A 47,579-nucleotide genomic window follows, 5' to 3' on the forward strand; every position below is an offset into this window, starting at 1 on the left:
GCAACAACGAGGACGTGAAAGAGTTCTACCTGGGCATGGGCGGTGGCGAGCGCAAGAACTTCAAGGACGTGAAAAGCTACAAGCGCAGGAAGCGCTGGCTGGCTTGACTCGTTCCCGGTTGAACCTACCCTCATTCATACTTGGCAGCCATGGCACAGACCGACTTCTTTGACGCCCTCGAAACCCGCTCGACCGAGCAGCGCGAGGCCGAGTTGATGGTGGACCTGGTGGCGCAGGTGGCGCATGCCCAGCACCACAGCGCCGCATTCGCGGACATCCTGCACGGCGTGGAGCCCATGAGCGTGAACAGCCGCGCCGCACTCGCGCGCCTGCCAGTCACGCGCAAGAGCGAATTGTTTGAACGGCAGAAGACGCAACGCGCCACCGATCCCTTTGGCGGCTTCTCCGCGCTGGTGCGGGGCAAGCACATGCCGCGCGTGTTCGCCTCCCCCGGTCCGATCTACGAACCCGAGGGCACGGTGCGCGACTACTGGCGTGCGGGGCGCGCATTGTTTGCCGCAGGCTTTCGCATGGGCGACCTGGTGCACAACGCCTTCAGTTACCACATGACACCCGGCGCGTTCATCCTGGAGTCGGGCGCGCATGCGGTGGGCTGCACCGTGTTTCCGGCCGGCACCGGTCAGACCGAGCAGCAGTTGCAGGCCATCGCCGACCTCAAACCCGCCGCCTACACCGGCACGCCGAGTTTTCTTCGAATCCTGGTGGAGAAGGCCAGGGAGGCGAGCAGCGACATCAGCAGCCTGAAAAAGGCATCGGTGGGCGGTGAAGCCTGTCCGCCCAGCCTGCGGGACTGGTTCACCGAGAACGGCATCGCGGTCTTCCAGACCTACGCCACCGCCGACCTCGGCGTCGTGGCCTACGAGACCGAGGCGCGTGAGGGCTTGCTGATCAACGAGCATGTGATCGTGGAGATCGTGCGCCCGGGCACGGGCGATCCCGTGCCCGATGGCGAGGTGGGTGAACTCGTGGTGACCACGCTCAACGCGGCTTACCCGCTGATCCGGTTCGGCACGGGCGATCTCTCGGCCATCCTGCCCGGCCATTGCCCCACGGGCCGCACGGCCAAGCGCATCAAGGGCTGGATGGGCCGGGCCGACCAGACCACCAAGGTGCGGGGCATGTTCGTGCACGCCTCCCAGGTGGCCGACATTGCCCGGCGTTTTCCGCAGGTCAACAAGGCGCGCCTGGTGATCAGCGGAGAGATGGCCAACGACCAGATGTGCCTGAAGGTCGAGGCCATCGAGGCCGACGACACACTGCGCGAGCTGATCGCGGTCGCGGTGCGCGATGTCACCAAACTGCGGGGCGATGTGCAGCTTGTGCCACCCGGCAGCCTGCCCAACGACGGCAAGGTGATCGAGGACGCGCGCAGCTACCAGTGATGCCCAAGGCCCATCAGTCGCGCGGTGGCCTTGGCTGCAGCGCAGCAGAGGGTTTTCCCAGGCGGCCAGCTAAGTAATTTCCGCGATTTCCCGCCGTCACATGGGGGATACCATTTGAGCGTTCCCTAAACTCAGATGGAGATCTCCATGAAAAAACTGCTTGCTGTCGCTTTGGCGGCCACCGTTTCAGCCGGCGCTTTTGCGCAGGCCTTCCCCGCGAAACCCATCACGTTCGTGGTGCCTTTCGCCGCCGGTGGCCCCACCGATCTGGTGGCTCGCCGTCTGGCCGAAGCCATGCGCAAGCCCCTGGGCGGCGCCAACATCGTGGTTGAAAACGCCGCCGGTGCTGGCGGCACCATCGCCGGCACCAAGGTGGCCCGTGCCAACCCCGACGGCTACACCCTGCTGGTCTGGCACATCGGCATGGCCGCCACCACCAGCCTGTACCGCAAACAGCAGTTCAAGCCACTCGAAGACTTCGAGTACCTGGGCTTGATCAACGACGTGCCCATGACCCTGCTGGGCACCAACAAGCTCAACGCCAACACCTACCGCGACTTCGAGTCCTACATCCGCGCCAACGGCGGCAAGCTCAACCTGGCCCACGCCGGTCTGGGTTCAGCCTCCCACATCTGCGGCCTGATGTGGCAATCGGCTGTGAAACTCGACAAGTCCATGACCACCATCGCCTACCGCGGTACGGGCCCGGCCATGAACGACCTGATCGGCGGCCAGGTGGACGTGATGTGCGACCAGACCACCAACACCACCGCGCAGATCGAAGCCGGCCGCGTGAAGGCCTTCGCCGTGACGACCGCCAAGCGACTGGACGGCCACAAACTGCTCAAGGACTACCCGTCGCTGCAGGAAATGGGTCTCAAGGGCTTCAACCTGACCATCTGGCACGGCCTGTACGCGCCCAAGGGCACGCCGGCCGATGTGACCAAGAAGCTCAACGACGCACTGCAGGTGGCCCTGAAGGACCCCGAGTTCATCAAGAGCCAGGAAGACCTCGGCGCCATCGTCGTGACCGACAGCCGCGTCACCCCCGCAGGCCACAAGGCTTTCGTGGCCAACGAGATCACCAAGCTCAAGACCGCCATTGACGCTGCCGGCCAGTTCGCCGACTGACAGGGAAGCACCCCTGCGGCGCTTCGCGCCACCCCCTCAAGGGGGCGACACCTTGGGCCGGCGGAGCCGGACCCTTGGTGTCTCTGGGTGGAGACTGGCGCGCCGACCAGGCATCGTGACCACATGATCTCGATCAGAGTGGTGGACTCCATCACCGAACTGCAGCCCGCTGATGCGGGCTGCATTGCTTTGAGCGGTTCGCACGGGGGCTTGAGTTCGGCGCGCTACGCGCTGGCGGTCCGGCCGCTGCTCTCGGTCTTCAACGACGCGGGCGTGGGACTGGACGCCGCCGGCATCGCCGGCCTCGAACTGCTGCAATCGCACGATCTCGCAGCCTGCACGGTGTCGCACACAAGCGCGCGCATCGGGCAGGCAACCAGTACATTGGCCCATGGCGTGGTCAGCCACGCCAACGCCGCGGCGCAAGCTTTGGGCATCCGCACCCAGGAGCGCCTGCAACCGCAAACAGACAACCTGAGCCGGAGACAACCATGAACCTTTCCCGTCGCACCCTCGTCGCATTGGCCGTTGCCGCCACCACCCTTCCTGGCCTGGTGGCCGCCCAGACGGCCTGGCCGAGCAAGCCAATCCGCATCGTGGTGCCCTTTGCACCGGGCGGCACCACCGACATCCTCGCGCGCACGCTGGCGCCCGAACTCACCAAGGCGCTCGGCCAACCGGTGGTGGTGGAAAACCGCGCGGGTGCTGGGGGCAACATCGGCGCCGACCTGGTGGCCAAAGCACCGAACGATGGCTACACCCTGCTCATGGGCACGGTGGGCACGCACGGCATCAACAAATCGCTCTACTCGAAACTGCCCTACGACCCGCAGAAAGACTTCGCCCCCATCACGCTGGTGGCCGGCGTGCCCAACGTGATGGTGATGAACACCAGGCGCGCACAGGAACTGGGCATCAACAGCGTGGCCGACTTCGTGAAGTACGCCAAGTCCCACCCCGGCCGGCTCAACATGGCGTCCAGCGGCAACGGCACCTCGATCCACCTGGCGGGCGAGCTGTTCAAGTCGCGCACCGGCATCTTCATGACGCACATCCCCTACCGCGGATCGGGTCCAGCCATGACCGACATGCTCGGTGGCGCCATGGACGTGATGTTCGACAACCTGCCCTCCGCCATGCCGCACATCCAGTCGGGCGGCTTGAAGGCCTTTGCCGTGACCAGCGCGGTGCGTTCCAGCGCGCTGCCCGACACACCCACCGTGGCCGAAGCCGGCGCACTGCCGGGCTTTGAAGCCAGCTCCTGGTTCGGCCTGCTGGCACCCGCCGGCACACCGCCCGAGGTGGTGAACCGCCTGCAACAGGAAACCGCCAAGGCGCTGGGCCTGCCCGCGGTGAAAGAGCGGCTCGTGGCGCAAGGCGCGATCCCCAGCGGCAACACCCCTGCAGAGTTCGGCAAGCTGATCGAAGCCGAGATCGCGAAGTGGGCGCCGGTGGTGAAGGCCTCCGGCGCCAGAGTTGATTGACCCCCCCCGCGCTGCGCGCGCCCCCCTGAAAGGGGGCGATGCCTACGTCCCGGCGGAGCCGGTTCCGTGGCATCTCTGGGTTCGGGCATTGCGCTGCGGAGCGCGTTCCCGCTTCCAGCGCCAACCAAGGCAGCCGGAGAGATCCGATCCGCCGCCGGGCCGCCCCAAGGCGGATCAGCCCCCTCGGGGGGCAGCGGACCTCGCGCAGCGGGGGAGCGTGGGGGCCTTCAGACCCCCCAGACGATATCGACCGCAGCCTTCTCGCAACGCTGCATCATCTCGATGAATGGCGCGCTGCGCATGCGCAGGCTGACCTGATCGAACTCCGGCGGTACGTCTCCGCGCGCAGCGGCTTCTTCGCGAAGCTTCTTCTGCTCAGCCTCTTCAAGCACGATGGCATCGCGGATGGCCTGGATGGCGGCCGGCATCTGCTGATGCATCACGACCCCTGGCCCCGAGGGGTCTTTGCCGAGAATTTCCAACAAGCGCTTGCCGTGCTGCTTCAGCATCACCAGGTCGCCGGTTTCGCGGGATTTGAATCGGTACACGGACATAGAGGCCTCCTTGGCGGTTCATTGTTGCACCAAAGTACTCCATAGGGGCACGGGTACAAGCCAGATTCGGGTAAACCCGATTGAAGCTGAATAATTCAAGTCTAAACTAATTAGGCATGAACACTTCAGACTCGCCTCTTCAACGGATCCTGTGCATCGGCGGCGGCCCGGCCGGCCTGTATTTCGCCTTGCTGATGAAGCGGCGTGATCCATCGCTCACCGTGACGGTGGTCGAACGCAACCGGCCGTTCGACACCTTCGGCTGGGGCGTGGTGCTGTCGGATCAGACGCTCGGCAATCTGCGCGCGGCCGATCCGGAATCGGCCACGCTCATTGGCGAAGCGTTCAACCACTGGGACGACATCGAGGTCTTCTACAAGGGCGGCCGCGTGCGTTCGGGAGGTCATGGGTTCTGCGGCATCGGGCGCAAGAAGCTGCTCAATATCCTGCAAGACCGTTGCCTGGCATTGGGTGTCGACCTGGTGTTCGAGACCGACGTGACCGACGACCAGGCGCTGGCCGCCCAGTACAACGCCGATCTGGTGATTGCCAGCGACGGCCTCAACAGCCGCATCCGCACCCGCTACGCCGAGACCTTCCAGCCCGACATCGACACGCGGGAATGCCGCTTCGTCTGGCTCGGCACCAAGAAGACCTTCGACGCCTTCACCTTCGATTTCGTGCAGACCGAGCACGGCTGGTTTCAGGCGCATGCCTACAAATTCGACGGCGAAACCTCGACCTTCATCGTCGAGACTCCCGAGGCGGTGTGGAAGGCGCACGGTATCGACCAGATGGAGCAGGCCGAAGGTGTGGCGTTCTGCGAGCGTCTCTTCGCCGACCGGCTGGAAGGGCACGCCCTCATCAGCAACGCGCAGCATCTGCGTGGCTCGGCCAACTGGATCCGCTTCCCACGCGTGATCTGCAAGACTTGGGTGCACAAGACTGAGGTGTCTGGACGCCAGATACCTATCGTGCTCATGGGCGACGCCGCCCACACCGCGCATTTCTCCATCGGCAGTGGCACCAAGCTCGCACTGGAAGACGCCATCGATCTCGCCAACGAATTCACACGACACGCGAATGCCGACATGGCCGAGGTGCTGCAGGGCTACGAAGCACGCCGCAGTGTGGAAGTGCTGAAGATCCAGAACGCCGCGCGCAACTCCACCGAATGGTTCGAGAACGTGGACCGCTACACCGGCATGGAGGTGGAGCAGTTCGCTTACTCGCTGCTCACACGCAGCCAGCGCATCAGCCATGAGAATTTGCGCCTGCGCGACCCGGCCTGGCTTGAGGGCTACGAAGCCTGGCTCGAAGCGCAGGCGAAGCCCGACACGCCGGTGAAAAATCATCCGACACCGCCCATGCTGCTGCCGCTCACCGTGCGCGGCCTCACCCTGAAGAACCGCATCGTCGTCTCGCCCATGGCGCAGTACAGCGCGGTGGACGGCGCGGTGGGCGACTACCACCTGGTGCATCTGGGTGCGCGCGCACTCGGCGGTGCGGCGCTGGTGATGGTGGAGATGACCAGCCCCACGCCCGAAGGTCGCATCACACCCGGTTGCCCCGGTTTGTGGAACGACGTGCAGCAAGCCGCCTTCGAGCGCATCGTGCACTTCACGCATGGCAGCCATGCGCACATCGGCATCCAGCTCGGCCACAGCGGCCCCAAGGGCTCAACGCAGCTGGGCTGGGAGCGCATCGACGAACCGCTGGAGTCCGGCAACTGGCCTGTGATCTCGGCCAGCGCCGTGCCCTACGGCCCGCAGAACCAGACACCGCGCGCCATGACCCGTGACGACATGGACGCGCTCACCGCGGCCTTCGTCGAGTCCACCCAACGCGCCGCCGCCGCCGGCTTCGACTGGCTCGAGCTGCACTGCGCGCACGGCTACCTACTCTCGGCCTTCATCTGCCCGCTGACCAACCTGCGCACCGACGAGTACGGCGGCTCACTGGCCAACCGCTGCCGCTACCCGCTGGAGGTGTTCGCCGCCATGCGCGCCGTGTGGCCACAGGACCGGCCCATGAGCGTGCGCATTTCCGCGCACGACTGGGCGCCCGGCGGCAACACGCCGGACGACGCGGTCGAAATCGCGCGGCTGTTCAAGGCCGCCGGCTGCGACGTGATCGACGTGTCCTCGGGTCAGACCACGCGTGCGGCCAAGCCCATCTACGGCCGCATGTACCAGACACCGTTTGCCGACCGCGTGCGCAACGAGGCCGACATCCTGACCATGGCGGTGGGCGCGATCAGCGAAGCCGACCACGCCAACAGCATCATCGCGGCCGGCCGCGCCGACCTCTGCGCCGTGGCCCGTCCCCACCTGGCCGACCCGGCCTGGACCTTGCACGAGGCCGCGAAGCTGCAGACCCGCGCCCTGCAATGGCCACGCCAATACGACAGCGGCCGCGACCAGCTGTACCGCGAAACCGCGCGTCAGCAAGCCTTGAAAGACAACACCCCATGAACGATTCGCCCTTGGATCTGGAAGCGCGAGCCCACAGCGAACACGCGCACGAGTTGCGTTTGTGGCTGCGTCTGCTCACCTGCTCACAACTGATCGAAAAGCGCGTGCGCGCCGGCCTGCGCGAGCAGTTCGACACGACGCTGCCGCGCTTTGACCTCATGGCCCAGCTGGAGCGCCACCCCGAGGGTTTGAAGATGAAAGAGCTCTCGCACCGACTCATGGTCACCGGCGGCAATGTCACCGGCATCACCGACCAGCTGGTCAACGAAGGCCTGGTGGAGCGGCTGGGTGTGGACGGCGATCGCCGCGCGTTTCGCGTGGCGCTCACCGACCTCGGCCGCGCCACCTTCGCCGAGATGGCACGCCGGCACGAGGAGTGGATCGTGGACGCCTTCGAAGGCCTGAGCCCGCGCGATCTGGAGAGCCTGCACAAGCTGCTGGGCAAGGTGAAGGCCCACCAACTCGACATCAACCAACGCATCGACGAATGAAACACCCCATCCCTGACCACAACCCCATGCGCGGCCAGTACACCACCATGGCCGATGCACGCCCCAGCCACTTCGCGCTCAGCGTGAACGAGGGCGTGGCCACCGTCACACTCAACCGGCCCGAGCGCAAGAACCCGCTGACCTTCGAGTCGTATGCCGAACTGCGCGACTGGTTCCTGGCCCTGCAGAAAAGCACCGACATCAAAGCCGTGGTGCTCACTGGCGCGGGCGACAACTTCTGCTCGGGCGGCGATGTGCACGAGATCATCGGTCCGCTCACGAAGATGACCATGCCCGAGTTGCTGGCCTTCACCCGCATGACCGGTGCGTTGGTGAGCGCCATGCGTGCCTGCCCACAGCCCATCGTGGCCGCACTCGACGGCGTGTGTGCCGGGGCTGGCGCCATGATGGCTTTGGCCTCGGACCTGCGCCTGGGCACGCCAGCGGCCACGGTGGCCTTCCTCTTCACGCGTGTGGGTCTGGCCGGTGCCGACATGGGCGCCTGCGCGCTGTTGCCACGCATGATCGGCCAGGGCCGCGCAAGCGAACTGCTGTTCACCGGCCGCGCTATGACGGCCGCCGAAGGCCACGCCTGGGGTTTCTTCAACGCGCTGCACGAGAGCGCCGCGCTGCTGCCCGCCGCGCACAAGCTCGCCGCGCAACTCGCACAGGGACCCACCTTCGCGCACGGCATGACCAAGACCATGCTGCACCAGGAGTGGGCCATGACGCTGGACCAGGCGATCGAGGCCGAGGCGCAGGCGCAGGCCATCTGCATGCAGACGCAGGATTTCAAACGCGCCTACGAAGCCTTCGCTGCGAAGCAGCGGCCCGTGTTTGAGGGAGATTGACATGGTCGCCTTCGAACACCCTCACGGCATGCACCCACCGCAATCGCAGTGGGAACTGCCCTTCTTCGACGCACACCACCGCGAGATGGCGCCGCGCCTGGCCGACTGGGCCGCGCTGCAAGACGTGAACGAGAGCGACGACCGCGCTGCCTGCCAGGACTGGGTCGCGCGCCTGGGGCGCGACGGCTGGCTGCGCTACTGCGTGCCGGCCGCGCACGGCGGCGCATTGCCCGCGCTCGATTCGCGCTCGCTGGTGATCCTGCGCGAGACGCTGGCTTTCCATTCGCCCTTGGCCGACTTCGCGTTTGCGATGCAGGGTCTGGGCAGCGGGGCCATCACGCTCGCCGGCACGCCCGCGCAACAAGCGAAGTACCTGAACGCGGTGGCCAGTGGCCAGAAGATAGCGGCCTTCGCGCTGAGCGAGCCCGAGGCCGGCTCCGACGTGGCCGCCATGGCCACGCAGGCCGTGCAGACCGCCAGCGGCTGGACATTGAACGGAACCAAGACCTGGATCAGCAACGGCGACCTGGCCGACTTCTATGTCGTGTTCGCCAAGACCGATCCGCAGGCCGGCGCGCGCGGCATCAGCGCCTTCATCGTCGATGCACAACAACCCGGCCTGGACAGCAGCGAACACCTCCACGTGATGGCGCCGCACCCGCTGGCCACGCTGCAGTTCAACGGCTGCACCATCGGCAACGACGCGATGGTCGGCCCGCTGCACGGTGGCTTCAAGCTCGCCATGCAGACGCTGGACATCTTCCGCGCCTCGGTGGCCGCCGCCGCGCTCGGCATGGCGCGCCGTGCGTTCGCCGAAGCTGTGGCGCAAGCGAAGCACCGCAAGATGTTTGGCCAGACGCTGGCCGACTTCCAGCTCACGCAGGCCCGCCTGGGCGAGATGAGCGCGCTGATCGACGCCGCCGCACTGCTCACCTACCGCGCAGCCTGGCAGCGCGACTGCAGCGCCACCCAGGGCGCGGGCACACCGGCCTACACCACGGCCGCGGCCACCGCCAAACTCACCGCCACCGAGAACGCGCAGCGTGTGATCGACATGGCGCTGCAGATGTTCGGCGGGCGCGGTGTGCAGGTGGGCCAGAAGGTGGAGAGCCTGTACCGCGACATCCGATCGCTGCGCATCTATGAAGGTGCGAGCGAGGTGCAACTGTTGATCCTTGGAAAAGCGGCATTGAAATGAACACCCCCGCCGCGCTCCGCGCGACCCCCTCAAGGGGGCAATGCCTGCGGCCCGGCAAAGCCGGTTCCGCGGCATTCTGGTCCAAGGCCCCTCACGCCGGAAATTCCACCGGGAGCGAATGATGAAGATCTCCATCCCTTCCGCCCAGGTCGATCACTTCGTGCACGACCACCTGCCCCCGCCCGAGCAGTGGCCCGAGCTGCGCTTCGACCGGCCCGAGCTGCAACTGCCCGCGCAGGTCAACGCCGTGCAGGCGCTGTTCGAGCGCGCCACCGCCGCCGGCCATGCCGATCGCCCGCTGTTTCGCAGCGACGAGCGCACGCTGAGCTACGCGCAGGCGCAGACCGAGGTGAACCGCATCGCCAACGCCCTGACGGTGGAGCTGGGCCTGGTGCCCGGCAACCGCGTGCTGCTGCGCGGCGGCAACTCGGTGGCCATGGCGCTGGCCTGGCTCGCCACGGTGCAGGCCGGGCTGGTCGCGGTGGCCACCATGCCGCTGCTGCGCGCCAAGGAGCTCGGCGCCATCATCGCCAAGGCACAGCCCGTGCTGGCGCTGTGCGACGTGAAACTGCAGGACGAACTCAAAGCGGCGCTGGCGACCGATCCCACCACCGCCGGCATGACGATGCTGGTGTTCAACACCGGTGACGCGGAGGTGCCGCATTCGCTCGAAGCCATGGCGGCTCGCCAGTGCGTGCACAGCGCGCCCTGCCCCACGGCCGCCACCGACATCGCGCTGCTCGCCTTCACCTCGGGCACCACCGGCACGCCCAAGGCCGCGGTGCACACCCACCGCGACGTGCTCGCCGCCTGCGAGACCTGGCCGCGCCACGTGCTGCGCGCCACACCCGACGACATCGTCGTGGGCTCGCCGCCGCTGGCATTCACCTTCGGCCTGGGCGGCCTGCTGGTGTTTCCCATGTGGGCCGGCGCCTCGGTGTACTTCCCCTCCATCCCCTACACGCCCGAGGCCATGGTGCAGCTGATCGCCCGCGTGGGCGCCACCATCTGCTACACCGCGCCAACCTTCTACCGCCAGATGGCCGCGTTCGCCAAAGTGCACGGCATCGGCAGGCTGCGCATCAGCGTGAGCGCGGGCGAAGGCCTGCCGGACGCCACGCGCCAGCTCTGGAAGCAAGCCACCGGGCTGGAGATGCTTGATGGCATCGGCGCCACCGAGATGTTCCATATCTTCATCTCCTCGCCGCCCGAGTCGGTGCGCCGCGGCGCCATCGGCCAGGTCGTGCCGGGCTACGAGGCACGCGTGGTCGACGACGAAGGCCAACCGCTGCCGACCGGCCAGGTGGGCAAGCTCGCGGTGATCGGCCCCACCGGTTGCCGCTACCTGGACGATGCGCGCCAGACGAACTACGTCAAGGACGGCTGGAACCATCCTGGCGATGCCTTCCGCATGGATGCCGACGGCTACTTCTTCTACCAGGCGCGCACCGACGACATGATCATCACCGCCGGCTACAACGTGGCCGGCCCCGAGGTGGAAGCCGCCCTGCTGGAGCACCCGGCCGTGGCCGAGTGCGGTGTGGTGGGCAAGCCCGATGACGACCGCGGCCAGATCGTGCAGGCCTTCGTGGTGCTCAAGCCGGGGCACCCTGCCGACGCCGCGCAGGTCAAGGCACTGCAGGACCACGTGAAGCACAGCCTGGCCCCGTACAAATACCCGCGCGAGGTGGTCTTTGTCCCCCAACTTCCGCGCACCGAAACCGGCAAGCTGCAGCGTTTTGCGCTGCGCCAGCAAGCCCCCTCGCAACACTGAGACAACCGAGATGAAACACCTGCAACCGCCCGGCTGGGCCACTCCCAAGGGCTACGCCAACGGCATCGCCGCGCGCGGCACCCACGTCTTCGTCGGCGGCCAGATCGGCTGGAACGCCGCCCAGACCTTCGAGAGCGACGACTTCATCGCGCAAACCCGCCAGGCGTTGCTCAACATCCGCGACGTGCTGGCCTGCGCCGACGCGGAACCGCAGCACATGGTGCGCATGACCTGGTACATCACCGACCGGGTGGAGTACAACGCCCGCCTGCGCGAACTCGGTGCGGCCTACCGTGAGGTGATGGGCAAACACTTCCCCGCCATGACCTGCGTGGAGGTCAGCGCGCTGGTCGAAGCGCGGGCCAAGGTGGAGATCGAGGTGACGGCGGTGGTGCCCGACCAGGGCCGCCTGCCCTGAGGGGGTCGTGCACCCGCTCCTATCACGGCCACCAGGCGTTTTGAGCGGCGCAACAGCCAATCCCACACCAGGCATGTGGCTTGCACGCGGCCCCGGTTTCCCTCCAGAATGATTTTCTCGAAAAGTGGTTTTCGAGACTTGAATCACACAGAGGAGACAAACATGACAAGCAAAAAGCTGCTGCTGGCGCTGATGGCCTGCGGCTTGGCCACGGGCGCACTGGCCCAGGCTGGCAAGGACAACCTGGCCACACTCAAGCAGATGAAGGTGTCAGGCGTCGACCTGAACATTCCGCCGGTTCCGCAGGAGGGCAAGAACGCCGACGCGATCCGCGCCAACCTCAAGGCCGTGAAGTTGCCACCTGGCTTCAAGATCGACCTCTACGCCGTGGTGCCCGACGCGCGTCACATGGCGGTGGCACCCTCCACCAACATGCTCTTCGTGGGCACGCGCAAGACACGCGTCTGGGCCGTGACCGACCGCAACGGTGACGGCGCGGCCGACGAGGTGAAACCCTTCGCGCCGTCGCTCAACTTCAAGGTGCCCAACGGCGTGTGCTGGACCAAGGACGGTTTCCTCATCGTGGTCGAACACAACCGCGTGCTCAACTTCCCCGCCGCCGAGTTCTTCTACGAAGGCCCGGACGTGGCCGTGATCGAGGTGGTGCCCCAGGGCGGCCTGATCCCGGTGGAGGAGGAGTCGTTCAACCACGGCGCTCGCACCTGCCGCGTGGCCGATGACGGCACGCTCTACATCACCCTGGGCCAGCCGCACAACGTGCCGCCCGCGGGCAAGGTCGAGCTGTACGACAAGCTGGGCATCGGCGGTGTGGTGCGCATGAACGCGTTCGACGGTTCCAAGCGCGAGGTGTTTTCGCGCGGCATGCGCAACTCGGTCGGCATGGACATCAACCCCAAGGACAAGTCGGTATGGTGGACCGACAACCAGACCGACGGCCTGGGTGACGACGTGCCGCCGGGTGAACTCAACCGCGCCACCAAGGTCGGTGAACACTTCGGCTACCCCTACTGGAACGGCAAGTACAAGGTGGCCGGCTCCCCTGCGGCGCCCGACCTGAAGGACATGAAGGAACCGGCCAACGCGGTCTTTCCGCAGGTGGAGTTCCCCGCCCACCAGGCCCAGTTGGGCATGACCTTCTACAACGGCAAGCAGTTCCCGGCCAGGTACCAGGGCGGCATCTTCGTGGCCTCGCACGGCTCGTGGAACCGCAGCCAGGCCACCGGCGCGCTGATCAACTTCATACCACTCAACGCCAACGGCACCGCCGGCAAGGCCGAGGTGTTCGCCGAGGGCTGGCTGGACGGCAACGGCGTGTACAAGGGCCGCCCGGTGGACGTGGCGCCGATGAAGGATGGCTCGCTGCTGATCTCGGACGACTACGTCGGCGCGATCTACCGCGTCACCTATTCACCGAACTGATCGGGCGCCCCTTCATGTTTGAACGGATCTCCTCTCCATGCGAATCCCCATCCTCCTGGCCGCAGCCCTGAGCGTCGGCGCTGCCCACGCAGCCGATCCCGTGGTGGGCCGCACCAAGGCCAACGCGGCGTGCGCGGTCTGCCACGGTCCCAACGGCATGTCCATGGTGCCCAACGCTCCCCACCTGGCGGGGCAACCCACCATCTACCTGGTGGAGCAGCTCAAGAACTACCGCAGCGGCAAGCGCCCCCATGAGGTGATGGGCGTGATCGCCAAACCCCTGACCGACACCGAGATCGAGGATCTCGCGGCCTGGTATTCGTCGCTGCAGATCAGCGTTCAAGTTCCCTGACATCCAAGCCCCATCCCCACCATGCAAGTGCGCTCCCTGGTTCTCTTTCCCCTGGCCGTGCTGCCCGCCTGGCTACACGCCCAGACCACCCCCCAGCCGCCCGAAGCCGATGGTGGCGCCCTCGCGCCCGTTGTCATCACCGGCAGCAGCTCGGCCGACCGGCGCTGGCGCGGCAGCGCCACGGTGGACGTGGTCGATGGCCGCGAACTGCGCGACGGCCAGTTGCAGATCAACCTGTCCGAGGGTCTGGCGCGCGTGCCGGGCCTGGTCATCCGCAACCGCGAGAACTATGCGCAGGATCTGCAGGTCTCCATCCGCGGTTATGGCGCGCGCAGCACCTTTGGTGTGCGCGGCGTGCGCCTGTTTGTTGACGGCATTCCAGCGAGCGCGCCCGACGGTTCGGGCCAGGCGGCCAACTTCCCGCTGGGCAGCGCCGAGCGCATCGAGGTTGTGCGTGGGCCGTTCTCGGCGCTTTATGGCGCCTCCAGTGGCGGGGCGATCCTGCTGTACACCGAAGACGGTGGCCGCCCGGGCGAGATTCGCGCGGGTGTGGCCGCTGGCGCCAACGGCCTGTGGCGCTTTTCGACCCAGGCCACCGGCCAGACCGGCACGACTGACGCACCGGGCTGGTCGTACACGCTGGACGTGGGCAAGTTCGCCACCGACGGTGCACGTCCGCAGTCGGCCGCGCACCGCAGCACCGCCAACGCCCGACTCTCGCGCGCCCACGACGGCGGGCGCACCACCCTGGTCTTCAACCGGCAGAGCGCGTTCGCACTCGATCCGCAAGGCTTGAGCCGCGCGCAGTTCGATGCCAACCCCGAACAAACCGCACCACAACCCATCCTGTTCAACACACGCAAGTCGGTCTCGCAAACGCAGGCCGGTCTGGCCTGGGACCAGGCGCTGGGCAACGGGCACAAGGTCGAACTCATGAGCTACGCCGGCCAGCGCCGGGTGATCCAGTTCCAGTCGATCCCGCCGGGCAACCAGAACCCCGTCACCAGCCCCGGCAACTCGGGTGGTGTGATCGACCTCGACCGCGACTACTGGGGTTTCAACGCGCGCTGGCGTCTGCAGCGCGAGTGGAACGGCGGCCAACTGGACCTGAGCGCCGGCCTGGCGGGCGATCGGCAGACCGACCTGCGTCGCGGCTATCAGAACTTCACCGGGCCGGCCGCGACACCGACCGCCCTGGGCGTGCTCGGGGCGCTGCGCCGGGACGAAACCAACCGCGCCACCACGCTCGACCCCTACGTACGCGCGTCCTGGCAGAAAGAAGACTGGACACTCGAAGGTGGGCTGCGCCGGGTCAACGCGCGGTACGTGTCCTCCGACACCTTCCTGTCCAACGGTGACCAGAGCGGCCGCGTGAAGTTCGACGGCTACCTGCCGGTGGTCGGGGTGCGCTGGCAGCTCGCGCCCCGGTTGCAAGCCTTCGCCTCCGTGGGACGGGGCCTGGAAACGCCCACCCTCAACGAGGCCGCGTACCGCAGCGATGGCGGCGCCGGCCTCAACACCGCCCTCAATGCGTCACGCAGCACCAGTGCCGAGATCGGCCTGCGCGGACGCAACGCGGCAGGCCTGTGGAACGCCACGCTGTTCGACATCCGCACCCGCGACGAGATCGTCTCCGCCGGCACGATCGATGGGCGCGCGACCTTCGCCAACGGCGGCAGCACGAAACGCCAGGGCCTGGAACTCTCGGCCGAGTACGGCATGGGCAGCGTCACGCTGAGCAGTGCCTACACCTACCTGCGCGCGCGCTACGGCAGCGGCACCGCCAGCATTCCCGCCGGCAACCGCATGCCGGGTCTGCCCGAACACCAGCTCTTCGCGCAGCTGGCGTGGGCCCCGGCCCTGGTCTCGGGCATCGGCGGCGTCTTCACGCTGGAGGCCCGGCACACCGGGAGCGTGTTTGCCAACGACGCCAACACCCGCACCACCGCGCTGGCGGAAAAGCACACCTTGCTGGGCATCGGCGCGCGCTTCGAGCAGACCACCGGCGCGTGGACGTGGCGCGAGTTCGTGCGCATCGACAACCTCACCGACAGGAAGCACGTGGGCTCGGTGATCGTCAACGACGGCAACAGCCGCTTCTTCGAGCCTGGTCAGGGCCGTTCGCTTTCGGCCGGGGTGGAACTCACGCGGCGCTTCTGAACCAAGGCCGCGCTGCCTGTTCAGGCCGGCAGGCGGCCGAACTCGCTCTCCGGATCGATCACCTGCGCCGGCAGGCTGATGGCAAAGGTGCAGCCAGCGCTGGACGCCGCCTCGCACCAGATGCGCCCGCCGTGGCGCTCGACGATGCGCTGCGTGAGAGCCAGACCGGTGCCGATGCCCTCGTAGTCCATCGAATGGTGTTGCCGCTGGAACAGGGCAAACAGGTTGGGCGCGTGCTCCAGGTCAAAACCCACGCCGTTGTCCCGCACGAACACCACCCGCTCACCGGTGCTGTCGGTCCACTGGCCCACCTCGATGCGGGCCGCAGCGCGGGTGCGCGTGAAGTTCACCGCGTTCTCCAGCAGGTTGCGCAGCACCTCGGCCAGGAGGATCGCGTCACCACGCACCTGGGGCAGATCGTCGTCGATCACCCACTCGATCGAACGCGCTGGATGTTCGGCCTGCAGGTGCCTCACCACACCGTGCACCAGCGGACTCAACGGCACTTGCTGGCGAGCCAACGACACGCGCCCCATGCGCGCGTACTCCAGCAAGCCCTCGATCATCAAACCCATGCGTTTGCTCGCCTTGGCGATCGAGGCCTGGTACTGCAACAGCTGGCTGTCACCGCCGGGGCCCAGGCGCTCCTGCGCCAGCGCCACGAAGCTGGAAATGTGGCGCAGCGGCGCCCGCAGATCGTGCGAGACGCTGTGCGAGAACACGTCGATGTCCTTGTTCGCCGCCACCAACTGGTTGGTGCGCCGGGTCACGCGCTGCTCCAGGTCGCGCCTGAGCTGGGCCACGTGGTGTTCGGCCTGGCTGCGCGCGGTGGCATCCAGCACCACGGCGCTGGCGCACAGAAAGTGCCCATCGGCATCCAGCACCGGGTCGATGCCGACCTCGGCCCTGAACACCTTGTCGTCGGGACCGGGGATGTCCAGCTCCAGCGGCGCACCCAAGCCCCCGCGCGCGAGCATGGCCAGGTACGAACCGAGCAAGGCGCGGGAGTGCGCGTCGGTCAGGCCCACGAGGCTCAGGAAGTCCGTGGCCTGCGTGGGTCGGCCGTCCTTGAAGCCGCGGGCATCCAGGCCCAGCCAATCGATCAGCGTGTGGTTGATGTGGACCACGCGCAGCTCTGCGTCGATGGAGACGAGTCCGCAGGGCACCCGGTCGTACAGGGCGCGGGCGCTGGTGGAGAGTTGGGGCGAAGCTGACGTGTTGTCCATGGCGTCTCGTTCGGGAGGGGACACAGGGAGGGCGATCAGCGACCGCGCCGGCCAACCACGCAGGGTCTGCGGTTGCGGTTCTGAATTTCAGTATCGGCCAAAAGCCGACGCGATGGTGCGACTTTTTGTCAAGTCCCGGCGGTGCGCTCAGGCCTGTCGGCGCTCACTTGGCAGCCGCGAGAACGGAAACCGATCGAGCGACCCGGGCTTGGGGAGTCACCCCTGATGCTTCATTAGCAATTCTGATGAAACAGACGCTTCACGCCTCAAACACCTAAAATAAGGGTTAACCCCAGGATAGTTGCCATGTTGAAGTTTTTTCAGACCTTTTTCCAGACGCCCCGTTTCCAGGTCGGCGTTCGCGTCAACCGCCTGCACCAGGGCAGCCTGGACCGCACCGACGGCCGCGTCGTGGCCCAGACCGATGAAGGCGTGCTCGTTGAGTGGCCGCGCAACGGCTCGGGCTGGGAGCACCCGAACGCCCTCTGCCAGCAGGGCTGATCCGGGCGCAGCCGGACCCTCAGGTCCGCACGCGTCCGTCGCCCGTGAGCATGGACAGCTCCGCGTAACGCGAGGCCACGTGGTTGGTGGGGCTCAGCGACACCGAATAGCCCCCGAAGGAGGTGGTGCCGATCGACTCCAGCCCGCTGATGAGGCCATCGCGCGTGATGCGCGAGCCCGCGCGGCGCAGTCCTTCGGCGAAGAGCTTGGCGGCCAGGAAGCCTTCCATGCTGGAGAAGTTGGCCTGCACCTTGTTGCCACCTTTGGCAATCGCTTCCTGGAACTCGCGCGAGATCGGTTTGGAAGCCGCGTAGGGCGTGGGCATCACCTGTGACACCACCACGCCCGCGCCGTCCTTGCCCAGTTCGTCGGCCAGCGCCTGTGTGCCCACGAACGAGACGTTGTAGAACGTGCCACCGTATCCGGCCGCCTTGGCCGCTCGGATGTATGCCGCGCACGACTTGTAGGCACTGATCTGCACCACCGCGTCGGGCTTGGCCGCGTTGATCGTCTCCACCGCCTTCGCCACCTCGACCGAATTGCGCTCCACCGTGGCTGTGGCCACCGGTTCCAGGTTGCGTGATTTCAGCGCCAGCACCGTGCCGTCGAGGCCGGCCTTGCCGTAGGCATCGTTCTGGTGGAACACCGCGATCTTCTTCAGGCCCAGGTTGGTGAGCTGGCGCACGATGAGCTCGGTCTCGTCGTTGTACGAGGCGCGCAAGTGAAACGCGAGCCGGTTGAACGGCTGGCGCAGGCCCATGGCACCGGTGAACGGCGCGAAGAACGGCACGTCGGCCTTGAAGGCCAGCGGCAACGCGGCCACGCTGGTGGGCGTGCCGATGTAGCCGAACAGCGCGAACACGTCGGCCGAGATGAGCTTGTTGGTGTTGTCGACGCAGCGGTCCGGCTCGTAGCCGTCGTCCAGCTGCAAGATCTCCACGCGCTGCTGATTCACCCCACCCTGGCCATTGAGCTGATCGAAGAACAGCTTGGCACCCGCATGAAACTGGATGCCAAGTTGCGCGGCGGCGCCCGTGAACGCGGCCGACTGGCCCAGCACGATGCGGTTGCCCGACTGCGCGCGCAAGCTGGGCACGCCGAGAACTGCTGCGCCGGCGACGAGCCCGCTGAACGCGCGGCGGGACATTCCAGAGACGGCAGTGGGGCGGTTCTTCATGGGTGGGGGCTTCCAGGGGGCATTGCGGGATTCAGCTCTCTTGATGCTACCCACCCCCGTACCCTACCGGAGAGCACTTGGTCCACCCAGTCAACCGCTCATCGGGACAAGCGGCGCCGGCCATGGGTTGACATGCTCCGGTGGTGCGCCGACAGTGGCGCCACGACCGGATGGAGCACGACGATGCGCGTTTTCATCAGCCACGCCTGGGAGGACAAGCCGCTGGCACTGTCGCTGGCCGAACTGCCCGACTTCATCGACGCCTGGGTCGATGTGCGGGAGTTGCTCGGCGGCGAGAAGCTGGACCCCACCATCATCGCGGCCATTGAAGACAGCCATGTTTTCATCGTGCTGATCAGCCGCATTTCGCTGGCCAAGGCCTGGGTGGCGCAGGAGGTGAACTGGGCCATGGCGCGAGAGGCGCAGAAGGACCGCGTGTTCGTGCTGCCCGTCGTCATCGAAGCGGGCATCGATCTGGCGGCCAGTGCGCCGCCGTTTCAGCAGTTTGCGCAGCGGCTCTTCATCGACGCCAGCGACCGCAGCGACAGCGGCACCGACAAAGCCCGTGCGGCCATCGCACAGACGCTGTTTCACTGGGCCAGCGACTGGCTCGACCGCATGGAGCCCAAGGGCGACAGCAACCGCCGCTTCGTCGACACGCTGGAGCGCGACCTGGTGGAATTCCAGACGCGCCTGTACGCGGTGAAGGCAGCACTGGCCTGGCCGCTGGCCACGCTGGTGAAAGATGACGCGGTGGCGCACCTGGTGCAGGTGAAGGATGCCTACAACGTGTTCACCGAGGCGTTCATTCCGCGCCTGGTGGGCCTGGACGCCGAGATCCGCTGGCGCTTCGGCGGGGCGGCGCAAAAGGGATTCGCCCGACTCATGACCTTCATCCGCAACGAGGTCTACCACGGTGCGGCCTTCGCGCTCAACGACGTGATCGAGTCGATCAACGCTTTCGACACCGTGCTGAACCGGGACGCGAGCGCGTTGGCCACCGCCGATGCCCGGCGGGAAACACGCGTGACGGCGCTGGAGCCGGTGATGGCCGAGCTGGTGGAGCGAACCGCCGACTACGTGGACACGTTGCGGCCATGAATGGCTGGCTGCAGCGCGGCGCACCCTGGCTGCTGGCGGGCGCGTTGCTGCTGGCCGGGGCGCAGGCCCGCGCCGAGCGCGTGCCCCTGCAGCGCCTGAGTCTGGGCGATGTGGGCGGGTGGATCGAGGTGGTGGTGCAGGTGGAGGGCCGGCCGGGGCGCTGGATCATCGACACCGGCAGCACCCGCCACATCGTCTCGCGCCACTTTGCCGAGCGCCATGGACTGGCCACTGGTGCCAGCGTGCGGGTCGAGACGGCGCTGGGCGCGGTGAACGGTACCGAAGTGAGCTTGCCCGCGCTGCACATCGGCGCCTGGCGCCAGGCGGGCCAGAACGCCGTGCGCATCGACGACCTCGGCGGTGTGCTGGGTCCCGCGGGCGAGGGCATCGAGGGCATTCTGGGCCTGCCGCTGCTCCGGGGCCACACGCTGGATCTGGACCTGAGGGACTGGACACTGGCCCTGGCGTCCAGCGCCACCGACACCCCCCTGTGCCCCGAAGGCTTGCAGGCATTCGATCTCGGCGTCTACCGCGGCCTGCCGGTGATCTCGGTTCGCGTGAACGACGCCGCCGCCGAATCCCTGATGCTGGACACCGGCAACCCGGCGGCGGTGGTGCGCATCGAAGCCACGCCGGCCCGCGCCGCGGCGCCCGGCCTGGCATTGGCGGCCAGCGTGAGCGTGGGTGCCTTGCAGCTCACCCAGGTACCGGTGGTGCGGCTGAGCGCACCCGCGCTGCACCGCGCGCTGGCACCCGACGTTCAGGGACTGGCCGGCACCGCGCTGCTCGACGGCACGCGCTGGTGGATCGACCTGGACCGGCGACGCGCCTGCGTCGAGCCCCGCCGCCTGGCGGTGCCGGGAGGCTTCGGGCTGTCGCTGGCCCAACGGGGCGAGGCGGTGGTGATCGAGACCGTTCTGCCTGGGAGTCCAGCCGCGCTGGCCGGCCTGCGCGAAGGCGACGTGGTGCACCACTGGGTGAACGGCCCACCGAGCGGCGCGCTGCGCGCGCTGTGGGCGCGTGCGCAGGAGCGCGACGAAATCGAGGTGCAGGCCGGATCGCAGGCGCCGGTGGTGCTGCGCCGCTCGCACTTTCTGCCAGCCCTGCCCTGACTCAGCAGCTCACGTTGCCCGGGTTGGGCTGCCGCTTGAGCGTCACGAGCACGCCCCCGGCGTTGAGCAGGCGCAAGGTGGCACCGTCGACGAACTCGACCTGGGTGAAAAACTTCTGCGCGGGGTTCAGCGGGTTCACCAGCTCCGGAATCAGGGGGCGGCTCAGGGAGGCCACGACAAAGCCGCGCATCTCACCTTCGAAGTTGACCTTGGCGGCGGGAACGGTCACGTCACAACCGGTCACGGGTTCGGTGTTGGCACCGGTGAAGTTGTCCACCGAGGACGGCTCGTTGAATTTCAGGGTGAGCGTGCCGCTTTCGCTGATCCACAGGCCGGCCTGCATCTGCACGTCGACCCGGCTGTTGGTGTAGCTGCGCGCGGGCTGCGCGCCCAGGGCCACGGTGTCGAGCTTGCGCAGGTCGGAGAAGCTGCCCTGGATGCAGTTGGTCGCGTTCGCAGGTGCCACCGGGCGCAGCGCCACAGCGCCGTTCTCCACGGTGCCCACCAGATCCACGCCGTTGTTCAGCGTGTCTCCGCAGACCCCGTCGGTGGAATTGACGGTGGCCGTGATGTCGAGCTTGTTCGCAAAGACCTGAACCAACGGCGACGGCGAGGTGAACTGGATGGTGGTGGTGAAACCAGCGTTGCTCCAGGCGCCGCCCAGTGGCGTGACGATCTGCAGCACAGCCAGCAGCTCACCGCCACCGCACGCCGCCAGACTGGCCGCCACGGCCAGGCCCAAGGCATGGATTTTTCGTTTCATGGTCGACCTCCTTTTCAACATGGGGGGCCGAAATTCTGATCCTGCGCACCGCCTTTGAATAGTGGGCTCGCGGGCCCGCTCTGCACACTGGGGGGAACGTGCCTCAATCGTCCTGGCGCAGATTCGGAAAATCGCTTTCCAGATGTTCGCCAGCGCCGCGCGCGCCGCTCGCCTGCCGCTCCACCTCCTGTGCGCGCAGCTGCACGCGCCGGATCTTGCCCGAGATGGTCTTGGGCAACTCATCCACGAACTCGATGCGGCGCACGCGCTTGTAGGGCGCGAGCTGCTGGCGCGCAAACGCAAAGATCGCTTCGGCCAGCTCGGGTCCCGGCACGGCGCCGGGTGCGAGGATCAGGTAGGCCTTGGGCACGGCCGTGCGCACCGGGTCCGGGCACGGCACCACCGCCACCTCCACCACCGCTTCGTGCTCGATGAGCGCGCTCTCCAGCTCGAACGGACTGATGCGGTAGCCCGAGGCCTTGAACACGTCGTCGGCGCGACCCACGAAGGTGAGGTAGCCGTCGGCATCACGCGCGGCGGTGTCACCCGTGTGGTAGTGGCCATCGCGCATGACCTCGGCGTTTTTCTCCGGGCTGTCCAGGTAACCCACCATCAGCCCCAGCGGGCGCTCGCTCAGGTCGATGCAGACCTCGCCCTCATCGGCTTCGTGCCCGTCGGCGTCGAGCAAGCGGATCTTGTAACCCGGCAGCGGCAGGCCCATGGAGCCGGGTTTGAGGGGCAGGCCCGGCGCGTTGCCCACCTGTGCGGTGGTCTCGGTCTGACCGTAGCCATCACGCAGCGTGAGGCCCCAGGCCTTGCGGATCTGTTCGATGATTTCCGGGTTCAGCGGCTCGCCCGCGCCAATCACCTCGCGCAGCGCCAGCCGGTCTTGCCAGGCGGCCAGATCTTCCTGGATCAGCATGCGCCACACCGTGGGCGGTGCACACAGGCTGGTGACGCGGCAGCGCTCCAGCACGGCCAGCAGGCCCTGCGAACTGAAGCGCGGCGTGTTGTAGATGAAGACGCAGGCACCCGCGTTCCAGGGTGCATAGAAACAACTCCAGGCGTGCTTGGCCCAACCCGGTGAAGAGATGTTCAGGTGCATGTCGCCCGCCTTCAGGCCGAGCCAGTACATGGTGGAGAGATGGCCCACCGGGTAACTCTGGTGGGTGTGCAGCACCAGCTTGGGCTGCGAGGTGGTGCCCGAGGTGAAGTACAGGAGCATGGGATCGGTGGCCAGCGTCGTGCCCTGCGGATCGAACGCGGTCGGCGCGTCCCTTGATGCGGCGAAATCCACCCAGCCCGGCTGCGGCGCACCCACGCAGATGCGCGAGAAACTGCCCGTGATCGATGCGAACTTGGGCACTTGCACGGCACCCACCACCACATGTTTCACGTCGCCGCGGTCGATGCGGTCGCGCAGGTCGTCGGGCGTGAGCAGCGCCGTGGCCGGGATCAGCACCGCGCCGAGCTTGATGGCCGCCAGCATCGTCTCCCACAGCGCGCTTTCATTGCCCAGCACCATGAGCACGCGCTCGCCGCGCTGCACGCCCTGCGCGCGCAGGAAATTGGCCACCTGGTTGGAGCGCTGCGCGAGCTGTGCAAACGAAAACCGCTCCTCGGTGCCCTCGGCGTCCACGATCCACAGCGCGGTGGCGTCATTGCCGTTCGCCATGACGTCGAAGTGGTCCAGCGCCCAATTGAATGCCGTGAGCGCGGGCCAGCGAAACTGCGCGCTGGCCGCGGCGGGGTCGCCGCGCAGGGCGAGCAGCTGATCACGCGCCTGCAAAAAGGCCTGGGAGGATGCGCTGGGCGGGTGGTTCATGTTGTCTCGCTCGTGTGGGGGTGCGCCGTGCCGCGGCTTGTTCGGTCGGTCGATCGTAGACGCCAGCCCTGCGCGAGCGCCGCTCAGTACTTTCCCTAGCGCGGATTTGTGCCGCGGCGGTACACAGTCGAACAGCCACGCCACATGCAACGCCCACCCAACCCCCACGCCTCGCCCAAGCTCTCCGCACCACCTCGCTCAGCGGGCCTGTTCTTCGCCACGCCCGAGCAGCGTGTGGCGTTGGCACGCGAGATGTTCTTTGACGAGGGTCAGCGCCCCTCGGGTCTGGTGCCCGAGCTGGTGATCCAGTCGTGGATGCGCTGCACGGTGGCCAACCGCCGGCCCTCCGAACCGATCAACCTGGAGCCGGTGACCAAGGCGCGCATCGCCAGCGCACTGGCGCGCAACCGCCTGCTGCTGCAAGCCGCCCGCCACGACCTGCAACAACTCGATGCGGCCCTGGCCGGCACGCCGTGCAAGGCCTTGCTCACCGGACCCGACGGGGTGCTGATCCAGGTCACGCCCACCGCGCGAGCCGAAGGCTACCTGATGCCCAACGTGGCGCGCGTGGGCGTCAACCTCAATGAAAACCACATGGGCACCACCGCGCCCAGCGTGGTGGCGCGCACCGGTGAAGCCTGCGTGGTGCGCGGCGCCGAGCACTTCTTCACCGGCGTCTCGGTCATGCAGTGTGCCGCCGCGCCGATCCGCAACGCGCGCGGCGATCTGGCCGGCGTGCTGGACCTCTCCATCGAGGGTGAAGCCTTCCGCTTCGACGCCGCCGCCATGGTGCGGCTGTACGCCACCGCCATCGAAAACCGTTTGTTCGAAGCGCAATCGGCTGCGCTGCTGCTGCTGCGTTTCCAGTCGAGCCCAGCCCTGCTGCACACGCCGCTGGAAGGACTGGCCGCCGTGGACGGGCAAGGCCGCGTGGCCTGGCTCAACCAGACCGGCGCCAGCCTGCTCGGCACAGAGCGTGTGCCCGCACAACCCACCGACGCCGAGGCGCTGCTCGGGCTAGGGCTCGAAGACCTGCTCTCGCTCGCCCACCACGGTCGATCGCAGCCGCGCCAATGCCCCAACGGCCTGACGCTGTGGATCCAGGCCCGGCCCGATGCGCCGATGGCCCCCGGCATCGAGACGCCGCCCCTGCCCCCCGCCGACCTGCCCGACGCGGCGCCACGCGACGCCCCCGCCGCGCCGACCCTGCACCACGCCAACCGCGCACTGATCGAAAGCACACTCGCCGCCTGTGGCGGCAATGTGTCGCGGGCGGCGCGCCAGCTCGGTGTCTCTCGCGGGCTGCTCTACCGGCGCCTGGGTGAATGGCGCACCGGCGACCACCCCACCGACTGACCGACGGGCGGTTCATCCCCCACCTGTGGTGGGCGATGACACCACAGCGTGATAGTTTTGGCACTTCGCTTCAGCGCAGCCCCGCCACCATGAATCTTCAACGCTTCCTCGATGCCCAGAACCCCGTCTACGACCAGGCGCTGGAAGAACTCAAAGCCGGTCAGAAGCAGAGCCACTGGATCTGGTTCGTTTTTCCCCAGCACCGCGGTCTGGGCAGCAGCCAGAGGGCCCAGTTCTATGGCATCGAATGCCTGGACGAGGCCCGCGCCTATCAGAAGCACCCGGTGCTCGGCCCGCGCCTGCACGAGTGCACCACCGCCGTGCTGCGCCACACCCAGAAATCGGCCAGCCAGATCCTGGGCGTGCCCGACGACCTGAAGTTCTTCTCCTGCATGACGCTGTTCAGTGAAGCCGCTCCCGAGGAACTGGTGTTCCGCCTCGCACTGCAGGCATTCTTCAATGGTTCCAAGGACCCGGAGACCTTGCGTCTGTGCGGACTCACGTCGCGCAAATCCTCGGTCACGCGAACAGCGGCAGCCGGCCCGCAACACGACCTGTCCGCGGGACCGCTGTTGCACATGCGCTGAGGCGCCGCCGGCAACGGCCCGGCAGCCCCTATGGCATTCATTGCCAAAATTGCGTTGGTCGTTTGGGGGGCACACACTAGAGTCGACAAGGTCATCCACAAGCCCACAAAGGAGATACCTTGTCCACCGAACCCAAATGCCCCTTCTCGGGCGGCGTCCCGAAAAATGCCGTGGCCGGCACCTCCACCAACGCCAACTGGTGGCCCAATCAGCTCAACGTCAAGCTGCTCAACCAGCACTCCCCGCTCACCGACCCCATGGGCGAGGACTTCAACTACGCCGAAGCGTTCAAGAGCCTCGACCTGGATGCAGTGATCCGGGATCTGCATGCCCTGATGACCGACTCCCAGGACTGGTGGCCCGCTGACTACGGCCACTACGGCCCCTTCTTCATCCGCATGGCCTGGCACAGCGCCGGCACCTACCGCATTGCCGATGGCCGCGGTGGCGCGGGCTCCGGCACGCAGCGGTTTGCGCCGCTCAACAGCTGGCCGGACAACGGCAACCTCGACAAGGCACGCCGCCTGCTGTGGCCGATCAAGCAGAAGTACGGCAACAAGCTCTCGTGGGCCGATCTCATGATCCTCACCGGCAACGTGGCCCTCGATTCGATGGGCTTCAAGACCTTCGGCTTCGCCGGCGGCCGCGCCGACGTCTGGGAGCCGGAAGACATCTACTGGGGACCCGAGTCCGAGTGGATGGGCGACCAGCGCTACACCGGCGACCGCGAACTCGAGAACCCGCTGGGTGCCGTGCAGATGGGCCTGATCTACGTGAACCCGGAAGGCCCCAACGGCAATCCCGACCCGCTCGGTTCAGCGCGCGACGTCCGCGAAACCTTTGCCCGCATGGCCATGAACGACGAAGAGACCGTGGCGCTCACCGCTGGCGGCCACACCTTCGGCAAATCCCACGGCGCGGCCAATCCGGGCCAGTACGTGGGTGCCGAGCCCGAGGGCGCGGGCATCGAAGAACAAGGTCTGGGCTGGAAGAATGCCTTTGGCAGCGGCAAGGGTGCCCACGCCATCACCAGCGGCATCGAGGGCCCATGGACGCCCACCCCCACCCAGTGGGACAACAGCTATTTTGAAACCCTGTTCGGCAACGAATGGGTGCTCACCAAGAGCCCCGCCGGCGCCCACCAGTGGAACCCCAAGAACCCGGACGCAGCGACGGCGCCCGATGCGCATGACCCGAGCAAACGCCAGGTCCCGACCATGACGACGGCCGACATGGGCATGCGCATGGACCCGACGTATGAAAAGATCTCGCGCCGCTTCATGGCCAACCCGCAGGAGTTCCATGACGCGTTCGCCCGCGCCTGGTTCAAGCTGACGCACCGCGACATGGGACCGTTGTCCCGTTACCTCGGTCCGCTCGTGCCGAAAGAGGAGCTGATCTGGCAAGACCCGGTGCCCGCCGTCGACCATCCCCTGGTCAACGAGCAGGACGTGGCCACCCTCAAGGCCCGGCTATTGGCATCCGGCCTGACGATCTCCCAGCTGGTCACCACGGCCTGGGCCTCCGCGTCCACCTTCCGCGGTTCCGACAAGCGCGGTGGGGCCAACGGCGCTCGCATCCGCCTGGCGCCGCAGAAAGACTGGGAAGTCAACCAGCCGGCACAACTGGCTCAGGTGCTGGCGAAGCTCGAAGCGGTGCAGAAAGACTTCAACAGCGCGCAATCGGGCGGCAAGAAGATCTCGCTGGCCGACCTGATCGTGCTCGGCGGCTGCGCAGCGGTCGAGGCCGCGGCGAAGAAGGCCGGTCATGAGGTCAAGGTGCCCTTCTCGCCCGGCCGCACCGATGCCACGCAGGCCCAGACCGATGTGGCGTCGTTCGCCCCGCTGGAGCCGATCACGGACGGCTTCCGCAACCACGCCCGCAAGGGATTCGAGAGCTCGACGGCCGAGCGCCTGCTGGACAAGGCCAACCTGCTCACACTGACCGCGCCCGAAATGACGGTGCTGATCGGCGGCCTGCGCGTGCTCAACGCCAACGTGGGGCAGACCCCGCACGGTGTCTTCACGCAGCGGCCCGAAACCCTGACCAACGACTTCTTCGTGAACCTGCTCGACATGGGCACGACCTGGCAGCAGTCCGCCACCGAACCCGGTGTGCTTGAAGGTCGCGACCGGGTGAGTGGCGCTGCCAAGGGCACCGGCACGGTGGTGGATCTCGTCTTCGGCTCCAACTCCCAGCTGCGTGCGCTGGCCGAGGTCTACGCCAGCAGCGACGCACAGCCGAAGTTCGTGCGCGATTTCGTGGCGGCCTGGAACAAGGTGATGAACCTGGATCGCTTCGATCTGGCGTGATCGCACCAGGCGGCAACAAGAAAGGGGCCGCGAGGCCCCTTTCTTTTGCTCGAAACGATCAGCGTGTTCCGCCCGGCAAGACCTGCAGCAGGATGGCCGACCAGATCACCCGCTGGTCGGCCTCGCTGAGCGGCGCCTCGCCCTGACTGCCCAGAAACCACCCGATGTGCTCGTCGAAGCGCCGGTGGTTCTTGTCGCTCGGGCTGTAGATGTAGAGCGGCCATTCGCGCTCGACCTCGCAGCCGGTGACGATGGTGAGGCTGCGGTGGGGCACGATGTCCAGCGGCTGCAGGTGCACCAGTGCCAGTTCCCGCACCAGGTCGTCATGCTCGATGACCAGATGCGTGCAGGCCAGGCCGGTGAGACGGTCGGTGTGCGCAGCGGGCGGTGCGGGCTGTTCCGCCACCGACACAATGCGCCCCACCACCACGCGGACCGGAAAGTCACCGCGTGAGGTCTGGGCCAGCTGGATCATGGGCTCGGCGCCGGACAGGTCAACACGGAACGGGCGCGGGCGGCCGGGGGCGGTCTGGAGTTCAAGGACATGGGGTGCTCGTGGGGCTTGCGTTGTTGTTGTTCGTCGCTGTTACTCAAGGTAACCGAAGCCCCCCATTTGAGGGACGCTTTGGGTAATGGATCACACAACTCCCTGCCCGGCCCCCTGCCGCGCCAGTCGAAAGACCTACTGCGCAGCGCTCAGGCCGTGGCGATCTCCTGCAGCCCCAGCTTCTCCACCATGGCCTTGCGCAGCAGGAACTTCTGGATCTTGCCGGTGATGGTCATCGGAAAGGCGTCGACGAATTCGATGTAGCGCGGCACCTTGTAGTGCGCGATCTGCCTCTGCGCAAAGGTCTGCAGTTCCTCGGCGGTGGCGCTCTGCCCGGCCTTGAGCACCACGCAGGCGCACAGCACCTCGCCATAGAGCACATCGGGCACGCCGACCACCTGCACATCCTGCACCTTGGGGTGGCGGGAATAGAACGCCTCGATCTCGCGCGGGTAGACGTTCTCGCCACCGCGGATCACCATGTCCTTCAAGCGGCCGACGATGTTCACATACCCCTCGCCGTCCATGGTGGCGAGGTCGCCGGTGTGCATCCAGCCGTCGGCATCAATGGCTTCGCGCGTCTTAAGTGAGGTTGCACAGCCGGTCCTCGGGCGTGAGGCGGATCGCCTCGCCCACGAAGAAGCCGTTGTTGAGGAATCGGGTCGGTGGGCGAGAGCGTGGGCCCGACGCTGGCCAACTGGCTCACGTGTTCGGGTCCGGCCCGCACCGGCACGTCGTTGAAGTCGCGCATGCCCGGCGTGCGCCCGCCGCGACAGCGCCCACACGCCCGGACTTTCCCTGACGGCGGGTTGTTCCGTTTCGCCACAACCTCGCGGCGGTCCTGGCCCCGCAGGCGCCAGTCATCACACGGTGCTGGCCTGCCCGATCAGTTCGGCCGCGGCCTCGAAGTCCAGCGCGTCCAGCAGCCGCTCCATGCGTTGGACCACCTCCGCACCGAACCGCCGGGCCAGGGCGGCCTGGTGCTCGGCAAAGAACGTCAACGCATCCAGGTCCTGGCCCAGCAGCATCAACCGAAACGCGGCCAGCGCCTCGTCACCGATCGGCGCGACAGCGTGCACCGTCGGCGGCAGCACCACGGCCTGGGCACACAGCTCCTGCGTGAGGTCTTCCAGTTCGGCCATGGCCGCACGCAAGGGCGGCCACAGCAAGACCACCGAACTCTCGGGCGCCTGCGCGCGCAAGAGGTCTTCGAGCCCGCGCGCCACGGTGTACACCCGCCGCGCCTCGACCAGACCCGCGACGCCCTTGAGCTTGTGCATGCGTGAGGCCAGCGCGGTGCGCATGGCTTCGTCCAGTCCGGCGGGCGGCGGTTCGTGCCGCAGCGGGCCGAACTCCTCGAGCATGCGGCGCAAGGCGCTCAGGAACAGCGCCTGGTCACCACCCATGCGCTCCAGCGCGGCGCGGTGATCGACGCAGGTCACGGCGTCCCAGGGCCCGTCGGCGGCGGCAACGGGCGCCGGCCCGGAAGCTGGCAGCACCGGATCGTCCAGCACCACCAGCGACGTGCCGCGCGCACGTTCGATGTGTTCGCGCAGCACGCCCTGAAGATGCTGGGGGTCCAGCTGCTTGTTGAGGTAATCGTTCATGCCCGCGGCCATCGCCTGGTCGCGGTCTTCGGTCTGCGTGCCGGCACTCAGGGCGATCACGGGCAGGTGCGCCAGCTCCAGCTCGCCACGGATGCGCCGGGTGGTTTGCAGTCCATCCATCTCGGGCATCTGCACATCCATCAACACGGCGTCGAAGCGCTGGGGCCAGCGCCTCAGGTGCACCAAAGCCTGTTCACCCGAAGCCGCACAGGTGGCCTGCGCCCCCAGCTGCTCCAGCTGATGGCGCGTCACGGCCAGCTGGATGTCGCTGTCGTCCACCACCAGGATGTGCAGGTCGCGCAGGGCGTGGCTGGCGGCCAGCCGCCCGGTCGGCAATGTTTCCCCGCCCTGCGGTTCGGGCAGCGGCACGCGCAACGCCGCGAGCAGCGCCATCAGACCGTCCATGCTGAATTCGATCAGCGGCCTCAGGGGCTCATCCACGTGGGTGGCCGTGCGTGCGGCCGCCAGCGCCTTCTCGGCCCGGAAGCTGTGCTCCACCAGGGAGGTGATGCCCAAGGTGCCAGCCAGCCCCTTGAGGGTGTGGGCCACGCGCGCGCCCGACTTGAAGTCGCCCGCCGCCAGGCCGGTCTGCAGCTCGTCGATCTGGCGGGGATGGTCGTCGATGAAGCGCTCCAGAAAGCGGGCGTAGGCCTTGGCGCTGCCGCCCAGGCGGTTGAGCGCTGCCTGCAGTTCGACACCCTGCATGTCGGCCAGCGCCTGCGCGGCAGCGGGCACCTCGCAGGCCGCGGGTGCGAGCCCCTCACCGGGCGGCGGCAGCGCAGGCGTCTGTTGATCCAGGGCGTGCGGCATGTGCTGCCGAATGGTCCGCAGCAACTGGGCCAGGTCAAACGGCTTGCCCACGTGGTCGTTCATGCCCGCCTGCAGGCAGGCTTCCCGGTCGCTGGCCATGGCGTTGGCGGTCATGGCGATCACGGGCAGTGCGCTCAGGCCGAGCTCTGCGCGAATGCAGCGCGTGGCGGTGTAGCCGTCCATCACGGGCATCTGCACGTCCATGAGCACCAGCTCGAACGCGGCGCTGTCGGCCGCCAGCATGTCGACCGCGATCTGCCCGTTGCCCGCCACCGTGATGCGTGCACCCTCGCCGGCAAGCAGCTCGCAGGCCACTTGCTGGTTGGTCTCGTTGTCCTCCACCAGCAGGATGCGAACGCCCTCCAGCACACCGCGGCGTTGCGCGCGGGCGGCGGGCGCCAGCACGCCGCCCCGTTCATCGCGGGCCGCCTTCACGGCATCGACCAGCATGGAACCGGTCACGGGCTTGATCAGGTAGCCGTCGAGCAGGCTCTTTTCGGTGAGGTCCTTGCTCTCCAGCAGTTCGCGGCCGTGGGCTGTGACCATGATCAGCAGGTCCAGGGCTTCGCTGAGCGGCGGCGACTTGAGCTGGCGCGCCGACTCCCAACCGTCCAGACCCGGCATGTGCCAGTCCATGAACACGGCGTCGAAACGCCGCCCGTCGCGGCGGGCCTGCGCCAGGCATTCGATGGCCGCTTCGCCACTGGACACCACCTCCACCCGCCACCCGTTGGCATGCGCCATGACGGCGAGCGTGTCGCGGGCAATGTCGTTGTCGTCCACGATCAGCACATCCAGCGCGGGCGCGCCGGGCGCGGGGTCGCGCTCGTCCTGCAGCAGTGCAGGCGGCACCTCCAGCGCAACGGAAAACCGGAACACCGTGCCACGACCGAGCTCGCTGTCCAGTGCCAGTTCGCCGCCCATCAGGGCCACGAGACGCTGGCAGATCACCAGCCCGAGGCCGGTGCCGCCAAAGCGGCGTGTGGTGGTGGCCTCGGCCTGGGTGAAGCCCTCGAAGATGCGGGTCTGGTTCTCCGGTGCAATGCCGATGCCGGTGTCGCGCACGGCCACGTCCAGCATCACCTGGGTGGCGCTGGTGCGCCGCGCCCGCAACGAGATCACCACCTCGCCGAAATTGGTGAACTTGATCGCGTTGCCCGCCAGGTTCACCAGGATCTGGCGCAGGCGCAAGGCATCGCCCAGCAGCACCGGCGGCACGGTGGGGTCGATGTCGAACAACACTTCGATTTCCTTCTCGCCCACGCTGGCCGAGAGCACCGTCGCCAGCTCGCGGAACAGGCGATCGATCTCGAAGGGATGGGGGTCCAGCGTGAACTTGCCGGCCTCGACCTTGGAGAAATCCAGGATGTCGTTGAGCAAGCCGAGCAGCGAGCGAGCAGCGTTCTCGGTCTTGCTGGTGTAGTCGAGCTGTCGCGAGGTGAGCCCGGTGCGCTGCAGCAGCGAGAGCATGCCCAGGATGGCGTTCATGGGCGTGCGGATTTCATGGCTCATGTTGGCCAGGAACTGGCTCTTGGAGCGCGAAGCCGCCTCGGCCGCCTCCGCCGCCTGGATGACCTGGGAGATGTCGAAGCGAAAGCTCACCACGTGCCCGTCAGGCATGGCGCGCTCGACCACGCGCAGCGTTCGGCCGTCGGGGATGCGGCGCTCCCAGTCGCCGCCCTGGCGGTGGTCCCGCACCCGCTCGGCGACCCACTCCTCGTTGCGCCCACGCGCTCCCGGTGGCTCGTACAAGGCCAGGCTGGCGCGCACGATGGTTTCAAACTTCGCGCCCGGCTTGAGCAGGTCGTTGATCTCGCGGTAGAGCTCGCGGTAGCGGTCGTTGCAGAACACCAGCTCGTCGTCGGCGTTGAAGATCACCACGCCGGCGCCCGTGACCTCCAGTGCGCTGGACATGAGCTCGTTGGAGCGGCGGGCCTGCGCCTCCGCTTCACGGCGCGCGGAGATGTCGACGTAGGTGGTCACGAAGCCGCCTTTGTCCAGCCGGCCCCGGCGCAGCTCGATCACCTCCCCGCCCGGCATGGTGCGCTCGAACTGCTGCTTGCGGCCAGCGTTGACCGCCGTGTGGATGAGCTCGCGCACCTGCTGGTCCACATCGCCGGGGCCGTAGTCGCCCTGCTCGGCACTGAAGCGAACCATGTCCTCGAAGCGGCTCACACCGGGCTGGCGCAGGTGGGCAGGCAGGCGAAAGAGGCGGCCGAAGTCGGTGTTGGCCACCATCAGGACGCCGTCGGCGCCGATCACGCTGAGCGCGCACGGCAGGCTTTCGATGACGTTGGTGAGCAGCTCGTTGCTGCGCTCCATCGCATCCGTCAGCTGTTTGGCTGCGGTGATGTCCTGGATCGCGCCGACCAGGCCCCGTGCCACGCCGCCACGCACTTCCAGTTCACCCACCGCGCGCACCCTGATCTCGCGCCCCCGGGCAGTGATCAGCGGCAGCTCGAGATCGAACGCCTGACTGGTTTCCAGTGCCTGCCTGAAGGCTGCTTCAATCTCGGCGCGTGCCTCCGGCGGAAAATACGACAAGGCCTCTTTCAGCGTGGGCAGGTGCCCGGGCTCGCAATCGTGGATACGGCAGGTCTGATCGGTCCAGCGGATCTGTTTGGTGCTCAGATCCATTGCCCATCCACCCACGCCCCCGATGCGCCCGGTGCGGTCCAGGAAGGCCTGGCTCGACAGCAGCGCCTCCGCGTTCTGGCGGCGCTCGGTGACGTCGCTCTGGATCGCCATGAATCCCATGAATTCACCCGCGTCGGATTTCAGTGGCTGTATTTCCAGTTCAATCCAGTACTCGCGCCCGGTCTTGCTGCGATTGAGCAGTTCCCCATGAAATGGCAGGCGCGCGTCCAGGGTCTCCCGGATGCGCGTCAACTCGCGCACATCGGTCCCTTCGAATTGCACGAACTCGCCAGCGCGGCATCCCATCACCTCACCCATGCTGTAGCCAGTGATGCGCTCGAAGCCGTCGTTGACCCAGGTGATGCGGCGCTGGGTGTCGGTGATCACGACCCCGTTGGACGTGCGTTGTGCCACCACCGCCAACCGTTCGAGGTTGATCGTCATCGAGCGCGCCAGCGCTTCGGCTCTCAGACGCGCACGCACCGACTGGGTCGACATCCAGGCCAGCGCCAGGGTGAGCAAAATGCCCACGCCCAGCACCACGAAAGCGGGCAGCTGCGTGATCGACTGCTCGAAGGCGTGTGTGCTGCTGGTGTGCAGGATGAAGTTCTGCCCATACACCTGAAAGCGCAGTTGCTGGTTGTACATGGCCGGCGGTGCGAGCCGGGGCTCGCTGGTGCGGGTGATGCCTCTCCCGCCTTCGATGACGTGAACGCCCGTGATCCAGTTCTCCGGCGCAGGCTCGTCTTTGCCCGAATACAGCTGGAACGTGACCATGTCTTCGGTGACAGCGGTGACACCGGACAGCACATCGCGGGCAATCAGCGGCGCATACAGAACACCAAGCAGCCGGGCTTCCCGTTCTTCCGCGGTGGACGGGAGCTGTCCACCAGCGTAGATCGGCAAAAACATCAAGAATCCGGGCGAGGTCTGGCCATCACGCTCCAAGGGCACGGCGGGGCTGAGCGTGATATCACCACTGGCAATGGCGTGCTCGATCGCGGCACGCGGCCGGGGATCGCTGCCCATGTCGGCGCCCATGGAGCCCGGGCTCAGCACCTCGGGCTCGACGTAGCGAATGATGTACAGCGTGTCGTGATGCTTCTCGCCGAACTGGCGCAACACCAGCCCCGGCGAATCGCCCGCACGCACACGATCGAGGTAGGCGGGCAGCTCCGCGCGCCGCACGCGGTCCACCAGGCCCAAGCCCCGGTTGCCGGGAAACTCACGCTGCAGATCCATCGAATCGACGAACGCCTTGAACTCCGGGCGATCCACCTGCTCGCTGGCCGCATAGGCCCCGCGCGCGCCCTTGAGCCCGTACACCGAGGCCGACAGGCGCTGGGTGACTTCCGTGGTGATCAGCTCGCTCTTGCGCGCGAACTCGGACTGGGCGTCGGCCTGCACGCGCCGCGCCAGGGACCCGGCCCCCAGAACACTGGCCACCAGGCCCAGGCACACGATCGCCACGGTCAGGCTGAAGCTGGCGAGCGTGCGCTGGGGAGGAGGCAGGTCTGAGTTCATGGGCGCGATCTCTGAGGGGCAGGACACTCAAGTGTCTTGCCGATGCCCGCAGGCAAGGCCTTGAAAAGCGGGAGCGCCACCGGCCAGTTGCGGCGATCGGGGCGCCGATGCGGGGATCTGCGGGCGGTCGGTGCCGCTTTTCCGGGGTTTGCCGTGGCGCGGAAACACGGAACATCACACCATCACCCAACTGGAGCAACCAGTGAACACTTCCACCGCCCATGCCATGCCCGATCGACGCCGGGTGCTGATCGTCGACGACGACCCGACCATGGTGCATGTGCTTGCGCGCACGCTGATGGACTGTGCCCAGTTGTATTTTTCGGTGCGCGGTGAAGATGCCCTGAAGAAGCTCGAGGCGCACAAGCCCGACCTGATGCTGATCGATGTCGACATGCCCGACCTGAGCGGCTACGACGTGATTCAGCGCATGCGCAAGAACCCCGAGACGCGAGACACCCAAGTCATCATGGTCACGTCACACACCGAGGAGAGCTACCGCCGCCGGGCGATGGAACTCGGCGCGGTCGACTTCTTCCTCAAGCCGATCAACCGCGAGGAAGTCCGCGAGCGGGTGGATCAGTTGCTGAACCAGGACGTTGAGTCGATCGAACTGAGCTTCTCGTCCCAAGGCGACTTCACCAGCAAGACCGGGCAGGTGTCCGACCCCAGGGGTCCCAAGCCCCCCGGCCACTCCCGGGTTGAGCTGGAGAACGGTTTTGCGGAAACGCAGATCTTCGCGGAGTTCCCTCCGCTTGCCAAAAAGGCCAGCGCTGTCAGCGTTCCCGCGGTCGCGCCCGCGATACCCGTCCTGCCCGCGGCCAGCGCCGATGACATCACCTCGGAGTTGTTCGAGCGCATGTCGGCCATCCTGGAGCAGACCGAATCGATACGCCACACCGACCAGAAGAGCCTGTCGCCCGCCGTGTCCCAGCGCATCGCGCGCATCGAGGAAGAATGTGCCGAGATCATCCAGTTGCTGGTGACCCTGAGCGACCGCGAAACGAGCGCCGCCTAAAGCGTTTCAGGCCCCCACGCTCCGCCGCTGCGCGGGTCGCTGCCCCCCGAGGGGGCTGGCCCTCGCCTTGGGGCGGCCCTGCGGCGGGTCCGCTGCCCCCACGCTCCGCCGCTGCGCGGGTCGCTGCCCCCCGAGGGGGCTGATCCGGCTTGGGGCGGCCCTGCGCCGGATCGCCATGCCCCCACGCTCCGCCGCTGCGCGGGTCGCTGCCCCCCCGAGGGGGCTGGCCCTCGCCTTGGGGCGGCCCTGCGGCGGGTCCGCTGCCCCCACGCTCCGCCGCTGCACCCCTGGTTTTTGCAGTTTCTGCAAATTTGATTTCCAACCCGGGGGTTCATTCCTCGTTGTGATCGACATAGAGTGCGCCCACGCCCGGCGTCGGTCCGGGCCTGCGTGCGCGCCGCCGCATGCACCCATCACAAACGAGGAGACACCCGATGAACGACGACTTGAACGAGCAACTGCTGATCCGGCAGATGGTGGAGCGATGGGCCGTGTGGCGCGACGCTGGAGACTGGAGCCGCTTCGCCACCGTCTGGCATCCGCAGGGCGTGATGATGGCCACCTGGTTCCAGGGTCCGTTTGCCGACTTCATCCGCGTCACGCAAGAGGGCTGGGCCAAGGGTGTGAGCATCCTGCACTTCCTGGGTGGCTCGGCGATCGAGGTGGCGGGCGACCGCGCCATCGCGCAGACCAAGATGACCATCTCGCAGCGCGGCATGGTCGAGGGCGAACACGGCCCGGTGCTGTGCGACGTGGTGTGCACAGGGCGCTTCTACGACTTCGTGGTGAAGGTCGATGGCCAGTGGAAGCTGCTGCACCGCCAGCCGATCTACGAGAAGGACCGCATCGACGCGGTCGACCCGGCGGCACAGCTCTCACTCGACCAGCAGGCCCTGGCCGGTTTCCCCGAGGGCTACCGCCACCTGGCCTACATCCAGACCCGCATCGGCTACACGGTCAAGCTCGACATGCCGATGCTCAAGGGTCCCGAGGTGCAGGCGCTCTACCTCCGCGGCGCGGCCTGGCTGGCCGGCGGTGCGCTGGAGCGGGACATCAACCCCGCCTGATGCACCCGACCACAACAACACCGGAGACAGACATGCAAGACAACAGCATCTGCTCGACCTCGCGCCGCCACCTGGTGGCCGCCCTGCCCGCCGCCTGCCTGCTGAGCGCCTTCGCGCCAGCCGCCTGGGCGCAGGCCGACTTTCCGTCGCGCGCGCTGCGGGTGATCGTGCCGCAGCCGCCCGGCGGAGGCTTTGATTTTGTGGCGCGTGCGCTGGGCGAACGCCTGGCCAGGCGCCTGGGCCAACCGGTGGTGGTGGAAAACCGCACCGGCTCGGGCACGCTGATCGGCACCGATGCCGCGGCCAAGGCAGCGCCCGACGGCTACACGTTGCTCACCGGTTCGGTCTCGAACATGGTGCTCAACATGGGCCTGTACAAAAACCTCTCCTACGACAGCCTGCGCGACTTCGAACCCGTGGGCCTGGCCGTGAGCTACAGCTACACGCTGATCGCGCGTGCCGACCTGCCGTTCAAGACGCTGGCCGAGGTGGTCGCCCACGCCAAGGCCAACCCGGGCAAGCTGACCTGCGCCTCGGCCGGCAATGGCTCGGGACAACACGTGCTGGCCGCCGCGCTCTGGCAGCTCGCCGGCGTGGAAATCACCCACGTGCCCTACCGCGGCGCGCAGGCCGCGTACAGCGATCTGCTCGGTGGGCGGGTCGACATGTTTTTCGACCTCACGCCCACCACGCGCGCCCACATCGAGTCGGGCAAGGTGTTCCCGCTCGCCGTCTCGGGTGCCGAGCGCAACGCGCTGCAGCCCACCGTGCCCACGCTCAACGAGACCGGCGTGGCCAGGCTGGATCTGGAGTCGTGGTTTGGCTTCTTCGCGCCGCGCGGCACGCCACCCCAAGCCCTGCAGCGCCTGCGCACCGAGCTGGCCGCGGTGATCGCCGAGCCCGAACTGCGCGAGGTCTTCACCAAGGCCGGCGGAAAACCCCTCACCATCGGCGTGGAGCAGACTTCTGCGATGCTCAAGCGCGATGTGGAGCGCTGGACCGCGCTGATCCGCGCGGCCAACATCTCGCTCGACTGATCTCCTCTTCTTCATCTTCAGGACACCCCATGACGTTTCAAGTCGTTGCCATCTCGGGCAGCCTTCGCAAGAGTTCCACCAACACCATGGCGCTGCGCGCCGCGCAGCGCCTGGCGCCAGAAGGCATGTCGATCGAGATCGTCGACATCGCCGACATCCCGCTCTACAACGACGATGTGCGCGCCGCCGGTGAACCCGCTGCGGTGAGCGCGCTCAAGGCAAAGATCGCCGCCGCCGACGCGGTGCTGATCGCCACGCCCGAGTACAACTTCTCCATCCCCGGCGTGCTCAAGAACACGCTGGACTGGATGTCGCGTCCCCCCGCGCCCCCGTTCGACGGCAAGCCGGTGGCCATCCTCGGCGCCAGCCCCGGCCCGGTGGGCACCGCCCGCGTGCAGTACCACCTGCGCCAGGTGATGGTGTTCCTGAACGCCTTCACGCTGAACAAGCCCGAGGTCTTCATCAGCCACGCGGGCAGCAAGTTCAACGCCGAGGGTGAACTGACCGACGAGACCACGGCCAAGTTCATCGGCGAGCAGCTCGTGGCGCTGCGCGCGCTGGCCGAGCGCGTGGCGCCGCGCTGAGAACAACGGGGGTTGCCAAGCCCCCGCGACAGCGAAAACGCCATGGTCTGATTAAGATTCCGGTGCCACCTACAACACCCGGAGACACCATGTTCGACACCGCGATCGCAGGCAGCCTGCCCAAACCGGCCTGGCTGGCCGAAACCGAAAAACTCTGGCCGCAGTGGAAGTCGCAAGGCGCCGAGCTGCAGCAGGCCAAGGCCGACGCCACGCTGCTGTGGATCAAGGTGCAGGAAGACGCTGGCCTGGACGTGATCGGTGACGGCGAGCAGGCGCGCCAGCACTTCGTGCACGGCTTCGTGGAGCAGGTCGAGGGCATCGACTTCGAACACAAGGTGACGATGGGCATCCGCAACAACCGCTACGACGCGCAGGTGCCGCAGGTGGTGGCGCCCTTGCGCCTGAAGGGCCGGGTGCACGCTTTCGAAGCGCAACTGGCGCGCGCGCACACCAGGAAGAAGCTCAAGTTCACCCTGCCCGGCCCGATGACCATCGTGGACACCGTGGCGGACCGTTTCTACGGTGACAAGGTCAAGATGGCCATGGCCTTTGCCGAGCTGCTCAACCAGGAAGCGCTGGCGCTGCAGGCCGATGGCGTGGACATCATCCAGTTCGACGAACCGGCTTTCAACGTCTACATGCAGGACGCAGCCGACTGGGGCGTGGCCGCGCTCGAAGTGGCCGCGCGCGGCCTCACCTGCACCACGGCGGTCCACATCTGCTACGGCTACGGCATCAAGGCCAATGTGGACTGGAAGCAGACGCTGGGCGAAGAGTGGCGCCAGTACGAGCAGGTGTTTCCGGCGCTGGCCAGAAGCAGCATTCAGCAGGTGAGCCTGGAATGTTTTCACTCGCATGTGCCGCCCGAGCTGATGCAGTTGCTCGAAGGCAAGGACGTGATGGTCGGCGTGATCGACGTGGCCAGTGACGTGATCGAAACGCCCGAGCAGGTGGCCGACACCATCGGCCTGGCATTGCAGTACGTGCCGAAGAAACACCTGATCGCCTGCACCAACTGTGGCCTGGCGCCCATGAGCCGCGAGGTGGCCATGGCCAAGCTCGATGCGCTGGCCAAAGGCGCGGCGCTGGCCCGCCAACGGTACGGAAGCTGAGCATGCACGGACTGCCCACGGCCGCGCCGGCCGAGGTGGGGCTGTGCCCCGAGCGCACCCAGCACCTGGTCGACGCGCTGCAGCGCGACGTGGACCGTGGACGCCTGCCTGGCGCGGCGGTGCTGATTGCACGGCGCGGCCGCGTGGTGCTCGACACCGCCGTGGGCCGACTCGACCCGGCGCGCGAGGCGCCCATGGGCACGGACGCGATCTTCCGCATCTACTCCATGACCAAACCCATCGTCTCGGTGGCGGCCATGATGCTGGTGGAACAGGGCCGGCTGCTGCTGAGCGACCCCGTGGGTCGGTACGTGCCCGGCTTCCTGCAGCAGCAGGTCGCGGTGCCCGGGCCGCACGGCGTGGCGCTGATGCCCGCCACGCAGCCGAGCACCGTGCAGGATCTGCTGCGCCACACCGCCGGCCTCACCTACGAGTTCACCGGCAACGAGCATGTGAACCAGCTATACGCGCAGGCCGGCTTGGGCAGCAGGAAGCAGACCAACGCCGAGCTGTGCGAACGCCTGGCCGCGCTGCCGCTGGCGCACCAGCCCGGCACGGCCTGGGCCTACAGCCGCGCCACCGACGTGCTGGGCCGCGTGATCGAAGTCATCACCGGCCAGCCGCTCGGCGCCTTCCTGCGCGAGACCATCCTGCGACCGCTGGGCATGCACGACACTGCCTTCTTCGTGCCACCCGAGCAGCACCACCGCATCGCCGAGGCCTTCGAACACGACCCCGAAGGCGGCGTGCAGATGGCCATGCACGACCCCCGCGAAGTGCCGGCGCTGGAAATGGGCGGTGGTGGTCTGATGTCCACCACGCACGACTACGCGCGCTTCCTGCAGTGCCTGTGCCATGGCGGTGAACTGAACGGTCTGCGCCTGCTGTCACCGCACACCCTCGCCTGGATGACCGCCGACCACCTGGGAAGCGCCATCAACCACGCCGACAACCCGCTGCTGCCCCCCGGCCACGGCTTCGGCCTGGGCTTTGCAGTGCGCACCGCAGCGGGCCTGGCGCCGGTGCCCGGCTCGGTGGGCACCTACCACTGGAGCGGCATCGGCGGTACCCATTTCTTCGTCGATCCGGCGCAGGACCTGTTTGCGATCTTCATGGCGCAGGCACCGAATCAGCGGGTGCATTACCGGTCGATGATGCGCAATCTGGTGTACGCGGCGATGGTGGGGTGATCGGAAGCACCGTGCGAGGTGCAGAATGGGTTCAGCGTCCAGCGACGCATTGGAGACACGCCATGAGCCAAGGATTTGGTGGCCAAGTGCCCGCGCCACATGTGCAAGCGAAGCATCGTGAGGTGACGACGTATCTGGTGATCATTGCAGCGCCGGAAGGTCCGATCGCCAAACTGCTTCTTCCTGATCGGGAGCAGGTTGCCGAGCTTGACGCCAATACCGAAGAAGTGACCGCGATGATCATGGACCGGGTACCCACGGTGGGCGCTGCGGGGGCCGAATGGGACAGGTTGTTTGCAGGGTACAGCGCTGAAGAGCGCGCCACGGCGAAGATCTACACGCTCGATACTTGAGGCAACCGCGTTGCCGTGCCCGCCCACTTCGTGGATCGCCCGGGACGGGGAAGTCCCTTTCATTCACCAGGCCCCACGAACAGGTTCCGATGCCACGCATCCCGATCGCACTTCTTGTCACTGCGCTCGCAGGTCATGCTTCAGCACAAGGGCAGACCACTGCGCCAACCGCCGGGGCCTCACAAGAGGCAACACCAACCGGTGCTGCTGCAGCTCGAAGGGTTGCTGCATCTCGCTTGGGCGCCTGCTTCAGGTTGCAACCGGCGTACCCGGTTGCAGCTCTGCGAAACGAGCAGGAAGGACAGACCGTCGTCGCATTCACCGTTGCCGCCGCTGGGCAGATTCAGAACCCGGGCCTCCTTCGATCAAGTGGGCACCTGATACTGGACCACGCCGCTCTGGCGCACCTGAACCAATGCATCGCCTCGGTCAGTACACAGCCCGACGACGCGCTTCCACCCGGTCGGTACGCACTCCCCATGGTGTGGCGCATCGAGTAAGGCCCGACCCTTCGGCCGAGACGAGCCTCACCTCAAACGTTCAGCCGCTTCAGGAGAGCCATGCAACCCCTTCGGTACTCGTCCGTTCCTGCGTCCACGCCTGACGGTTACGTCGCGTCGCTGGAGGGTTGGCAACGCACGTACGTGGAGGCGCTGCGCGCCACTGTCGTGAGTGCAGCCTCGCAGATCACCGAGACGGTCAAGTGGGGTCATCTCGTGTATCTGTTCAATGGGCCAGTCTTGCTCATTCGCGCCGAGGATCACCGCGTGCTCTTCGGCTTCTGGCGCGGCAAGAACCTGCGGCACATCGAGCCGAGGCTTCGCCCTGGCGGCAAATACACCATGGCCACGCTCGAGCTCGTTGAAGGAACGCCCCTCGAACGGGCAACCGTTCTCCGGTTGGTCCATGAGGCCGTTGCCCTCAACCTCTCGCTGGGCGACCCCACGGAACGCCCCCCCAGACAGCGCAACAGTGCGGCTTAGCCATCCATCGATTGGGCGTCCACTTTGGGTTTGGCCTCACCCCTTCCCCGGCAAGGCCTTCAAATACAGATACAGAGCCCGCAAATCCGTTTCGCTCATCTCACGCAGCGATTCAAAGGGCATCACCTGCACCGCCGAGCCATCGGGCCGCTTGCCGCTGCGGAACATCGCGATCAGGGTCTCGGCGTTCGGGTACCGACCCAGCACGCTGCCTTCGCCGGGCGAGAGCCTGGCGGCGGGCGGCCAGTCGGGTGGGCCGCCGGGAATCTTGCCGCCCACCAGCCCCACCCCGTGGCAACCGATGCACATGTTGGCCACATACGCACCGTGCTCCTGCGTCACGCCTTCGGGCACGGGTTGTTGCGGTGGCAGCGTGTGGTCGATGCGCGCGGCCGCGTCCTTGATGGCGCCGTAACCGTAGAGCGCCCTGACCGGCAGCGGCAGCTTCACCACCGCGCCTTGCCCGCTGGCGGGCGGTAACGAGCGCACATAGGCCACGAGCGAGGCCAGGTCGTCGTCGGTGAAGCGGTTGAAGTCCTCGCTGGGCATGATCATCAGCGGGCGCCCCTTCGGGTTCACGCCATGGCGGATGGCACGCACCCAGTCCACCGGCTGGTAGGCGGAGACCACGCCGCCGGGCCCGGTGGTGATGTTGGGGCCGGCAATCACCAGGCCACCGTCTTCCACAAAGGTTCGACCGGTGCCAGCGCTGCCGTGGCAGTCCACGCAGCCACGCGATGCAAACAGGTACTTGCCGCGTTCGACCGAGGCCGCGTCGTCGCGCAGCGCGACCGTGGGCACTTGCAAGCTGACGATGCGTTGCATCTTGCGCTCGGCCAGCAGCACGCCCAGACCGAGCGCCAGGGCGGCCAGCAACACGAGCGCGCCCAGCCCCGCGAGCAGCGCCCGCATCCATGTTCTCTTGTTCATCGTTCCGCCTCCTGTGGTGAAACCACGGCGGCATTTCACGCTCGCGGGCGGGTCGGTGTCAAGCGTCGCTGTCGCGCGTCCACGGGATCCATAGAGTCAGGCCTCGCCAACCCAAGGACCGACCCGCACGCCCCATGCGTCTGGCAGCCGGGGAGGCTGTCTGCGCTACGAGGTCCGTGCCGGTGGCTGCCAGCGGAAGAACACCGGGTGCACCTTCTCCACCACCGGGCCGTTGAAATCCCAGGCCAGGCACTGGCCAAGATGGGGCGGCGGGCTGCCGTCGGCCGGGGGTGCGAAAGAGGCCGAGCGGGTCTGGAAGGCGGCAGTGGCCAGGTTGAACAGCAGTTCTCGCAGGTGGGTGCAACCCTGGATGCCGCCGAGGTGGCGCTGGATCGTGTGGCGCCAGCCCTTGCCCAACACCTCACCCACCATCCGCTGCATGGGCACCATGGCCTCGGGACATGGGCCGTGCGGATGGGCGTCCATGGCCACCGCGATGTCGCGGATCACCATGGCCTCGTCGACCGTGACGCGGATGTGCATGTGATGCACCGGCTCACCCGCGGCCCAACGGCGCTCGCCCTCGATCTCGAAGTCGTGCGGCTTGCTGTCGTGCAGCGTGCCTTCGATGTCCCACAAGCCGTCGTCGCGATGGAAGCCGCGGTATTCAACGCGGCGGGTGTGCATGGGGGTGCGGGGCTGGGGTGGGGGCAGTGGCAAAACGGTTTCTCCAACAGGGGCGATTCAATGCCCTGATTTTCGGGCATTGAGCGCGGCGGCACACTGAGCCTTCCATTGGCCAGTTGCGTCGAACGTCGCTGCAGGAGATGCGGGCATCAGTGCGCCTGTATACGGCCCACCAACGAAGGGATTTCCAGCTCAATCGGTCTCACAAGGCCTCTTTGGCCTCTGGAGAGCGGTACAGCACGTTGGCACGAAGCAGGTGGTCTCGCATGGCCTGGGCGGCAGTTTCTCCGTCGCCGGCCGCAATAGCGTCGTAGATGCGGCGGTGTTCAGCCAATGTCAGTTGCTCGGAGCCTGGTGCCCGCACGATGTTCTGGTAGTACTCGCCGGCCCAGTTGAACAGGGCTTCAACAATGGACGGAAAGATCGGATTGCCCGAGATGGAAGCGATCTCGCGGTGGAACAGCATGTCGCGGTAAAGGAACTGGTCCATCTCGTCCAGGGCAGCGTGGTGCGCCTCCCAGCGAGCGAGCAAGCGATCCTTGTCGCCCTGGGTGGCTTTCTGGGCCGCCATCTTGCACAGGCCAGCCTCAAGAAACACGCGCGCATCCTTCAGGTGTTCGAGCATGCCTGGCTCCATGCGCAGCATGTGCCGTGCACCACCGGCGATTTGTTCAATGAGCAATTCGGCGGTGGGTACAACCACACGGGCACGTTCGCCATGGGTGATTTCGACGATGCCGGAGCGGGCCAGGTCTTGCAAGGCCTCCCGCACCGCCGGTCGTCCGACGCCGTACGAATCCATCAGGTCACGCTCAGAGGGGAGCTGGTCGCCAGGTCGCCATTCACCTGCTCGGATGCGCTGCACCAAACGATCCACCACCTCCTGGTAAATCTTGCGTCGCTGAATGGGGTCGTTGATCATGGTGTCCAAGGATAGCTGAACGCCTGTCGCCGCCGGGTGTCACCCGGTGCCCTGGAGGACGCGCTCGAAGAAGTCGGGCTTTCCCATTTGACCGCCTTTGAGCGCCACCTCCAGGCCATTCATGGTCGCGGTGTTCGCATGGGCGCGACACAGCGGCGCACCGGGCGCCAGATCGCTGGCCACGGTGAGCGCCGCGATGTCAAGCGCGCCGGCCACGGCGCCTGAGCTGTCTCCGCCGGCAATGGCGATGCGCCGCACGCCGGTGGTGTCGACGATGCGCCGCATCGTGGCAGCGAGGGCCTGGCCCACGCGCTCATGGGCCTGCGACAGCGCCAGACCGGCGCGCTGTGCAAGATCGGCGAAGGCGCGCACGGCGGGATCGTTGGGCCCACTGGCGGAATAGACCAGAGGACTCGTTCCCCGCTCCATGGCGATCTGGGCGGCGCTCACAAGGCGGTGGACTTCGCAGTCAAAGGTGTCGGAGGACAAGACCGCGCCCACGTCCATGCGCAGGGTGTCGAAGCCATGGTCCGCGGCCCAGGCGATCTGTGCGGCCGTGACGGGTGAACAACTGCCGCTGATGGCGGCGATGCATGTCACCGCTTGTGTGGGCAGCAGGGTGGGCGGCGCGTCCAGCAGGCCTGCCTGGCGCCAGTGGGCGACCAGGGCGTAGGCCAGGCCCGACGAGGATGCCGAGAAGAGCCCGTCGCCCCGGTTCTCCCAGACCAGTTGCCCGGCAAGCGCGAGCGTCTGTTCGTCGATCACATCGAGCATGACCACCGGCTGGTCACCAGCAAGCGCGGCCTTCAGCCGCTCCGGCCCGAGACCGTTTTTCAGGGCCACAAGATCGATGAGATCGGCGCGGCGAGAGGTCTGATGCGCCAGGTGCTGGCGCAGGTCGGCCTCGTCCATCGGTGTCACGGGGTGGCGCGACATGGTGGGATGCCGGTCGAGGCGGTGCACAACATCGCCCATGGCGGCGAAGAGATGGCCAAAAGCCTGGTAGCGGCGCAGGCGTGGCGCGCCGATCACCATGGGCGACCAGGTGCCGTCAACGGCCGCCACACCCAAGTCGATGGCGGCACCGATGGAGCCGACGTCCGGGCTGGAGTCGAAGGTGGAGCAGACCTTGTATTGCAGGATGGGTGCACCGAAGGCCTTGAGGCTGGCGAAGGCGGTGGGCAGGTGCTCGCGCATCCAGGCGGGGCTGCGCCCGCGCGAGGTGCCGGCCAGCCCGATGCAGCGCATGTGGGAAAAGCGGGCGATCCATTCGACCGTGGGCGTTTGCAGAAAGAGCACGGTCGGCACGCCGGCCAGGGTGAAGGCCTCCATCACGTCGGTGGAGCCGGTGAAGTCGTCGCCGTAATAAGCGAGCAACGGGCCCTCAGGCAAGGCACTGTGTTTGGCGGTGGCGCTCATCACCAGAATCCCATGGCCTGCTGGAGTTCGGGTTGAGCGGCAGCTCGCGACTGCAGCGGCACGCCCGCCACCGCAGCGTCCCAGGCTTGGCGCAGGGCACCAACGCCCGCGGCCACGCCGGCGGGGTGTCCGAAGATGCCCCCGCCGGCGGCGAAGATCAGGTCCTGGTTGCCGGTGGCGGCGTAGGTGGCGGCGGCGACCAGGCCGGTCTGCCCTGAACTGAAGACGGGCATCACGCTCATGGGAGCGTGTGGCCACAGCGGTTCTGTGACCGCGCGCACGGATTCGACCACCTGTGCGTCGCTTTCGCTGAACTTGTTGGCGATGCCGTTGACATGCAGATGGTCGGCCCCGGCCAGACGCCACAGCTTGTGCCAGGCACGGTAGTCCCAGCCCAGCGCCGGATGCCTGCTCAGGTAACCCCAGCCATTGCGATGCGCGTGAATGGGCAACATGCTGTGGCGGCGCAGCTCGCGCAACCCGACCAGGCCCACCGAGTTGAGGCTGAGCATGACGCAGGTGCCACCCTGGGCGTGCACAAAATCGTGGCGGCGCTTCATCTCGTCGAGTTCGCCGGTCAGGTTGAACGCCACCATGACCTTGCGGCCCAGGCGGTCGGCACCAGCATGCACCTCGCGCATCACGGCGCGCACGCGGTCTTCGAACGGGCAATGTGAGCCATCGGTCTGCAGCTCATCGTCCTTGATGAAGTCAATGCCGCCGTCGATGAGCTTGCGCGCTTCAAGCGCGGTCTGCTCTGGAGAGAGGCCAACGCTGGGCTTGATGATGGTGCCGATCAGTGGGCCACTGGCCACGCCTGCCAGGCGGCGCGTGCCTTCGATGCCAAATGCGGGGCCTGGGTATGCGGTAGAGAACGCGGGCGGGAGCCGCAAGTCAGTGATGCGCAGCCCCGAGACGCACTGCAGTTCGAACAGGTTGCCCGCCACCGTGGCCATGACGTTGGGCAGCGAAACGCCCATGTTGTCAACAGACCAGGAGAGTTCCAGCTGGCAGCGGGTGAAGCGCGCGCCTTCCTTGTATTTGCCCGGCAGGCTGGGCACTGGGGCGTCGTTCAGAACAGTCAGACGCTCGATGCGCGCACCACTGCGCTGTTTGAGTTCGTCTGTTTCGTTGGCCAATGCGAGAAAGGTGCCGCTGGACTGCTCACCGGCAATGGTCTGCGCCGCGCGCTGCGGGTCTTCGGGGGTTTCGAGCCAGTAACTGGCGTGGATGCGTTCAGACATGGTTAAAGGGGCTCACTGTGGACCGACAAGAGGTTCGATCACGGCATTGTTCGAAAACACCGCGTCGCGCAAGGCGAGCGAGATCGAAGGCAGGTAGGTGATGAGGGTCAGGCAGCCCATGATGACCAGCACGAAAGGCAGCAGGTGGCCCACGATGCGGTCCAGCGAGATCTTCGCCACCGTGCAGGCCGCGAAGAGGTTCACGCCAAAGGGCGGGG

The 47,579-nt window shown here is 67.0% G+C and carries 41 protein-coding genes and 2 pseudogenes; 29 read left to right on the forward strand and 14 right to left on the reverse strand.

The window, feature by feature from the left end:
- The 5 genes and pseudogenes from ASE11_RS25765 to ASE11_RS08250 all read left to right on the forward strand — a co-directional run.
- Positions 1–107, forward strand: a pseudogene (locus tag ASE11_RS25765) (ABC transporter ATP-binding protein); the annotation flags it as partial.
- Between the two features lie 42 nt (positions 108–149).
- Positions 150–1,403 carry a phenylacetate--CoA ligase family protein gene (locus ASE11_RS08235; protein WP_056269120.1) on the forward strand — a complete coding sequence of 418 codons (1,254 nt, stop codon included), beginning with the start codon at positions 150–152 and terminating at the stop codon, positions 1,401–1,403.
- Positions 1,404–1,550: 147 nt separating this feature from the next.
- Complete coding sequence (locus ASE11_RS08240; protein ID WP_056269190.1) at positions 1,551–2,534, forward strand: tripartite tricarboxylate transporter substrate-binding protein; 984 nt, start codon at positions 1,551–1,553, stop codon at positions 2,532–2,534.
- Between the two features lie 123 nt (positions 2,535–2,657).
- Complete coding sequence (locus tag ASE11_RS08245; protein WP_056269121.1) at positions 2,658–3,029, forward strand: hypothetical protein; 372 nt, start codon at positions 2,658–2,660, stop codon at positions 3,027–3,029.
- A complete protein-coding gene (locus ASE11_RS08250) occupies positions 3,026–4,018 on the forward strand; it encodes a Bug family tripartite tricarboxylate transporter substrate binding protein (RefSeq protein WP_056269123.1) in 993 nt (330 codons plus the stop codon). Before ASE11_RS08245 ends, ASE11_RS08250 begins: the two co-directional genes overlap by 4 nt.
- A 227-nt stretch (positions 4,019–4,245) precedes the next feature.
- Here the strand turns inward: ASE11_RS08250 and ASE11_RS08255 are convergent, their stop codons facing one another.
- On the reverse strand, positions 4,246–4,572 hold the full coding sequence (locus ASE11_RS08255) for a DUF1840 domain-containing protein (protein ID WP_056269125.1): 327 nt from the start codon (positions 4,570–4,572) through the stop codon (positions 4,246–4,248).
- A 116-nt stretch (positions 4,573–4,688) separates the two neighbouring features.
- Here ASE11_RS08255 and ASE11_RS08260 point away from each other — a divergent pair, with 116 nt between their 5' ends.
- From ASE11_RS08260 to ASE11_RS08300, 9 genes are all read left to right on the forward strand, one after another.
- Positions 4,689–7,046, forward strand: a complete 2,358-nt coding sequence (locus ASE11_RS08260; protein WP_056269126.1) for a bifunctional salicylyl-CoA 5-hydroxylase/oxidoreductase — start codon at positions 4,689–4,691, stop codon at positions 7,044–7,046.
- 11 nt (positions 7,047–7,057) lie between these two features.
- Positions 7,058–7,537, forward strand: coding sequence for a MarR family winged helix-turn-helix transcriptional regulator (locus tag ASE11_RS08265; RefSeq protein ID WP_056269192.1), 480 nt, complete (start codon positions 7,058–7,060; stop codon positions 7,535–7,537).
- Positions 7,534–8,388, forward strand: coding sequence for an enoyl-CoA hydratase family protein (locus ASE11_RS08270; protein WP_056269128.1), 855 nt, complete (start codon positions 7,534–7,536; stop codon positions 8,386–8,388). Before ASE11_RS08265 ends, ASE11_RS08270 begins: the two co-directional genes overlap by 4 nt.
- A gap of 1 nt (position 8,389) precedes the next feature.
- Positions 8,390–9,586: an acyl-CoA dehydrogenase family protein gene (locus ASE11_RS08275; protein ID WP_156406274.1), complete on the forward strand. Its 1,197-nt coding sequence runs from the start codon at positions 8,390–8,392 to the stop codon at positions 9,584–9,586.
- A 121-nt stretch (positions 9,587–9,707) separates the two neighbouring features.
- A complete protein-coding gene (locus tag ASE11_RS08280; protein WP_056269197.1) occupies positions 9,708–11,360 on the forward strand; it encodes an AMP-binding protein in 1,653 nt (550 codons plus the stop codon).
- 10 nt (positions 11,361–11,370) lie between these two features.
- Positions 11,371–11,778: a RidA family protein gene (locus tag ASE11_RS08285; RefSeq protein ID WP_056269130.1), complete on the forward strand. Its 408-nt coding sequence runs from the start codon at positions 11,371–11,373 to the stop codon at positions 11,776–11,778.
- Between the two features lie 162 nt (positions 11,779–11,940).
- Complete coding sequence (locus ASE11_RS08290; protein WP_056269132.1) at positions 11,941–13,218, forward strand: PQQ-dependent sugar dehydrogenase; 1,278 nt, start codon at positions 11,941–11,943, stop codon at positions 13,216–13,218.
- Positions 13,219–13,255: 37 nt separating this feature from the next.
- Positions 13,256–13,570, forward strand: coding sequence for a c-type cytochrome (locus tag ASE11_RS08295; RefSeq protein WP_056269134.1), 315 nt, complete (start codon positions 13,256–13,258; stop codon positions 13,568–13,570).
- Between the two features lie 21 nt (positions 13,571–13,591).
- The gene (locus ASE11_RS08300; RefSeq protein ID WP_056269136.1) at positions 13,592–15,730 is read left to right on the forward strand and encodes a TonB-dependent receptor family protein; all 2,139 of its coding nucleotides are present in this window, start codon (positions 13,592–13,594) and stop codon (positions 15,728–15,730) included.
- 20 nt (positions 15,731–15,750) lie between these two features.
- Here the strand turns inward: ASE11_RS08300 and ASE11_RS08305 are convergent, their stop codons facing one another.
- Entirely contained in the window at positions 15,751–16,956 is a 1,206-nt protein-coding gene (locus tag ASE11_RS08305; protein ID WP_056269138.1) for a sensor histidine kinase, read from the reverse strand.
- 306 nt (positions 16,957–17,262) lie between these two features.
- Here ASE11_RS08305 and ASE11_RS08310 point away from each other — a divergent pair, with 306 nt between their 5' ends.
- Positions 17,263–17,457, forward strand: coding sequence for a hypothetical protein (locus ASE11_RS08310; RefSeq protein ID WP_056269140.1), 195 nt, complete (start codon positions 17,263–17,265; stop codon positions 17,455–17,457).
- Positions 17,458–17,476: 19 nt separating this feature from the next.
- Here ASE11_RS08310 and ASE11_RS08315 read toward each other — a convergent pair whose 3' ends face one another.
- Positions 17,477–18,634 carry an ABC transporter substrate-binding protein gene (locus ASE11_RS08315; protein ID WP_056269142.1) on the reverse strand — a complete coding sequence of 386 codons (1,158 nt, stop codon included), beginning with the start codon at positions 18,632–18,634 and terminating at the stop codon, positions 17,477–17,479.
- Positions 18,635–18,817: 183 nt separating this feature from the next.
- On the opposite strand from ASE11_RS08315, the gene ASE11_RS08320 reads away from it, so the two are divergent.
- Positions 18,818–19,735 (forward strand): toll/interleukin-1 receptor domain-containing protein, encoded by a 918-nt coding sequence (locus ASE11_RS08320; RefSeq protein ID WP_056269144.1) that lies wholly within the window; start codon positions 18,818–18,820, stop codon positions 19,733–19,735.
- Positions 19,732–20,847 carry a retropepsin-like aspartic protease gene (locus tag ASE11_RS08325; protein ID WP_056269145.1) on the forward strand — a complete coding sequence of 372 codons (1,116 nt, stop codon included), beginning with the start codon at positions 19,732–19,734 and terminating at the stop codon, positions 20,845–20,847. The genes ASE11_RS08320 and ASE11_RS08325 overlap by 4 nt, the downstream gene beginning before the upstream one ends.
- A 1-nt stretch (position 20,848) precedes the next feature.
- On the opposite strand, the gene ASE11_RS08330 is transcribed toward ASE11_RS08325, so the two are convergent.
- A complete protein-coding gene (locus ASE11_RS08330) occupies positions 20,849–21,610 on the reverse strand; it encodes a hypothetical protein (RefSeq protein ID WP_056269147.1) in 762 nt (253 codons plus the stop codon).
- A gap of 103 nt (positions 21,611–21,713) precedes the next feature.
- A complete protein-coding gene (locus ASE11_RS08335; RefSeq protein WP_056269149.1) occupies positions 21,714–23,435 on the reverse strand; it encodes an AMP-binding protein in 1,722 nt (573 codons plus the stop codon).
- Positions 23,436–23,579: 144 nt separating this feature from the next.
- Here ASE11_RS08335 and ASE11_RS08340 point away from each other — a divergent pair, with 144 nt between their 5' ends.
- The 3 genes from ASE11_RS08340 to katG all read left to right on the forward strand — a co-directional run bounded on the left by ASE11_RS08340 (position 23,580) and on the right by katG (position 27,690).
- Positions 23,580–24,791, forward strand: a complete 1,212-nt coding sequence (locus ASE11_RS08340; protein ID WP_056269151.1) for a helix-turn-helix domain-containing protein — start codon at positions 23,580–23,582, stop codon at positions 24,789–24,791.
- A gap of 89 nt (positions 24,792–24,880) precedes the next feature.
- On the forward strand, positions 24,881–25,378 hold the full coding sequence (locus ASE11_RS08345) for a DUF1810 domain-containing protein (protein ID WP_082585620.1): 498 nt from the start codon (positions 24,881–24,883) through the stop codon (positions 25,376–25,378).
- A gap of 119 nt (positions 25,379–25,497) precedes the next feature.
- Complete coding sequence (gene katG, locus ASE11_RS08350; RefSeq protein ID WP_056269152.1) at positions 25,498–27,690, forward strand: catalase/peroxidase HPI; 2,193 nt, start codon at positions 25,498–25,500, stop codon at positions 27,688–27,690.
- Between the two features lie 58 nt (positions 27,691–27,748).
- Here katG and ASE11_RS08355 read toward each other — a convergent pair whose 3' ends face one another.
- The 3 genes and pseudogenes from ASE11_RS08355 to ASE11_RS08365 form a co-directional block, all read right to left on the reverse strand.
- Entirely contained in the window at positions 27,749–28,165 is a 417-nt protein-coding gene (locus ASE11_RS08355; protein WP_056269154.1) for a hypothetical protein, read from the reverse strand.
- A 221-nt stretch (positions 28,166–28,386) separates the two neighbouring features.
- A pseudogene (locus ASE11_RS08360) lies at positions 28,387–28,821 on the reverse strand (AMP-binding enzyme); the annotation flags it as partial.
- Positions 28,822–29,100: 279 nt separating this feature from the next.
- Positions 29,101–34,815: a response regulator gene (locus ASE11_RS08365; protein ID WP_056269157.1), complete on the reverse strand. Its 5,715-nt coding sequence runs from the start codon at positions 34,813–34,815 to the stop codon at positions 29,101–29,103.
- Between the two features lie 202 nt (positions 34,816–35,017).
- Between ASE11_RS08365 and ASE11_RS08370 the strand changes: the two genes are divergently transcribed.
- The 9 genes from ASE11_RS08370 (at position 35,018) to ASE11_RS08415 (ending at position 42,159) form a co-directional block, all read left to right on the forward strand.
- The gene (locus ASE11_RS08370; RefSeq protein ID WP_056269159.1) at positions 35,018–35,833 is read left to right on the forward strand and encodes a response regulator; all 816 of its coding nucleotides are present in this window, start codon (positions 35,018–35,020) and stop codon (positions 35,831–35,833) included.
- A gap of 434 nt (positions 35,834–36,267) precedes the next feature.
- Positions 36,268–36,900, forward strand: a complete 633-nt coding sequence (locus tag ASE11_RS08380) for a nuclear transport factor 2 family protein (protein ID WP_056269164.1) — start codon at positions 36,268–36,270, stop codon at positions 36,898–36,900.
- Between the two features lie 32 nt (positions 36,901–36,932).
- A complete protein-coding gene (locus ASE11_RS08385; RefSeq protein WP_056269165.1) occupies positions 36,933–37,937 on the forward strand; it encodes a Bug family tripartite tricarboxylate transporter substrate binding protein in 1,005 nt (334 codons plus the stop codon).
- A gap of 29 nt (positions 37,938–37,966) precedes the next feature.
- Positions 37,967–38,521: an NADPH-dependent FMN reductase gene (locus ASE11_RS08390; RefSeq protein ID WP_056269168.1), complete on the forward strand. Its 555-nt coding sequence runs from the start codon at positions 37,967–37,969 to the stop codon at positions 38,519–38,521.
- An 89-nt stretch (positions 38,522–38,610) separates the two neighbouring features.
- Complete coding sequence (locus ASE11_RS08395) at positions 38,611–39,633, forward strand: methionine synthase (RefSeq protein ID WP_056269171.1); 1,023 nt, start codon at positions 38,611–38,613, stop codon at positions 39,631–39,633.
- Positions 39,634–39,635: 2 nt separating this feature from the next.
- Entirely contained in the window at positions 39,636–40,823 is a 1,188-nt protein-coding gene (locus ASE11_RS08400) for a serine hydrolase domain-containing protein (RefSeq protein WP_056269173.1), read from the forward strand.
- Positions 40,824–40,885: 62 nt separating this feature from the next.
- Positions 40,886–41,176, forward strand: a complete 291-nt coding sequence (locus tag ASE11_RS08405) for a hypothetical protein (RefSeq protein ID WP_056269174.1) — start codon at positions 40,886–40,888, stop codon at positions 41,174–41,176.
- A gap of 89 nt (positions 41,177–41,265) precedes the next feature.
- The gene (locus ASE11_RS27080; protein ID WP_082585622.1) at positions 41,266–41,676 is read left to right on the forward strand and encodes a TonB family protein; all 411 of its coding nucleotides are present in this window, start codon (positions 41,266–41,268) and stop codon (positions 41,674–41,676) included.
- A 60-nt stretch (positions 41,677–41,736) separates the two neighbouring features.
- Positions 41,737–42,159: a DUF1801 domain-containing protein gene (locus tag ASE11_RS08415; protein WP_056269177.1), complete on the forward strand. Its 423-nt coding sequence runs from the start codon at positions 41,737–41,739 to the stop codon at positions 42,157–42,159.
- Between the two features lie 36 nt (positions 42,160–42,195).
- On the opposite strand, the gene ASE11_RS08420 is transcribed toward ASE11_RS08415, so the two are convergent.
- From ASE11_RS08420 to ASE11_RS08445, 6 genes are all read right to left on the reverse strand, one after another.
- Positions 42,196–43,089, reverse strand: coding sequence for a c-type cytochrome (locus ASE11_RS08420; RefSeq protein WP_056269179.1), 894 nt, complete (start codon positions 43,087–43,089; stop codon positions 42,196–42,198).
- Between the two features lie 165 nt (positions 43,090–43,254).
- The gene (locus tag ASE11_RS08425) at positions 43,255–43,776 is read right to left on the reverse strand and encodes a DUF2889 domain-containing protein (RefSeq protein WP_235501229.1); all 522 of its coding nucleotides are present in this window, start codon (positions 43,774–43,776) and stop codon (positions 43,255–43,257) included.
- 202 nt (positions 43,777–43,978) lie between these two features.
- A complete protein-coding gene (nanR, locus tag ASE11_RS08430) occupies positions 43,979–44,698 on the reverse strand; it encodes a transcriptional regulator NanR (protein WP_414842436.1) in 720 nt (239 codons plus the stop codon).
- A 39-nt stretch (positions 44,699–44,737) separates the two neighbouring features.
- Entirely contained in the window at positions 44,738–46,117 is a 1,380-nt protein-coding gene (gene oiaK, locus ASE11_RS08435; RefSeq protein ID WP_056269183.1) for a 3-oxo-isoapionate kinase OiaK, read from the reverse strand.
- Positions 46,117–47,361, reverse strand: a complete 1,245-nt coding sequence (locus tag ASE11_RS08440) for a ribulose-bisphosphate carboxylase large subunit family protein (protein WP_056269186.1) — start codon at positions 47,359–47,361, stop codon at positions 46,117–46,119. The genes oiaK and ASE11_RS08440 overlap by 1 nt, the downstream gene beginning before the upstream one ends.
- A 12-nt stretch (positions 47,362–47,373) precedes the next feature.
- On the reverse strand, positions 47,374–47,579 hold a 206-nt coding region (locus tag ASE11_RS08445), incomplete at its 5' end, for a TRAP transporter large permease subunit (RefSeq protein WP_056269188.1).

This window comes from Hydrogenophaga sp. Root209, from assembly GCF_001428625.1.
Taxonomy (GTDB): domain Bacteria; phylum Pseudomonadota; class Gammaproteobacteria; order Burkholderiales; family Burkholderiaceae_C; genus Hydrogenophaga.

Excerpts from the sequence above, each read along its gene's own strand:
- ASE11_RS08415 (WP_056269177.1), top strand. The coding sequence starts at position 41,737 with ATGCAACCCCTTCGGTACTCGTCCGTTCCTGCGTCCACGCCTGACGGT.
- nanR (WP_414842436.1), bottom strand. The coding sequence starts at position 44,698 with ATGATCAACGACCCCATTCAGCGACGCAAGATTTACCAGGAGGTGGTG.
- oiaK (WP_056269183.1), bottom strand. The coding sequence starts at position 46,117 with ATGAGCGCCACCGCCAAACACAGTGCCTTGCCTGAGGGCCCGTTGCTC.
- ASE11_RS08395 (WP_056269171.1), top strand. The coding sequence starts at position 38,611 with ATGTTCGACACCGCGATCGCAGGCAGCCTGCCCAAACCGGCCTGGCTG.
- ASE11_RS08325 (WP_056269145.1), top strand. The coding sequence starts at position 19,732 with ATGAATGGCTGGCTGCAGCGCGGCGCACCCTGGCTGCTGGCGGGCGCG.
- ASE11_RS08365 (WP_056269157.1), bottom strand. The coding sequence starts at position 34,815 with ATGAACTCAGACCTGCCTCCTCCCCAGCGCACGCTCGCCAGCTTCAGC.
- ASE11_RS08335 (WP_056269149.1), bottom strand. The coding sequence starts at position 23,435 with ATGAACCACCCGCCCAGCGCATCCTCCCAGGCCTTTTTGCAGGCGCGT.
- ASE11_RS08425 (WP_235501229.1), bottom strand. The coding sequence starts at position 43,776 with ATGCACACCCGCCGCGTTGAATACCGCGGCTTCCATCGCGACGACGGC.
- ASE11_RS08420 (WP_056269179.1), bottom strand. The coding sequence starts at position 43,089 with ATGAACAAGAGAACATGGATGCGGGCGCTGCTCGCGGGGCTGGGCGCG.
- ASE11_RS08340 (WP_056269151.1), top strand. The coding sequence starts at position 23,580 with ATGCAACGCCCACCCAACCCCCACGCCTCGCCCAAGCTCTCCGCACCA.
- ASE11_RS08400 (WP_056269173.1), top strand. The coding sequence starts at position 39,636 with ATGCACGGACTGCCCACGGCCGCGCCGGCCGAGGTGGGGCTGTGCCCC.
- ASE11_RS08355 (WP_056269154.1), bottom strand. The coding sequence starts at position 28,165 with ATGATCCAGCTGGCCCAGACCTCACGCGGTGACTTTCCGGTCCGCGTG.
- ASE11_RS08245 (WP_056269121.1), top strand. The coding sequence starts at position 2,658 with ATGATCTCGATCAGAGTGGTGGACTCCATCACCGAACTGCAGCCCGCT.
- ASE11_RS08235 (WP_056269120.1), top strand. The coding sequence starts at position 150 with ATGGCACAGACCGACTTCTTTGACGCCCTCGAAACCCGCTCGACCGAG.
- ASE11_RS08285 (WP_056269130.1), top strand. The coding sequence starts at position 11,371 with ATGAAACACCTGCAACCGCCCGGCTGGGCCACTCCCAAGGGCTACGCC.
- ASE11_RS08315 (WP_056269142.1), bottom strand. The coding sequence starts at position 18,634 with ATGAAGAACCGCCCCACTGCCGTCTCTGGAATGTCCCGCCGCGCGTTC.
- ASE11_RS08250 (WP_056269123.1), top strand. The coding sequence starts at position 3,026 with ATGAACCTTTCCCGTCGCACCCTCGTCGCATTGGCCGTTGCCGCCACC.
- ASE11_RS08320 (WP_056269144.1), top strand. The coding sequence starts at position 18,818 with ATGCGCGTTTTCATCAGCCACGCCTGGGAGGACAAGCCGCTGGCACTG.
- ASE11_RS08295 (WP_056269134.1), top strand. The coding sequence starts at position 13,256 with ATGCGAATCCCCATCCTCCTGGCCGCAGCCCTGAGCGTCGGCGCTGCC.
- ASE11_RS08405 (WP_056269174.1), top strand. The coding sequence starts at position 40,886 with ATGAGCCAAGGATTTGGTGGCCAAGTGCCCGCGCCACATGTGCAAGCG.
- ASE11_RS08385 (WP_056269165.1), top strand. The coding sequence starts at position 36,933 with ATGCAAGACAACAGCATCTGCTCGACCTCGCGCCGCCACCTGGTGGCC.
- ASE11_RS08330 (WP_056269147.1), bottom strand. The coding sequence starts at position 21,610 with ATGAAACGAAAAATCCATGCCTTGGGCCTGGCCGTGGCGGCCAGTCTG.
- ASE11_RS08345 (WP_082585620.1), top strand. The coding sequence starts at position 24,881 with ATGAATCTTCAACGCTTCCTCGATGCCCAGAACCCCGTCTACGACCAG.
- ASE11_RS08280 (WP_056269197.1), top strand. The coding sequence starts at position 9,708 with ATGAAGATCTCCATCCCTTCCGCCCAGGTCGATCACTTCGTGCACGAC.
- ASE11_RS08255 (WP_056269125.1), bottom strand. The coding sequence starts at position 4,572 with ATGTCCGTGTACCGATTCAAATCCCGCGAAACCGGCGACCTGGTGATG.
- ASE11_RS08305 (WP_056269138.1), bottom strand. The coding sequence starts at position 16,956 with ATGGACAACACGTCAGCTTCGCCCCAACTCTCCACCAGCGCCCGCGCC.
- ASE11_RS08310 (WP_056269140.1), top strand. The coding sequence starts at position 17,263 with ATGTTGAAGTTTTTTCAGACCTTTTTCCAGACGCCCCGTTTCCAGGTC.
- ASE11_RS27080 (WP_082585622.1), top strand. The coding sequence starts at position 41,266 with ATGCCACGCATCCCGATCGCACTTCTTGTCACTGCGCTCGCAGGTCAT.
- ASE11_RS08270 (WP_056269128.1), top strand. The coding sequence starts at position 7,534 with ATGAAACACCCCATCCCTGACCACAACCCCATGCGCGGCCAGTACACC.
- ASE11_RS08390 (WP_056269168.1), top strand. The coding sequence starts at position 37,967 with ATGACGTTTCAAGTCGTTGCCATCTCGGGCAGCCTTCGCAAGAGTTCC.
- ASE11_RS08440 (WP_056269186.1), bottom strand. The coding sequence starts at position 47,361 with ATGTCTGAACGCATCCACGCCAGTTACTGGCTCGAAACCCCCGAAGAC.
- ASE11_RS08260 (WP_056269126.1), top strand. The coding sequence starts at position 4,689 with ATGAACACTTCAGACTCGCCTCTTCAACGGATCCTGTGCATCGGCGGC.
- ASE11_RS08380 (WP_056269164.1), top strand. The coding sequence starts at position 36,268 with ATGAACGACGACTTGAACGAGCAACTGCTGATCCGGCAGATGGTGGAG.
- ASE11_RS08300 (WP_056269136.1), top strand. The coding sequence starts at position 13,592 with ATGCAAGTGCGCTCCCTGGTTCTCTTTCCCCTGGCCGTGCTGCCCGCC.
- ASE11_RS08290 (WP_056269132.1), top strand. The coding sequence starts at position 11,941 with ATGACAAGCAAAAAGCTGCTGCTGGCGCTGATGGCCTGCGGCTTGGCC.
- ASE11_RS08275 (WP_156406274.1), top strand. The coding sequence starts at position 8,390 with ATGGTCGCCTTCGAACACCCTCACGGCATGCACCCACCGCAATCGCAG.
- ASE11_RS08240 (WP_056269190.1), top strand. The coding sequence starts at position 1,551 with ATGAAAAAACTGCTTGCTGTCGCTTTGGCGGCCACCGTTTCAGCCGGC.